51 protein-coding genes, 2 tRNA genes and 1 pseudogene (1 of these 54 only partly in view) are annotated in these 56,463 nt (G+C 70.8%); 18 read left to right on the top strand and 36 right to left on the bottom strand.

Going from position 1 to position 56,463, the window contains the following annotated elements:
* The 4 genes in view from ACFWHU_RS00920 to ACFWHU_RS00905 are tightly spaced (at most 28 nt apart) and all read right to left on the bottom strand, a layout consistent with a single transcriptional unit that may run on beyond the window.
* On the bottom strand, positions 1 to 761 hold the 5' portion of the coding sequence (locus ACFWHU_RS00920) for an STM4013/SEN3800 family hydrolase (protein WP_387223931.1). It extends 52 nt beyond the left edge of the window; the window shows 761 of its 813 coding nt (coding positions 1–761); the start codon lies at positions 759 to 761; its stop codon lies beyond the left edge, outside the window.
* Positions 762 to 789: 28 nt separating this feature from the next.
* Complete coding sequence (locus ACFWHU_RS00915; protein ID WP_387222944.1) at positions 790 to 2,004, bottom strand: STM4014 family protein; 1,215 nt, start codon at positions 2,002 to 2,004, stop codon at positions 790 to 792.
* Positions 1,985 to 2,968, bottom strand: coding sequence for an STM4015 family protein (locus ACFWHU_RS00910; RefSeq protein WP_387222941.1), 984 nt, complete (start codon positions 2,966 to 2,968; stop codon positions 1,985 to 1,987). Before ACFWHU_RS00910 ends, ACFWHU_RS00915 begins: the two co-directional genes overlap by 20 nt.
* Positions 2,965 to 3,912, bottom strand: coding sequence for an STM4015 family protein (locus ACFWHU_RS00905; protein WP_385793156.1), 948 nt, complete (start codon positions 3,910 to 3,912; stop codon positions 2,965 to 2,967). Before ACFWHU_RS00905 ends, ACFWHU_RS00910 begins: the two co-directional genes overlap by 4 nt.
* 169 nt (positions 3,913 to 4,081) lie before the next feature.
* On the opposite strand from ACFWHU_RS00905, the gene ACFWHU_RS00900 reads away from it, so the two are divergent.
* Both ACFWHU_RS00900 and ACFWHU_RS00895 read left to right on the top strand, forming a co-directional pair.
* The gene (locus ACFWHU_RS00900; RefSeq protein ID WP_078074110.1) at positions 4,082 to 4,411 is read left to right on the top strand and encodes a hypothetical protein; all 330 of its coding nucleotides are present in this window, start codon (positions 4,082 to 4,084) and stop codon (positions 4,409 to 4,411) included.
* A 96-nt stretch (positions 4,412 to 4,507) separates the two neighbouring features.
* Complete coding sequence (locus tag ACFWHU_RS00895; RefSeq protein ID WP_387222938.1) at positions 4,508 to 5,509, top strand: DUF6745 domain-containing protein; 1,002 nt, start codon at positions 4,508 to 4,510, stop codon at positions 5,507 to 5,509.
* Positions 5,510 to 5,537: 28 nt separating this feature from the next.
* On the opposite strand, the gene ACFWHU_RS00890 is transcribed toward ACFWHU_RS00895, so the two are convergent.
* From ACFWHU_RS00890 to ACFWHU_RS00880, 3 genes are all read right to left on the bottom strand, one after another.
* Positions 5,538 to 6,416: a carbohydrate kinase family protein gene (locus ACFWHU_RS00890; RefSeq protein WP_387223929.1), complete on the bottom strand. Its 879-nt coding sequence runs from the start codon at positions 6,414 to 6,416 to the stop codon at positions 5,538 to 5,540.
* Between the two features lie 177 nt (positions 6,417 to 6,593).
* Positions 6,594 to 7,217, bottom strand: coding sequence for a TetR/AcrR family transcriptional regulator (locus tag ACFWHU_RS00885; RefSeq protein WP_387222936.1), 624 nt, complete (start codon positions 7,215 to 7,217; stop codon positions 6,594 to 6,596).
* Positions 7,218 to 7,289: 72 nt separating this feature from the next.
* Positions 7,290 to 8,471, bottom strand: coding sequence for a Glu/Leu/Phe/Val dehydrogenase dimerization domain-containing protein (locus ACFWHU_RS00880; RefSeq protein WP_387222933.1), 1,182 nt, complete (start codon positions 8,469 to 8,471; stop codon positions 7,290 to 7,292).
* A 356-nt stretch (positions 8,472 to 8,827) separates the two neighbouring features.
* Here ACFWHU_RS00880 and ACFWHU_RS00875 point away from each other — a divergent pair, with 356 nt between their 5' ends.
* On the top strand, positions 8,828 to 10,123 hold the full coding sequence (locus ACFWHU_RS00875; protein ID WP_387223927.1) for an MBL fold metallo-hydrolase: 1,296 nt from the start codon (positions 8,828 to 8,830) through the stop codon (positions 10,121 to 10,123).
* 42 nt (positions 10,124 to 10,165) lie between these two features.
* Here the strand turns inward: ACFWHU_RS00875 and ACFWHU_RS00870 are convergent, their stop codons facing one another.
* Entirely contained in the window at positions 10,166 to 10,957 is a 792-nt protein-coding gene (locus ACFWHU_RS00870; RefSeq protein WP_385793162.1) for a DeoR/GlpR family DNA-binding transcription regulator, read from the bottom strand.
* Positions 10,958 to 11,102: 145 nt separating this feature from the next.
* Here ACFWHU_RS00870 and ACFWHU_RS00865 point away from each other — a divergent pair, with 145 nt between their 5' ends.
* From ACFWHU_RS00865 to ACFWHU_RS00840, 6 genes are all read left to right on the top strand, one after another.
* Positions 11,103 to 11,996 carry an SIS domain-containing protein gene (locus ACFWHU_RS00865; RefSeq protein ID WP_387222930.1) on the top strand — a complete coding sequence of 298 codons (894 nt, stop codon included), beginning with the start codon at positions 11,103 to 11,105 and terminating at the stop codon, positions 11,994 to 11,996.
* 322 nt (positions 11,997 to 12,318) lie between these two features.
* Positions 12,319 to 14,283 carry an ATP-binding protein gene (locus tag ACFWHU_RS00860; RefSeq protein ID WP_385793165.1) on the top strand — a complete coding sequence of 655 codons (1,965 nt, stop codon included), beginning with the start codon at positions 12,319 to 12,321 and terminating at the stop codon, positions 14,281 to 14,283.
* Positions 14,284 to 14,289: 6 nt separating this feature from the next.
* Positions 14,290 to 14,727, top strand: a complete 438-nt coding sequence (locus ACFWHU_RS00855) for a roadblock/LC7 domain-containing protein (RefSeq protein ID WP_385793167.1) — start codon at positions 14,290 to 14,292, stop codon at positions 14,725 to 14,727.
* A gap of 2 nt (positions 14,728 to 14,729) precedes the next feature.
* Positions 14,730 to 15,101 carry a DUF742 domain-containing protein gene (locus ACFWHU_RS00850; RefSeq protein WP_385793169.1) on the top strand — a complete coding sequence of 124 codons (372 nt, stop codon included), beginning with the start codon at positions 14,730 to 14,732 and terminating at the stop codon, positions 15,099 to 15,101.
* Entirely contained in the window at positions 15,079 to 15,723 is a 645-nt protein-coding gene (locus ACFWHU_RS00845) for an ATP/GTP-binding protein (protein WP_387222926.1), read from the top strand. The genes ACFWHU_RS00850 and ACFWHU_RS00845 overlap by 23 nt, the downstream gene beginning before the upstream one ends.
* Positions 15,720 to 16,250: a GAF domain-containing protein gene (locus tag ACFWHU_RS00840; RefSeq protein ID WP_387222923.1), complete on the top strand. Its 531-nt coding sequence runs from the start codon at positions 15,720 to 15,722 to the stop codon at positions 16,248 to 16,250. The genes ACFWHU_RS00845 and ACFWHU_RS00840 overlap by 4 nt, the downstream gene beginning before the upstream one ends.
* Here the strand turns inward: ACFWHU_RS00840 and ACFWHU_RS00835 are convergent.
* The 3 genes from ACFWHU_RS00835 to ACFWHU_RS00825 form a co-directional block, all read right to left on the bottom strand.
* A complete protein-coding gene (locus tag ACFWHU_RS00835; protein ID WP_387223925.1) occupies positions 16,242 to 18,224 on the bottom strand; it encodes a DUF2264 domain-containing protein in 1,983 nt (660 codons plus the stop codon). The genes ACFWHU_RS00840 and ACFWHU_RS00835 overlap by 9 nt on opposite strands.
* A gap of 61 nt (positions 18,225 to 18,285) precedes the next feature.
* Positions 18,286 to 19,464, bottom strand: coding sequence for a mandelate racemase/muconate lactonizing enzyme family protein (locus ACFWHU_RS00830; protein ID WP_387222920.1), 1,179 nt, complete (start codon positions 19,462 to 19,464; stop codon positions 18,286 to 18,288).
* Positions 19,461 to 20,519 carry a LacI family DNA-binding transcriptional regulator gene (locus ACFWHU_RS00825; protein WP_387223923.1) on the bottom strand — a complete coding sequence of 353 codons (1,059 nt, stop codon included), beginning with the start codon at positions 20,517 to 20,519 and terminating at the stop codon, positions 19,461 to 19,463. The genes ACFWHU_RS00830 and ACFWHU_RS00825 overlap by 4 nt, the downstream gene beginning before the upstream one ends.
* A gap of 259 nt (positions 20,520 to 20,778) precedes the next feature.
* Between ACFWHU_RS00825 and ACFWHU_RS00820 the strand changes: the two genes are divergently transcribed.
* The 4 genes from ACFWHU_RS00820 to ACFWHU_RS00805 all read left to right on the top strand — a co-directional run bounded on the left by ACFWHU_RS00820 (position 20,779) and on the right by ACFWHU_RS00805 (position 24,448).
* Positions 20,779 to 21,627, top strand: coding sequence for an ABC transporter permease (locus tag ACFWHU_RS00820; RefSeq protein ID WP_107434013.1), 849 nt, complete (start codon positions 20,779 to 20,781; stop codon positions 21,625 to 21,627).
* Positions 21,628 to 21,716: 89 nt separating this feature from the next.
* The gene (locus tag ACFWHU_RS00815) at positions 21,717 to 22,733 is read left to right on the top strand and encodes an ABC transporter substrate-binding protein (protein ID WP_385793176.1); all 1,017 of its coding nucleotides are present in this window, start codon (positions 21,717 to 21,719) and stop codon (positions 22,731 to 22,733) included.
* A complete protein-coding gene (locus ACFWHU_RS00810; RefSeq protein WP_387222917.1) occupies positions 22,730 to 23,599 on the top strand; it encodes an ABC transporter ATP-binding protein in 870 nt (289 codons plus the stop codon). The genes ACFWHU_RS00815 and ACFWHU_RS00810 overlap by 4 nt, the downstream gene beginning before the upstream one ends.
* Before the next feature lie 255 nt (positions 23,600 to 23,854).
* Positions 23,855 to 24,448, top strand: a complete 594-nt coding sequence (locus tag ACFWHU_RS00805; protein ID WP_387222915.1) for a GNAT family N-acetyltransferase — start codon at positions 23,855 to 23,857, stop codon at positions 24,446 to 24,448.
* A 73-nt stretch (positions 24,449 to 24,521) separates the two neighbouring features.
* Here the strand turns inward: ACFWHU_RS00805 and ACFWHU_RS00800 are convergent, their stop codons facing one another.
* Both ACFWHU_RS00800 and ACFWHU_RS00795 read right to left on the bottom strand, forming a co-directional pair.
* Positions 24,522 to 25,403 carry a sugar phosphate isomerase/epimerase family protein gene (locus ACFWHU_RS00800; RefSeq protein WP_387222913.1) on the bottom strand — a complete coding sequence of 294 codons (882 nt, stop codon included), beginning with the start codon at positions 25,401 to 25,403 and terminating at the stop codon, positions 24,522 to 24,524.
* Between the two features lie 68 nt (positions 25,404 to 25,471).
* Positions 25,472 to 28,942, bottom strand: coding sequence for a ThuA domain-containing protein (locus tag ACFWHU_RS00795; RefSeq protein ID WP_387222911.1), 3,471 nt, complete (start codon positions 28,940 to 28,942; stop codon positions 25,472 to 25,474).
* A 452-nt stretch (positions 28,943 to 29,394) separates the two neighbouring features.
* Here ACFWHU_RS00795 and ACFWHU_RS00790 point away from each other — a divergent pair.
* Positions 29,395 to 29,468: transfer RNA gene (locus ACFWHU_RS00790), tRNA-Pro, on the top strand.
* Positions 29,469 to 29,622: 154 nt separating this feature from the next.
* Here the strand turns inward: ACFWHU_RS00790 and selB are convergent.
* The 3 genes from selB to ACFWHU_RS00775 all read right to left on the bottom strand — a co-directional run bounded on the left by selB (position 29,623) and on the right by ACFWHU_RS00775 (position 32,847).
* Positions 29,623 to 31,410: a selenocysteine-specific translation elongation factor gene (gene selB / locus ACFWHU_RS00785; protein WP_387222909.1), complete on the bottom strand. Its 1,788-nt coding sequence runs from the start codon at positions 31,408 to 31,410 to the stop codon at positions 29,623 to 29,625.
* Positions 31,411 to 31,412: 2 nt separating this feature from the next.
* Positions 31,413 to 32,732, bottom strand: coding sequence for an L-seryl-tRNA(Sec) selenium transferase (gene selA / locus ACFWHU_RS00780; protein WP_387222906.1), 1,320 nt, complete (start codon positions 32,730 to 32,732; stop codon positions 31,413 to 31,415).
* A 21-nt stretch (positions 32,733 to 32,753) separates the two neighbouring features.
* Positions 32,754 to 32,847 (bottom strand) — tRNA-Sec (locus ACFWHU_RS00775).
* Between the two features lie 56 nt (positions 32,848 to 32,903).
* Between ACFWHU_RS00775 and selD the strand changes: the two genes are divergently transcribed.
* Positions 32,904 to 33,947: a selenide, water dikinase SelD gene (selD, locus tag ACFWHU_RS00770; RefSeq protein ID WP_385793185.1), complete on the top strand. Its 1,044-nt coding sequence runs from the start codon at positions 32,904 to 32,906 to the stop codon at positions 33,945 to 33,947.
* A 208-nt stretch (positions 33,948 to 34,155) separates the two neighbouring features.
* On the opposite strand, the gene ACFWHU_RS00765 is transcribed toward selD, so the two are convergent.
* From ACFWHU_RS00765 to ACFWHU_RS00700, 14 genes and pseudogenes are all read right to left on the bottom strand, one after another.
* Positions 34,156 to 35,094, bottom strand: coding sequence for a penicillin-insensitive murein endopeptidase (locus ACFWHU_RS00765; protein WP_387222904.1), 939 nt, complete (start codon positions 35,092 to 35,094; stop codon positions 34,156 to 34,158).
* A 47-nt stretch (positions 35,095 to 35,141) separates the two neighbouring features.
* Positions 35,142 to 36,890, bottom strand: coding sequence for a glycoside hydrolase domain-containing protein (locus tag ACFWHU_RS00760; RefSeq protein WP_387222901.1), 1,749 nt, complete (start codon positions 36,888 to 36,890; stop codon positions 35,142 to 35,144).
* Positions 36,891 to 37,269: 379 nt separating this feature from the next.
* The gene (locus ACFWHU_RS00755) at positions 37,270 to 37,773 is read right to left on the bottom strand and encodes a hypothetical protein (protein ID WP_385793189.1); all 504 of its coding nucleotides are present in this window, start codon (positions 37,771 to 37,773) and stop codon (positions 37,270 to 37,272) included.
* Positions 37,774 to 37,845: 72 nt separating this feature from the next.
* Complete coding sequence (locus ACFWHU_RS00750; RefSeq protein WP_387222898.1) at positions 37,846 to 38,034, bottom strand: hypothetical protein; 189 nt, start codon at positions 38,032 to 38,034, stop codon at positions 37,846 to 37,848.
* On the bottom strand, positions 38,035 to 38,952 hold the full coding sequence (locus ACFWHU_RS00745) for a peptidoglycan-binding protein (protein ID WP_385793191.1): 918 nt from the start codon (positions 38,950 to 38,952) through the stop codon (positions 38,035 to 38,037).
* Positions 38,949 to 39,482: a hypothetical protein gene (locus ACFWHU_RS00740; protein ID WP_387222896.1), complete on the bottom strand. Its 534-nt coding sequence runs from the start codon at positions 39,480 to 39,482 to the stop codon at positions 38,949 to 38,951. Before ACFWHU_RS00740 ends, ACFWHU_RS00745 begins: the two co-directional genes overlap by 4 nt.
* Positions 39,458 to 40,093, bottom strand: coding sequence for a MauE/DoxX family redox-associated membrane protein (locus ACFWHU_RS00735; protein WP_387222894.1), 636 nt, complete (start codon positions 40,091 to 40,093; stop codon positions 39,458 to 39,460). The genes ACFWHU_RS00740 and ACFWHU_RS00735 overlap by 25 nt, the downstream gene beginning before the upstream one ends.
* Before the next feature lie 7 nt (positions 40,094 to 40,100).
* Positions 40,101 to 40,802 (bottom strand): hypothetical protein, encoded by a 702-nt coding sequence (locus ACFWHU_RS00730; protein ID WP_387222892.1) that lies wholly within the window; start codon positions 40,800 to 40,802, stop codon positions 40,101 to 40,103.
* 94 nt (positions 40,803 to 40,896) lie between these two features.
* Positions 40,897 to 41,296, bottom strand: a pseudogene (locus tag ACFWHU_RS00725) (hypothetical protein); the annotation flags it as partial.
* A 28-nt stretch (positions 41,297 to 41,324) separates the two neighbouring features.
* Entirely contained in the window at positions 41,325 to 42,167 is an 843-nt protein-coding gene (locus ACFWHU_RS00720; protein ID WP_385793198.1) for a carbohydrate ABC transporter permease, read from the bottom strand.
* Complete coding sequence (locus tag ACFWHU_RS00715) at positions 42,157 to 43,143, bottom strand: carbohydrate ABC transporter permease (RefSeq protein ID WP_387223921.1); 987 nt, start codon at positions 43,141 to 43,143, stop codon at positions 42,157 to 42,159. Before ACFWHU_RS00715 ends, ACFWHU_RS00720 begins: the two co-directional genes overlap by 11 nt.
* Before the next feature lie 2 nt (positions 43,144 to 43,145).
* Entirely contained in the window at positions 43,146 to 44,417 is a 1,272-nt protein-coding gene (locus tag ACFWHU_RS00710; protein ID WP_387222890.1) for an ABC transporter substrate-binding protein, read from the bottom strand.
* 208 nt (positions 44,418 to 44,625) lie between these two features.
* The gene (locus tag ACFWHU_RS00705) at positions 44,626 to 46,224 is read right to left on the bottom strand and encodes an FAD-dependent oxidoreductase (protein WP_387222887.1); all 1,599 of its coding nucleotides are present in this window, start codon (positions 46,222 to 46,224) and stop codon (positions 44,626 to 44,628) included.
* The gene (locus tag ACFWHU_RS00700) at positions 46,221 to 47,270 is read right to left on the bottom strand and encodes a LacI family DNA-binding transcriptional regulator (protein WP_385793201.1); all 1,050 of its coding nucleotides are present in this window, start codon (positions 47,268 to 47,270) and stop codon (positions 46,221 to 46,223) included. The genes ACFWHU_RS00705 and ACFWHU_RS00700 overlap by 4 nt, the downstream gene beginning before the upstream one ends.
* A gap of 174 nt (positions 47,271 to 47,444) precedes the next feature.
* Here ACFWHU_RS00700 and ACFWHU_RS00695 point away from each other — a divergent pair, with 174 nt between their 5' ends.
* Entirely contained in the window at positions 47,445 to 49,826 is a 2,382-nt protein-coding gene (locus tag ACFWHU_RS00695; protein WP_387222883.1) for a hypothetical protein, read from the top strand.
* Between the two features lie 83 nt (positions 49,827 to 49,909).
* On the opposite strand, the gene ACFWHU_RS00690 is transcribed toward ACFWHU_RS00695, so the two are convergent.
* The 6 genes from ACFWHU_RS00690 to ACFWHU_RS00665 form a co-directional block, all read right to left on the bottom strand.
* Entirely contained in the window at positions 49,910 to 50,629 is a 720-nt protein-coding gene (locus tag ACFWHU_RS00690; protein ID WP_387222881.1) for an SGNH/GDSL hydrolase family protein, read from the bottom strand.
* Positions 50,626 to 51,093, bottom strand: a complete 468-nt coding sequence (locus ACFWHU_RS00685; RefSeq protein ID WP_387222878.1) for a cupin domain-containing protein — start codon at positions 51,091 to 51,093, stop codon at positions 50,626 to 50,628. Before ACFWHU_RS00685 ends, ACFWHU_RS00690 begins: the two co-directional genes overlap by 4 nt.
* A gap of 83 nt (positions 51,094 to 51,176) precedes the next feature.
* Complete coding sequence (locus tag ACFWHU_RS00680) at positions 51,177 to 52,013, bottom strand: helix-turn-helix domain-containing protein (protein ID WP_387222876.1); 837 nt, start codon at positions 52,011 to 52,013, stop codon at positions 51,177 to 51,179.
* A 520-nt stretch (positions 52,014 to 52,533) separates the two neighbouring features.
* Entirely contained in the window at positions 52,534 to 53,529 is a 996-nt protein-coding gene (locus tag ACFWHU_RS00675; RefSeq protein ID WP_387222874.1) for an aldo/keto reductase, read from the bottom strand.
* 291 nt (positions 53,530 to 53,820) lie between these two features.
* Positions 53,821 to 54,213 carry a VOC family protein gene (locus ACFWHU_RS00670; RefSeq protein ID WP_385793209.1) on the bottom strand — a complete coding sequence of 131 codons (393 nt, stop codon included), beginning with the start codon at positions 54,211 to 54,213 and terminating at the stop codon, positions 53,821 to 53,823.
* 472 nt (positions 54,214 to 54,685) lie between these two features.
* Positions 54,686 to 55,111 carry a Rid family hydrolase gene (locus ACFWHU_RS00665; RefSeq protein WP_387222871.1) on the bottom strand — a complete coding sequence of 142 codons (426 nt, stop codon included), beginning with the start codon at positions 55,109 to 55,111 and terminating at the stop codon, positions 54,686 to 54,688.
* A 128-nt stretch (positions 55,112 to 55,239) separates the two neighbouring features.
* Between ACFWHU_RS00665 and ACFWHU_RS00660 the strand changes: the two genes are divergently transcribed.
* Positions 55,240 to 55,749, top strand: coding sequence for a MarR family winged helix-turn-helix transcriptional regulator (locus ACFWHU_RS00660; protein ID WP_387222868.1), 510 nt, complete (start codon positions 55,240 to 55,242; stop codon positions 55,747 to 55,749).
* A 166-nt stretch (positions 55,750 to 55,915) separates the two neighbouring features.
* Entirely contained in the window at positions 55,916 to 56,350 is a 435-nt protein-coding gene (locus ACFWHU_RS00655; protein WP_385793212.1) for a hypothetical protein, read from the top strand.
* Positions 56,351 to 56,463: the final 113 nt, after the last annotated feature.

The raw sequence follows: 56,463 nt of genomic DNA, 5'->3' as shown, positions 1-56,463 counted from the left end.
ACGGACTCGTGGCCCAGGCGATGGCCGCTCCACCCGTCGTCACCGTAGGCCGTGCCGTGGTCGGAACAGACGATCGTGAAGCAGCGGCGCCGGCTGCTCGCCGCGGCGAACAGCCGCCCGATGTGCCGGTCGACGTATTCGAGCGCGGCGGCGTGCGTCTCCCGCGAGTCGCCCGCCGCGCGGGTGGCGCCGGGCAGATGGAACCAGTTCGGCTGGTGCAGCGACGGCACATTGACGAAGAGGAACAGCCGCTGACCGGCGGGCAGTTCGGCCACGACCTCCTCGGCGCGGGCCACCTGCGACTCGAACGACGTCGGCGACGCCACACCGAACTCCGGCGCCCAGTGGCTCTCCTGGAACATACCCGGCAGTACGGAACCGAGCGCGCCGCGCTTGTTGAAGAAGCCGACACCCCCGATGCACACCGTGCGGTACCCGGCGTTCGCGAGACCCGACACGAGGTCGGGCGTGTCGAAGACGAACGTCCTGTCGGCCGTGGACTCGCTCCCCTCGAACCGTGCCGCGAACAGCCGCGGATGCGGTCCCGGCGCCGCGGGCGTCGGCAGGAAACCGGCGAACATCGCTTGGTGCGACGCGTAGGTGAAGCTGCCGGGAGCGTGCCGCTCCTCCCAGCGGCCACCCGGCAGATGACGCGCGAGATTCGGCAGCCGGCCCGCCTCGGCCAGCTCGGCGGCCACATCGAAACGCAGCGTGTCGAGCGTGACCAGCAGCAGGTCGTCATGACCCACGACACGGCTCATGTCGGGCAGCCCGGCGGCAGTTCCGGTCTCAGACGTGGGCATGGTGCTCCCGCCCCGCGACATCGGTGGCGCCGGCGGCGCGGACGTCGGTCCGCGCGGTGTCCCAACGGTCTCCCGCCGACAGAGCCGCGAGCTGCGCCCCGTAGGTGTCGAGGCCCTCCGCACCGCTCCCCGGCAGTCCGGTGAGCCCCGGCAGCAGGTCACCGAAGGCGTTGATCTCGCCGACGGCGAAGCGGCGCCAGCCGGTCGCGGGCAGCAGGTCCACCCCCACGCAGTGCGTGCCCGGGAAGCAGGCCGCGGCCCGCTCGCAGATCTCCATGGCGGCGGCCCAACTCCGGCCGCCTCCCGCCGCCTCGGTCGCCTCCCGCGCCGCGTTCAGATCGCCGCGGGCCCCACCGAGATGCAGATTGGTCATGGGCGAGGAACTGGTCCGTACGACGGCGTGCGTCGCCCGGCCCGCGACGACCACCACGCGCAGATCGGCCGCCCTGCCGTGCTGCGTGGCCTTCGGTAGCCACCGCTCGACATGCAGCCCGTCCGGGGCCAGCGCGTCGACGATCGCCGCCACCTCGTGCTCGGTGGTCAGTCGCCGCACCCGCAGCGAGTTGAACAGCCGCCCGGAGGCATCGCGTTCGACCGACGTCGTCGCCCGCACCCGTCCCGGACCGGCGGTCTCGACCGCGAGCACCCCGGAGGCCGACGACCCGTGGGCGAGCTTGACGAACGCCCGGCGCATACCCGGAGCGTCCATCAGCGCGCGTACGTCGTCCCAGCCCCGCACCGCCGGGGCACGGGAACCCGAGGTCGGGGACGGAGGCACGGGAACGGAGGCCAGGTCCAGCACCTCGTGGCACAGACGCTTGTCGAAGAGCACCGCCAGCTCGTCCGGCTCGTCCAGGAGAGCGGCCCCCGCCTCCTTCACGGCGCGGCCCAACTCCCGTGCGGCGGAGGTGAACCGCTCGTGCCAGAGCGCCGTGCCCTCCACCCGGGTGGCGTCGTCCGTGCCACGGAGCAGGCGCTCCACCGCCGCGTCCTCGCCCGGCGACTCGACCCGTACGACCTCACCCGACCGGAACTCGGCTCGCCCGCCCAGCACATCGAGCCAGGCCACCTCACGCGCCGGCGGCAGGCCCGCGGCCGCGACCGCGTCCTGGAACAGCCGGACGCGGCGGTTGGCGGGATTGCCGACGACCGCGAGGACAGGCCCCGGGCGCGGCCCGGAGCTACTCGGAGACGGCGACATAACGCCACTCGTCGTCGTCGGTACCCGCGCTGTAGTCCATCGCCGACCCCAGCTCCAGCCGCACGCCGTGCGGCCCCAGAGCATCCTCGATCCGCCCGATCCAGGGCCCCGAGACGAAGTGATGCTTCAGGTCCAGCTTCTTGAGATGGGTGAGCGGCTGGCCGGCGAGGAGCGCTTCGGCTCCCGCGTCGGTGAGCACTCCCATGGACAGGGCCAGCGTCCGGAGCCCGGCGACGACCGGCGCCGAGGCCACGGCGCCCGCGATCTCGTCCTGGATCTCGCTGTTCTGGAGCCCCAGATGGCGCAGACGCGGGAACCGGCCGCCGTCGAGAAGCGCCGCCAGATCGGCGACGGTCGCGTTGCCGCCGTACTCCTCCACGCCCAGCCACAGCTCCAGATGCTCCAGCGCGGGCAGTTCGCTCGCGCCGACGGCCCGAACGACGGCCCTCGGCAGGCCGCCCGACTCGAAGCGCAGGACCCGCAGCCGGTCGTGTTTCACCGGCCGCAGCCGCAGGTCACCGTCCCTGTACGTGTCGCCGCAGCCCCGCACCCCGAACTCCTCCAGCAGCGGGAACGCCTCGATCACCGGGGTGATGTCGTTGATCCGCAGCCAGGACACCTCGCACTCCTCGCCGATCACGTCCGCCAGGAACAGCGCGCGCAGGGCGGGGAACCGCGCCGCGTCGGCGACGATCAGCTCCAGGACGGGTCTCAGCTCCGAGTACTCGCCGCACCACCAGGGCCCGATGACCAGCGCGCGCACACGCTCGGTGTCCACGACATCCGTGAACCGCCGCCACAGCCTGGTGAACGGCCACTCCTCGTCCCACCCGCAGTCCAGCCGCCACGCGACGGCGTCGGGCTCGGGCAGTGTCGCCGGCGCCGGGGACTCGTCGCGCGGAAGGGTCAGGACGGGCAGCCCGTGGAACTCCTCGATGTGGTCGATCCCGTCCGGGCCGGTCATTCGGCCACCGCCGTGTAGCGCGACTCGTCGTCCCTCGCGGACTCGCGCTCGGAGAGGTCCACGACCACCCCTGCGGGTTCCAGCGTCTCGCGGAGCCGCTTCTCCATCGGCTCGCTCAGATAGTGATGGTGCAGATCGAGCTTCTTGAGATGCGTGAGCGGCTGCCCGCCGAGCAGCGCCTCCGCGCCCTCGTCCCCGAGGGTGCCCATCGACAGGTCGAGCGTCTCCAGGCGCGCCACGACAGGCGCTCCCGCCAGCGCCGCGGCTATGTCGTCCTGGATCTCGCTGTTCCGCAGGGCCAGTGACTTCAGCGCGGGCAGCCGGGCCCCGGTGAGGAACGGATCCAGGTCCGCCACGATCGTGTTCGCCCCGTACCAGGAAACCCCCAGCCAGATGTCCAGATGCTCGAGCGCGGGCAGATCGGCCGTGCCGATGTCACGCACGACCCCGGCGTCCAGACCGCCCGTCTCGACGGTCAGCGAACGGAGCCCGTCGTGCTTGATGCCCGCCATGTTCAGCTCCTGGCCGCCGCGCACCCCGAACGAGTGGAGCTGCGGAAGGCTGTTGATCAGTGGGCCCATCGCCGTCTGGTTGATCCAGGAGATCTCGCACTCCTCGAACGTGATGTCACCGATGAACAGCGCCCGCAGCGAGGGAAGCCGGTCGCTCGCCGCGATGACGGCGGCCGTCAGGTCGTCCGGCGGGGAGTCGTACGCCTCGCTCCAGGCGCCCACGATCAGCGCGCGGACCTGTGTGGAGTCGACGGCGGCGAGGAAGCGGGCGAACGCCTCCTCCCACTCCTCCTCGCTGTCGTACGCGTCGACGCCGACACGCCAGGCCACCGACCCCGCGTCGGGGAGCTTCGCCTTCGGTTCGGCTTCGGCGTCGGGGAAGTCGAACGCGGGCAGGCCGGCCAACTCCTGCAGGTGGTTCGAAACGGTCATGGCGATTGCTCCAGACACCGGGCGTCGGCGTTGATCGGCTTGATGCTGAGAGAAGTTGTAACAGGCCCCACTGACAACTCCGTTCGGGGGGCGGAGCCGATTGTCAGACCCACCCTCTAGCGTCGTTCACAGGTCGGCGCACTCGGCGCCGCCGGTCGAGGGGAGAGCCATGTACCGGCAGGGAGACGTGCTCATCGTGCCCGTAGCTGAGGAGAGCGTGCCGTCCGGCATCACCGAGGCGCGGAGCGAGCCGAGGGACGCGCGGGGCCGCCTCGTCCTGGCACTGGGCGAGGTCACGGGCCACGCCCACGCGGTGACGGGCCCCGGCAGGCTCGTCCGGGAGACCGGCGGAGAGTTCGGGCCGATGCTGCTCCATCTGCCGGAGGGCGGCCGGGTGGTGCACGAGGAGCACGCGATGATCCCGCTGCCCAAGGGGTGGTTCCGCGTGGTGCGTCAGCGCGAGTACCTGCCGGGAGCGGTGCGCGTCGTCGCCGACTGAGGACCGATGGGCGGAACGCGCGAACGGCACGGCGGAATCGCAGGGCAGGACAGGGCAGGGCACGGGACAGTGACAACAGGGGACGGGGCTTCAGACATGCAGCAAGTGGACAAGTGGCGGGGCGTCGCGGCGGCGACAGGGGCGGCCGACCGGCCGGAGGCCGAGGCGGGCATACGGCTCGCCTACCGTACGGCCGGACTGGCCGAGCCGGAGCGGATCGTCTGGGCGGACTCGCCGCTCGCCGGACTGACCGCCGTCCGGTCCCTCACGGACCAGGGCAGATCGGTCCGTGACGAGGTGCGCACCAAGCCGTGGGCCGAGGAACGGCGGCGTATCCACGACGAGTTGGGCCCGGCCGGCTGGGCCGAGTGGTGGGGTGTCACCGGCGCCCGGCTGTGGGACACCACCCGCGCGCTCGCCGAGCGGATCCGCTCCGGCATCACCGACGCGCCCACCACGGATCCCGCAGATCTGCCCGAGACACGTCAGTTGCTGCTCGACGCGGTCCTCGGCCAGCACGACGCCGCCTGGCTCGCCGCGTTCGACGGCCGGGGCGAGCGCCTGGCGGGGCTCGCCGAGGTGGCGGCCCACGCCGGCTGGTGGTGGCCGTACGAGAAGGTGACGGTTGTTTGCGAACGCCCGGTGGAGCTGCACCGCGACGAGGCGGGACGCCTCGACCGCGGCGACGGCCCGGCCCTGGCCTACCCGGACGGCTTCGCGCTCTACGCGTGGCGCGGTATGCCGGTCCCGGCCGACTTCCTCGCCGAACTCACCACGCTCGACCCGACGCGGATCCGCACCGAGGAGAACGCGGAACTGCGCCGCGTGATGCTGGAGTACTACGGCTACGACCGCTATCTCGCCGAATCCGGCGCCGAGCCGATCGGCAAGGACGAGACCGGCATCCTGTGGCGGATAGCGCTCGCCGACGACGAGGACGTCGTGATGGTCGAGGTCGTCAACTCCACCCCGGAGCCCGACGGCACGAGCCGCACCTACTGGCTGCGGGTGCCGCCGAACACCCGTACCGCCAAGGAGGGTGTCGCCTGGACGTTCGGCCTCGACGCCCAGGCGTACGAACCGCTCAGGCAGACCTGACGGGACGCCCCTTCGGGCTCACCGGCTCCTAGGCCACCCCCGACAGGAGCGCCTCGGAGCCGATCGGCGACGAGCTGCCCTCCACCGTGCACGCGTAGGCGCCCGCGACCGCGCCGAGGCGTGCGCAGTCGTCCAGGTCCCGTCCCGCCAACTGCCCGTAGAGAAAAGCGGAGACGTACGCGTCGCCCGCGCCGTTGGAGTCCACCACCGGTGCGGGCGGGACGGTCGCCGGGATCGGCCGGGGCGTACGGCTGCCTTCGCGGGTCAGCAGATACGACCCGCCGGCGCCCGCGGTGGCCACCACCGCCTGCGCCCTGCCCTCACGCAGGATCTCCCGCATCACCGGGGCTATGCGCTCGCGCGCACCGGCGGCGCTGAGGAAGACCAGATCCGCGCGGTAGGCGAACTCCCGGTGGTAGGCGTTCATCCCGTCCCAGTCGTGCAGGTCGGTCGAGACCGGGACTCCCTGCTCGATGATGTCGTCGAGCAGGAAACGGGTGAAGTTCGTCAGCGACACATGGACCCGGCGGGCCCGCCGAAGGTGCGGCAGGTAGAACTCGCGCGGCATCCGCAGGTCTTCCGGATCGCGCGCGTCGTAGAAGGACATCCTGCGGCCCGTCTTCTCGACGAGATTGACCGCGCGACGCGTGCCCGCGGGCGAGATCAGCCCTTCGAAGTCCACCCCGCCCTTCGCGAGATGCTCGCGGACCTGACCGCCCGTCCAGTCGTCACCGATGAAGTCGAGGAATTTGACGTTCAGTCCGAGGGCCTGACAGCCCAGGGCCACATTGCCGCCGGTCTGTCCCGGCCATTCGCGGATCGGTCCGACCCCGATCGCGTCGGCGAGCGGGACGGGAAGCGAGTCGACACGGACCACGGTGTCCACGCCGCTGCCGCCGACGACCAGCACGTCGAGGCTGGGCCCGGCCCCCGGTTCCGCCTCCGACCGACCGCGCTCGACGTCCGGGTGTTCGGTCTGCTGCTGCGCCACAGTCTCCACCTTCGTTCCGGATTCCGGATGTCCGCCACAGTATGGCCGTGGCGCCGCCGGCCGGTGGCGGGTGCCCGTCACCGGCAGAACCGGTTACGACGGGCTGTCGGCGGCGAGGACCGCCCGGTCGACGCCCAGCTCACGCGCGAGCGCCTCGTCCGACCACTCCAGCAGGGTGTCGCGGGTCAGCGATCCCGCGTACGACGTCATCTGCACCGCGAGGCCGTCCAGCAGCGCGGTCAGCCGCCACGCCGTCGCCACCGGGTCCGCACAGCGGAACTCCCCGGCGTCCACGCCCTCGGTGATGACCGCGGCGAGCGCGGTCTTCCACTGCTGGTCGAGTTCGCTCGCCACCTCGTGCAGCGCGGGCTCGCGCGGCGCCGCCGCCCATCCCTCGATCCACAGCCGCCAGCCCTTGGCCTCACCGGTCGGCGCGTACCAGCGGGTCGCGGCGTGCAGTCGGCGCAGCGCGCTGGTACGACGGCCCAGCAACTCCCGCAACTGAGCCAGGTCTTCCTCCGCGGCATGCCGGAAGGCGGCGGCCAGAAGCTTCTCCTTCGTGGAGAAGTGGTACAGCACCAGGGCGTTGCTCACACCGAGGACGGCGGCGACATCCGCGATGCGCACGGCGGCCACCCCCCGTGTCTGGATCTGCTCGATCGCGGCGCGCAGCAGGTCCTCGCGTCGCTCCTCCACACTCAGCCGTACTCTCGCCACAACTGAACCCTAACCCCAGCCGGTTGACAGAAACCGCGGGCCTGTACACCGGCCGCTCCCGGTACCGGCCGGTCAGCGGTAGTGGCCGAACCGCTCGGCGATCAGGGGCAGTCGGTCGGCGGCGATCGCGTGCGCGGCGGCCCTCGGAGTCGTGCCCCCGGCCTCCGCACGCGCCAGCGTCAGCTCCGTCAGCGCGCGCATGGAGCGGCGCGTATGGGTGAAAGCCTCGTCCGCGTCGGCGCCGATGTCGCCGAAGAGGGTCCACCACCACCAGGCGTTCGTGGCGGAGTTGACGACGACGTCCGGCAGCACCGTGATCCCGCGGGCCGCCAGTAGTTCCTCCGCCTCGGCCAGGACGGGCATGTTCGCGGCCTCGACGATCCAACGGGCCGTGATCCGCGCCTGGTTGGTGGTGTCGATCGCGTACGAGACGGCGGCGGGCACCAGGATCTCGGCCTCCGCCGACAGCCAGGCGTCACCCGGCAGTTCCCGGTCGCCGGGGCGCAGCGCCGCGCGGTCCACGGTCCCGAACGGGTCACGCGCGGCCAGCAGCGATTCGACGTCCAGGCCGTCCGGGCAGGCGATTGTCCCCTTGACGTCCGCCACGGCCACGATCTTGAGCCCGGCCCGGGACAGGAACCGCGCGGTCGCCCCGCCCATCGTCCCCAGCCCCTGCACGGCGACCCGTGTCCCGTCGTGCGGCACCCCCGCCCGGTCGAGCGCGGTGAGCGCGGACTCGGCCACGCCGCAGCCCCCGGCGAGTTCGTCGAGCCCGATGCCGTCGACGTCCACGGCGAAGGCGTCGGCGAGACGCCGGCGCGCCGCCCGCTCGTCGTCCAGGAGCGGGTGGATCGCCTGGATGGTCGAGACGAGCCCCGCGTCGGCGGCGGCCCTGTCGATGAGGTCCTGGGTCAGTCCCAGGTCCTCGCCCGTGGTCCAGACGGTCTCGATGTACGGCCGGACGGCGCGCAGGTAGCGGACGAGGACGCCGTACGCCGCCGGGTCCCGGGGATCGCAGTCGATACCGCCCTTGGCCCCGCCGAGCGGGATGTAGCGCACCGACGGGTCGTCGTCGTAGTGCAGGGCCTCCTTCATGGTCATGCCACGGGCGAGCCCGGTCACCTCGTCCAGCGAGCAGCCGTCCCGCATCCGGAGTCCGCCGCTGGAGACGCCGCGCACGAGCCGGTCGACGACCAGATATCCCTTGCGGCCGGTCACGTCGTCGCACCAGGTCAGCGATATCAGGGGGGACATTGGTGCCTCCAGGCACGACGGCAGACCACGGGGGAGTGCTGCAACTGAATGGAAAGTCAGTATCGGGAGCCCGGTGCGCGGGTGTCAAAGAGCTCGCGGGCCCTCGGCGGGCAGGTCGCGGAGGTGGCCGTCGGGGGACTCGTCTCCGGGCGGCCGGGTGGCCGGATTTCGCCGGTCGGTGCTCGTGCGGGGGAATCCGCGAGATCGTCCGGACGTTGCATCAGCGTGCCCCGGACGGCACAACCGGCGTGGCACCCCGGTCCGATAAACCGCCCATAATGGGATGAACCGAACCTTCAGGAGATGCAGTGAACGGCGCCGGCTCCCCACCCTCACTCCGCTCCCGGCTGCGCTCGATGCGGTCCGAGGCCTTCGGGGCCGACTCGGCCGGCGAACGCCTGGAGCGGATCCACCGCTCTCCGAACTTCGCCGACGGTGTGTTCCAGAACCCTGAGGGCACCGCCAGAACCAGACCGTCAGGCTCCATGGTGGAGCTGTCGAAGGTCTACCTCCGTAAAGAGGCGCGGACCCGGCGCGCGCCCGCCGGCCCCATCCCGGTCCACCGGGACACCCTCGCGGACCTCGCCGTACCGCCCGCTTCCGGGCTGCGCCTGACCTGGATGGGCCACTCCAGCGTCCTCGCCGAGATCGACGGCCGACGCGTGCTCTTCGATCCGGTCTGGGGCGAGCGCTGCTCCCCCTTCTCCTTCGCCGGACCGAAGCGGCTGCACCCCGTGCCCGTCTCGCTCGCCGCACTCGGGCCGGTCGACGTCGTCGTCATCTCGCACGACCACTACGACCACCTCGATCTGCCGACGATCAAGGGGCTCGCCTCAACGAACACCGTCTTCGCGGTACCGCTGGGCGTCGGCGCCCACCTGGAGCACTGGGGCGTGCCCGCGGCGCGCCTGCGCGAGCTGGACTGGAACGAGACGGCCGAGGTGGCGGGCATCTCCTTCACCGCCACCCCCGCGCGGCACTTCTGCGGCCGGGGCCTGCGCAACCAGCAGCACACCCTCTGGGCGTCCTGGGCCGTCGCGGGACCCGAGCACCGCATCTACCACAGCGGCGACACCGGCTACTTCTCCGGCTTCCGCGACATCGGCGCCGCCCACGGCCCCTTCGACGCCACGATGATCCAGATCGGCGCCTACAGCGAATACTGGCCGGACATCCACATGACCCCCGCCGAGGGGCTGCGCGCGCACCTCGACCTCCAGCAGGGCGAGCCGTCCGGCGTGATGCTCCCGATCCACTGGGGCACCTTCAACCTCGCCCCGCACCCGTGGGCCGAGCCCGGCGAGGGCACGGTCACCGCCGCGGCGGAGGCGGGCGTACGGATCGCGCTGCCGCGTCCGGGCGAGTCCTACGAGCCGACGCTGACCGACAGCATCCCCGGCGCCCCGTGGTGGCGCTCGGTCGCCGTCCCGCCGGCCGGCGGCTGGCCGGAGGCGCTCCCGGCAGGGGAGAAGGCTTCGGTTTCGGCCACAGCCCCAGCCGTATCCACGGCCACGGCGACCGCGTCGGGTTCGGACTCCGGTACGTCGGACCAGGCCACGGGCACAGGCGGCGCGACGGCCAGGACGGATACCGGTCCCAGCGCCGGCGGGGGCTCGGCCGAGTCGGCGCCCTCCGCGCAGAGCGCGCCGTAACGCGGCCGGTGCCGTGCGCCTCGTACGGCGCACGGACCGGCCTCAGACCTGGACGACCGTCACGCCGCGCTCCTCGAACTGCCTCGCCTGCTCGGGGGCGCCGGTGTCCGTGATCAGCGTGCCGATGGCCTCCGTCGCACAGATCCGCGCGAAGGCCAGCGTGCCCAGCTTCGTACTGTCCGCCACCACCACGAGCCTGCGCGCACGTTCGGCGAGCAGTGCGTTGATGCTCGCCTCGTGTTCGCTGCGCGCGCTCGCCCCCGACTCCGCGTCGACGGCGTCTGCGCCGATGAAGGCGATGTCCAGACTCACCTCGCCCAGGATGTGCCTGGCCAGCGGCCCCACGAGTTCGTACGACTGGGGCATGGCCACTCCGCCCGTGGTCACGATCTTGATGTGCGGGCGCACGGCCAGTTCATGGGCGATGTTGAGTGCGTTGGTCACCAGGGTGACGGCCGGCTCGCCGCCCCTGTTCGACATGTCGGCCAGATCGCCCCGCGTGGCGACGGCGCGCGCGACCTCGGCCGTCGTCGTGCCGCCGTTGAGCCCGATCACCATGCCCCGGTACACCAGAGCGGCGGCGGCGTGGCCGATGCGCTGCTTCTCCGCCGACCGCCCCACCGACTTGTAGCGCGGTGGCAGCCCGTACGAGACGGAGTGCGCCACCGCCCCGCCCCGCGTGCGGGTGAGCAACTGCTGCTCGGCGAGATGGTCGAGGTCCCTGCGTACGGTCGCCGCCGACACCGACAGCTCGGCGGCGACGTCGTCCACGTCCAACCGGCCCCGCTCGGCGAGCAGTTCGAGCAGGGTGTTGTGCCGTTCGTACCGGTTCACCGCATCTCCTTCGCCGCTCTTCGGATCATTCAAGCACCTTCGAGCACCTTCAAGCCCGAGGGTCTTTGCTTGAAGGTGCTCGAAACTCTGCTCTAGCATGCAGAAACAAGCATTTCAGCGGAGAGATCCAGAGTGGAGAGCCGACGTGACCTTTGTCCAGACGGAACTGGCCAGTCAGCCCGCGAGCTGGAGCCGGGCGGCGGAGCTGGCCGACGGCCTGCTCGGCTCGGGCCGACTCCCCGAGGCCGGTGAGCGCACGGCGGTCGTCGGCTGCGGCACCTCGTACTACATGGCCCAGGCGTACGCGGCGCTCAGGGAGGGAGCCGGACAGGGGGAGACCGACGCCTTCGCCGCCTCCGAATTCCCGGCCGGCCGCCGGTACGACCGCGTCGTGGCGCTGACCCGGTCCGGCACCACCACCGAGGTCCTTCAACTGCTGGCGGCCGCACGCGGCACCGCCGCCCGGACGACCGCGATCACCGCCGACCCCGAGACACCGATCCGCTCGGCCGCCGACGACCTGGTCGTCCTCGACTTCGCCGACGAACAGTCCGTCGTGCAGACCCGGTTCGCCACCACGGCCCTCACCCTGCTCCGCGCCCACCTCGGCCTGCACACCGAATCGGTCGTCGCCGACGCGGAGCGCGCCGTGGCGGAGCCGCTGCCCGAAGGGGTCACCGACTGCTCGCAGTTCACATTCCTCGGGCAGGGCTGGACCGTCGGACTCGCCAACGAGGGCGCGCTCAAGATGCGGGAGGCGGCCCTCGCCTGGACGGAGTCCTACCCCGCGATGGAGTACCGGCACGGCCCCATCAGCATCACCACCGAGGGCACCGCGACCTGGCTGCTCGGCCCCGCGCCCGACGGCCTCGCCGAGCAGGTCGGCGCGACCGGCGGACTGTGGGTGGCCGGTGAACTCGACCCGCTGGCCGAGCTCGTACGGATCCAGCGCCTCGCGCTCGCGCTCGCCGACGCACGGGGTCTCGACCCCGACCGGCCGCGCCACCTCACCCGTTCGGTGATTCTCGCCGACGGGTAGCCGGACGGAGAGAGAGCTGTGCGGCCGTAAGGCGCCAGGCGGACGAGGGCCGGAGACGTGGGCAACGCTCCGGCCCTCAGCGCGATTGCACTGTTTCGGACTGTTGTGCGATGACTCATACCAGAGCGGGATGCTCTGTGGGCAACTTCGTCAACTGCCCGCCGAAACTGACTATTCGCCAACTACCGTGTGTGCTCGGTGATCAACGCTGGGCTTCTTTCGCATGTCCGCCCGCCGTCACGCCGCCGACCGCGCACCACACGACCGCACCACACAGCCGCAGAACACCGAATGCCTGGGGCCCCACGTACCGAGGACGCTGATGTCTCAACTTCGCGCACCCACCGCGCGACCCGATCGCCGAGAAGGCGGCCGGCACGGCCGGCCGGGCACCCGTACGCCCTCGGCCAAGGCGTCGCCTGCCAAAGGCCCGGCCGCACCCGAGCCTCCCGCACCGGCGCCGTCCGAAGCCGGTGTACGCCCCCAACTCCTGCGCGCCGCCGTGGTGCCGACCGTCATAGCCACGCTCAGCGGCCTTCTCGCCCTGCTCGTCACCGTCCGCTCCGGCGGGATGGCGCCGACCGCCGAGATCTGGGCCGCCGTCGTCGGTACGGTGCTGATCGGCGTCCTCGCGGCAACGGCCGCCGCCGTCGGTGCCGACCGCGTGGCCAGATCCGTGCACGACCGCTCCAACGCGCTGCGCCGGTCGAGCGCCCGCGCCCAGGCGGACCTGCGCGGCGTCGTGGAACAGCTGCGCCGCGGCGAGGGCCCGCCACCACGCCGGCCGCCCCCGGCGAAGGCACCCGTCGGCGACGAACTCGACCTGCTCGCCCAGGAACTGGGACGGTCCCAGGAGCACGCGATCGCCGCCGTCGTCCAGGCGTCCCGGCTGTCGAGCAGCGTCGGCAACGAACAGAAGGTCGAGGTCTTCGTCAACCTCGCGCGCCGCCTCCAGTCGTTGGTGCACCGGGAGATCCAGCTCCTGGACGAGCTGGAGAACAAGGTCGAGGACCCGGATCTGCTGAAAGGTCTCTTCCAGGTCGACCATCTCGCCACCCGCATCCGCAGGCACGCCGAGAATCTCGCCGTACTCGGCGGTGCCATCTCGCGCCGCCAGTGGAGCCGGCCGGTCTCGCTGACCGAGGTGCTGCGCTCGGCCGTCGCGGAGGTCGAGCAGTATCCGCGGGTCAAACTCGTGCCGCCCGTCAACGGCACCCTGCGCGGGCACGCCGTCGCCGACGTCGTCCATCTGCTGGCCGAACTCGTGGAGAACGCCACGCTGTTCTCGGCGCCGCACACCCAAGTCCTGCTCCGCGCCCAGCAGGTCACCGCCGGACTGGCCATCGAGGTCGAGGACCGCGGGCTCGGCATGCCCGCCGACGAGCAGAAGCGGATGAACGCCCTGCTCGCCGACCCCGACCAGGTCAATGTGGCCCATCTCCTCCAGGACGGGCGGATCGGGCTGTTCGTGGTGTCGGCGCTCGCCCGGCGGCACGGCATCGCCGTCCGGCTGCACGCCAACATCTACGGCGGGATCCAGGCCGTACTCGTCCTGCCACAGGCGTTGCTGGGTGTCGACGGAGACGCATCGGGGCAGACCGACGGCCAAGCCCCCGGAGCGCCCACGCCCACGCCCATGCCCGCTCCGGTGCGGGAGGCACCCCCCGCGCCCGCGCCACCGTCCGTACCCGCGCCGGTGTACGAGGCGGGGCCCGGCTCCGTGAGCCCTGCGAGCCCGGCGGCGGAAGCCCGCCGACGCCCGTCGCACCGGCGGGCCTCGGGGCGCCGGCCGCTGCCCGTACGAGGTGAGCGCGCCTCGCGCCCCGCGCCGGCCGACACGCCCACCGGCCCGACCGCGCGGCCCCGGCCCCCCGAACCGGATCAACACCCGCGGCCGGAAGAGTCGTTTCTGCCGGAGGACCCGTTCCGGCCGAAGGATCCGTTCCCGCCGGAGGGCCGGTTCCAGCCCTCGCCCCGGCCCGAGTTCCTGCCGGTGACGGACGGCCCCTCCGTACCCGGCGCCGTGCGCGGCACCATGGACCGGCCCCAACTGCCCAGGCGCCGCAGCCAGGAGCACCTCGTCCCCCAGTTGCGGGACGCGCCCGCACCGCCCGGCGACGAGGAACAGGCCCTCCACGATCCCGGTCTGATGGCCGCCTTCCAGCGCGGCATCGGCCTCGCCGAGGCCCAGCCCGCCAGGGACCCCGGGCCAGGACCCGCGCCCGCCCCCGCGACGGAACTGCCGGATCCGCGACGCGGAGACCGAGACAACCCCCCCAAGGAGTAGATCACCATGGCGAGCGATGCGCCGACAGGCCACGTCTCCGACCTCGACTGGCTGCTCAGCGGTCTGGTCCAGCGGGTGCCGTACACCCGTAGCGCGGTACTCCTCTCCTCCGACGGACTCGTCAGATCGGTCCACGGCCTCGACGCGGACAGCGCCGACCACATGGCCGCTCTCGCCTCCGGCCTCTACTCGCTCGGCCGCAGCGCCGGCGCGCGCTTCGGTGACAGCAGCGAGGTACGCCAGGTGGTGGTGGAACTGGACTCCACCCTGCTCTTCGTCTCGACGGCGGGTTCCGGCACCTGCCTGGCCGTACTCGCCGGACGCGAGGCGGACGCCGCCGTCCTCGGCTACGAGATGGCGATGCTGGTCAAGAGCGTCAGGCCATATCTGGCGACGCCGGTCAGGCAGGCGGCCGGCACCACATCGAGCGTCACGGGGCAGTGACCGTGACGGTCCCGACGGACGGGCCGTGGCTGGACGACGCGGCGGGCCGGCTCATCCGCCCGTACACGGTCAGCGGCGGCCGGACCCGCCCGACGGCGGAGCTGGATCTGATGTCGCTGGTCATGGCCACGGGAGCCATGAGCCAGACATATCTCGGCCCCGAGCACAGCGAGGCGCTCGCCCTCTGCCACGGGCCGACGTCCGTGGCGGAGATCGCCGGGCATCTGCGGCTGCCCGCCGTCGTCACGAAGATCCTGCTCTCCGACCTGATGGACAGCGGCGCCGTCACGGTCCGGCCACCCCACAACTTCGACAATCCCAGCGACTGTTCCCTTCTGGAGGCAGTACTCGATGGCCTACGACGACAGCTCTGACTCCTTCCCCACCCCGTTTCCCACCGCGCTCAAGGTCCTGGTGGCCGGCGGCTTCGGGGTGGGCAAGACGACATTCGTGGGAGCGGTCAGCGAGATCGCGCCGCTGAGCACCGAGGAACTGCTGACACAGGTCGGGGCCGAGACGGACGATCTGACGGGTGTCGAGCTGAAGACCTCGACCACGGTCGCCATGGACTTCGGCCGCATAACGCTCGACGAGCGTCATGTCCTCTATCTCTTCGGCACGCCAGGACAGGAGCGCTTCTGGTTCATGTGGGACGAACTCTGCCGGGGCGCCCTCGGCGCGATCGTCCTGGCCGACACACGGCGGCTGGAGAACTCCTTCTCCGCCGTGGACTTCTTCGAACAGCGCGGTATCGGATTCATCGTCGCGGTCAACGAGTTCGACGGCAGCTTCCGTTACGACCCCGAGGAGGTACGGGCGGCGATCGATCTCAGGCCGGAGGTGCCCGTCGTGATATGCGACGCGCGCATCGCCAGCTCCGGGATCCAGACGCTGGTCACCCTCGTCCAGCACCTGCTCACCGCCGCTCCGGCCGCCGCCGTCCCCGATTCCGTCGTCGCGAGCGGCGTCGGTCCGGACGACGGGGTGTTGTCGTGAGGTACGACCCCATCGGCCGGCTGCTGCTCACCCCCGTCGACCGGGACGCGCCCGACCGGGTACGGCGGCTGCGCCTGCTCGGCATCGGCGAACGGTCCGAGCCGGCCTTCGACGCCTTCGCGCTGCATCTCGCCCAACTCGCGGGCACGCCACGTGCGATGGTCAACTTCATAGACGAGGAGCGGCAGTTCTACGCGGGCCTGCACGCTCCGGTCCCCGGGACCGGACGCTTCAGGGACCGCGACCACGGCTTCTGTCCCCATGTGGTGGTACGGCGCAAGGCGCTCGTCCTGGAGGACGTACGGGACTTCCCGCAGTTCGCGGGCAACGCCATCGTGGACGAGACCGGCCTGCGCTCCTACTTGGGCGTGCCGCTCATCGACCGGACCGGTATCGCGCTCGGCACCGTCTGCGTCGTGGACACCCGGCCCCGGCACTGGGGGAGAGCCGGCCTGGAGACCGTCAAGTCGCTGGCCGTCGAGCTGTCCGAGCAGATACGCCGGAGGGAGGACGGCGGATCAATTTAGCTGTACGCGCACGGTCTCGCCGTCCGCGAAGGTCAACCGCACCGCACCATCGTCCACTTGCACGTGGACCGAGTCGCGCAGCGCCGATGCGTCCGGTGCCGCCGACGCGTCCCCGGCGAGGGCGATCAGCGTCACCAGGAGGTGCGTCCCACCCGGATGGCCCTCCAGCCGCAGGCAGGGTGTCGCGGAGTACGTGCCGTAGGCGTTGGCGCCCTCCCGGCGGACGACCGTTCCCGCCCGTCCGGGATCCCAGCCGTACAGCCCCACCACCGCGCTGCTCAGACCGGCGGCCGTGCGAGCGAGCGCCCAGCCGGGACCGGAGTCGGTCGTCGGCGGCGCGTCGGACGCGGCCACCGAGTGACCGCCCTCCCGGACAGGACAGCCCGCCGGCGCTTCGACCTGATGCACCCGGATCTCCCAAGCCCCGTGCAGCACACTCGTCGTGGCGATCCGGAACGGCCCTCGCTCGCCGGGCAGTTCGGCCTCGTACCAGGACGAGGCGATCCGGCCCTCGCACCGCTCCGGGTGGATCCGGCGTCGTCTGCTGGGGGTGCCGTCCGGCGCGAGCAGCGCGAGGTGGTTGCCGAGCCGGTCGGCCCACGCCTCGGCGGCCGTGTCGGGCGCCGTCGCCGACGTATAGCCGAACGCGGCGTAATGCGGGTCGTCGTCGCCCGGCTCCCTCGCGGGAGAAGCCGCCCCCTGCGGGTCCTGATGGTCGCTGCCGTGGTTGACCAGCCGTACGATCCCGTCGCGCTCGGTGCCGTGCAGCAGCCAGCCCGGCGCGGGCAGCGCGGTGTACTGGTCCGACTCCTCGACGGGCAAAGGCAGTTCGGGCTCCGTCCAGACGGCGTGGTCGGCGGGCAGCAGCAGCCCGACGAAGGCCTTGCTCGCCCAGTACGGCGACGCGGGCCCCGAATAGGACTGGGTGACCGGGAGGAACGCGTCGTACCAGCCGAGGGTGAGCAGCCCGCGCTCGTCGGGCACCCCGCGCTCCACGAAGTGCCGCACCGCGCCCGAGGCGAGCCGGCGGGTGAGCCCCGGAGCCAGCGGGGTGCAGTCGGCCAGCGCACCCATCCACACCGGGGCCGCGGCGGCGAAGCGGTATGTCAGCGAACGACCCTGGTGGACCGGGGCGCCGTCGGCGCCGAAGAAGTGCGGGTGGTTGGTGAGGAAGCGGGCGAGCCGCCGCCGGTAGACCTCGGTGCGCCCGCCGTCGTCGCCCACCGAGCCCGTGGCCTGCCGGGCTCCCGGCCCAACTCCCGGCGCCACAGCGGAACCCGCTCCCGAACCGGCGACCATCCGCGACCAGAGCAGCGGATACAGATGCATCGCCCAGCCGTTGTAGTAGTCGAACTTCCGCCCGTCGCCGTCCGTGTACCAGCCGTCCCCGACGTACCAGTCCTCGATCCTGTCCAGTCCGTTCTCGATGTCGGCGCGGCTGTGCGGAGCCCCGACCGAGGCGAGGAACTGCTCCGAGACGACCTGGAAGAGCCGCCAGTTGTTGTCGTGCGTACGGCGGCCGACGAAGCCCCCGAGCCAGTCCGCCACCCGCTCGCGCACCCGCGTGTCCAGCCGGTCCCAGATCCACGGGCGGGTCTCGTGCAGCCCGATCGCGATCGAGGCGGCCTCCACCATCTGCTGCGAACGGTCGGCCAGTCGGGGCCAGGACTCCCCGCTGCCGGGATCCGTACCGGCGGCGAGTCCGGCCGCGTACCGCTCGATCAGCGCCTCGTCCACCTTTCCACGTGCCCCCGCGATCCGGAAGGCGGCGAGCAGGAACGACCGGGCGTAACCCTCAAGTCCGTCGGAGAGCTCGCCCGACCCGCTGGTCCTGCCGGGCAGCCGGTACAGCGCCCGGCCCGGCGTGGCGTACGGGAGGAGCGCGTCGAGCAGCTGGTCGGCGACCGACTCCCAGTGGGCGCGGGTCCAGCCGGTGCGCGGCGACAGGGCCGTGTCGGTGGGCGGCAGGACCAGCCGCGAGTGCCTCGCCGGGTGGGCCGGTCCGTCCTCGATCCCCGCACGGGCTGATGGGTTGTCAGACACGGTGCTCCAGAACGTCGACCGCCAACTCGCGTACCACCGACTCGTCCACCTCGACCCCGAGCCCCGGCCCTTCGGGCACCCAAGCGGTCCCGTTCTCCACCCGTACGGTCTCGCCCGCGTACGGCGAGCCGATGAACTGTCGGCCGTTGAGATCGACCGGTGTCGTGATGCCGTACGCCGCGAACAGGTGCAGCGAGGCGGCCAGCCCCAGGTCCGACTCGGTGAGCCCCGACCCCATCAGCTCGACCCCGCAGTCCTCGGCGAGCGAGCACAGCCGCCGGGAGAGCGTGAGGCCACCGCTGCGCTGAACCTTGGCGATCGCGACGTCGACCGCCCCGAGCCGGACGAACGTCGCCAGATCACTCGGGTGCCGCAGGCTCTCGTCCAGCGCCACCGGCACGGCCGACAGGTCCCGCAGCCGCCGCAGTCCCGCGATGTCGTTGGCGGGCAGGGGCTGTTCGAAGGCGGTGACCCCGAGCGCGTCGAACCGGCGGGCCATCCGCAGCGCGACGGGCACGGTGTACGCCTGATTGGCGTCGACCCACAGCGGGGCGTCCGGAGCGTGTTCGCGTACGGCGGCCACCACGGCCGCGTCGGTGTCCTCGTCGTGCAGACCGACCTTGACCTTGAAGGCGCGGTACCCCTCGGCCCGCCCCTCGGCGACGCTCTCACCCACCTCGGCGGGCGACTGGCCCGACACGATCCAGCCGAGTTCGATGCTCGAAGTCCGGCGCTGCCCCCACAGCACACCGAGCGGCACCCCCGCCGCCCGGCCCAGCAGATCGTGCAGCGCCACGTCCACGGCGCTCTTGGCGAGGGGCGCGCCGATGGTGAATCCCCGGTTGACCGCGCGGTCGAAGGCGGTGTCGACGGCGTCCAGATTCCAGACGGGCGTGCCGATGATCGCGGGGGCGAGGTAGCGGTCGACGGTCGTCACGATGGACTCGGCGGTCTCGTACGTCCAGGCGGGAATGGGTGTCGCCTCGCCCCACCCGTACAGCCCGTCGGCGCCGACCCGGACCAGGATCCGGACGGACGGGGTGCCCGCGACGGCCACGGAGCCGCCCGCGACGCCGAAGGAGCGGTGGGTGGGCAGCTCGACGGCGAACGTCTCGACACGGTCGATCCTCATGCCGGCCAACTCCTCCTTCATCTCGCCCCTCTCCCTCATCCCACTTCTCCTTCGGATCGCTTCTCCTCGGGCGGGGCTTCGGCCGGCGGCGGCCCGGTGCTGGCCCGCAGCACCACCTCGCCGCCCACCCGGAGCACCCGCGAACGCTGCCCGTGCGGCTCGCGCAGCGCCAGCGAGATGGCGTGCTGGCCCATGGCGGTCAGCGGCAGGGCGACGGTGGTGAGCGGGGGAGTCAACTCCCGTACGAGCGGGATGTCGTCGAAGCCCGCGAGCGAGATGTCGGTGGGCACGTCGATGCCCGCCTCGCGGAACGCGGCGAGCGCGCCCACCGCCATCACGTCGGTCACGCCGAAGACACAGGTGGGGCGGGTCCGGCGGGTGAGGAGTTCGCGGGCGGCCGCGTAGCCGCCGTCGCGGGTGAACGCGCCTTCCACGACGCATTCGGGCTCCAGCGTGATCCCCGCCTCGGCGAGCCCCTCGCGGAATCCGGCCAGTCTGTCCGCGACGGTGGTGAGGTTGGGCGGCCCGCTCAGCACGGCGAACCGCCGGTGCCCGAGCGCCAGCAGCGCGCGGGCGAGCGCCGTCGCGCCCGCGCGGTTCTCGGGCAGGACGGCGTCGGCGCGCACACTGCGGTGCCGGCTGACGACGGCGACCCGGCCGCCCGCGCGGATGTACGGGTCGAGTTCGGCGCTCAACGCCCGTTCCCAGGTGCGGTCCTGGAAGCCGGAGCCGATCAGCAGGATGGCGCGGGCGCGCTGGGCGCGGAGGATGGAGACGTACTCGATCTCCCTCGCCGGTTCGCGGAACGTGCTCGCGAGCATGACCAGGACGTCCTGTTCGGCGGCAGCGCGCATCACACCGTCGGCGATCGCGGCGAAGTACGGGTCGCCGACGTCGTGACAGATCAGTCCGACCGTGTTGCTCGACGAACTGGCGAGCGCCTGGGCATGTGCGTTGGGGATGTAACCGAGCAAATCCGCCGCCGCCCTTACGCGGTCGCGCAGTTCGTCCCGGACGCGCGCGGTTCCGTTCAGGGCCCTGGACGCGGTCGCCAGCGATACGCCCGCGCGGCGGGCCACGACGTCCAGCGTCACATGGGCACTTGGTTCCCGTTCACTCAAGACGGCCCCCGAGTCGCGGTGGCGGCAGGTCCCCTGACGGGGCCCCGAAACTTCCGGACGACCTATTGACCGTTCGGACAAGCAGTCATTAGCGTGGCGATCACCTTACCAGAAAGCGCTTTCTGAAAGCGCTTCTTCCGTTGGGCAGTACGGCAGCCGGTACAGCAGAGGGTCGGACAGCGGTGCCCAACCGCTCTCGATTCCCGAGGAGTTGACTGTGAGCCAGAGCGTCATGCCGGGACCGACAAAAGAGATCGCGGGAGTCGCCACACGCAACAGGCCAGGAGCGGGGGAGCGGTTCGGCAAGGCCGTCGAGACCAGCTGGCGGCCCGTCGCGCTGCTGTTCGCGTGCTTCGTCGCGTGGTGGGCCGTCGCTGCCGCCGAGTTGGTCGAGCCGTATCTTGTCCCCTCGCCCGGGGCGACCCTCGACGTACTGACGGGCAAGACCAGTTACATCTGGGAACACACGTGGGTGACCACCTACGAGACGTTGCTCGGCTTCGTCATCGCCGTCGTCGTCGGGGTGCTCGCCGCCGTCGTCATGGTCTACTCGTCGACCGTCGAGAAGACCCTGTACCCGATCCTGCTCTTCGCCCAGGTCGTACCGAAGATCGCCATCGCGCCGCTGTTCGTCGTCTGGCTCGGCTTCGGCATCACGCCGAAAGTCCTGATCGCGGTGCTCATCGCCTTCTTCCCGGTCGTGATCTCCATGGTCACCGGCCTCAAGGCGGTCGACCCGGAGATGCTCCAGCTCTCCGCGACGATGGGGGCGAAGCCGTGGCAGACCTTCGCCAAGATCCGCTTCCCGGCCTCGCTGCCGCATCTGTTCTCGGGCCTCAAGGTCGCCGTGACACTCGCGGTGACCGGCGCGGTCGTCGGTGAGTTCGTCGGCGCCAACGAGGGCCTGGGCTACGTGATCCTCCAGGCCAACGGAAACCTCGACACCCCGATGCTCTTCGCGGGCCTGCTCGTCATGTCACTGATCGGCGTCGTCCTGTTCGTCCTGGTCGAGATCGCCGAGAAGCTTCTCCTGCCCTGGCACGCCAGCCGCCGGGACAACAACGTCACGACCTCGTTCTGATGAGGCCTATCGGTGACGTCCGATCGACCGAGCAAGACCGACAGACCGACCACGTCCGACCCCGACCTCTCCTCCGAGAAGGGCCAGCCATGCACTCCCGCAGACTCCTGATCGGCCTCGTGCCGCTTCTTCTGGTCGCCACCGCCTGCGGCGAGGACGGCGACAAGACCACCACCAGCGACTCCGGCAAGAAGCTCGACAAGGTGACGCTGACGCTCAACTGGTACCCGTACGGCGAACACGCGCCGTTCTACTACGGCGTCAAGGAGAAGATCTTCGAGAAGCACGGCATCGACCTGGAGATCCGCGCGGGCCAGGGATCCCAGAAGACCGTGCAGGCGACCGCCGCCGGGCAGACCGACTTCGGCTGGGCCGACACCCCCGCCGTGATCAGCGGGGTCGACCAGGGCGTCAACGTCAAGAGCCTCGGTGTGATGCTCCAGACGACGCCGTCGTCCGTGCAGTTCTTCGCCGACCAGAACATCAAGACGCCCGCCGACATCAAGGGCAAGACGATCGCGGGCACGGCCGGTGACGCGCTCAGCAAGACGTTCCCGATCTTCCTGGAGAAGAACAACCTCAAGCTGTCCGACGTCAAGGTCCAGAACACCGACCCGGCGGGCAAGATCGCCGCGGTGATCTCCGGCAAGACGGACGCGCTGCTCGGTTACGCGAGCGACCAGGGCCCGACCATGGCGGACAAGGCCAAGAAGGACGTCGAGTACCTGCGCTTCTCGGAGAACGGGCTCAACTTCTACTCCAACGGCCTGATCGCCGGCCAGAAGATCCTCAAGACGGACGCCGACCTGACGAAGCGCATGGCCACCGCGGTCAGCGAGGCGTGGGCCGCCGCCGAGAAGGCGCCGGAGCCCGCGGTCGCCGCGATGGAGGGCGCCTCCGAGCAGCTTCCGCCGGAGGCCGTACTGACCGAGCAGTTCGCGACGACGATCACGCTGCTGCACACCGAGTCGACCCAGGGCAAGGCCCCCGGACTCAACACCGAGGCCGACTGGCAGGAGACCATCGACGTCTTCGCCGAGGCCGGTCTCGTCAAGAACCCCAAGGCGCCGGCGGATTACTGGGACAGCTCGGCACTGAAGGGATGACGATGCCCAGGGAAGCGACTCTCCGGGAGCATGGCGTGAGCAAGACCGGTCTCAGCAAGGACGACGGAACGAAGGACGGCGCGGGTGCCGACGGCACGGCGGCGGTCTCCCTGAACGACGTGGCGGTCCGGTTCCGTACGAAGGACCGCGACGTCACCGCCCTTCAGGACGTGTCGCTCGATGTGCCGATGGGCGAGTTCGTGGCGATCGTCGGCCCCTCGGGGTGCGGCAAGTCGACACTGCTCAAGCTGGTCGCCGGGCTGCTGAAGGCGTCCGGCGGTGACGTTCGGCTGCACGGCGAGCGCGTCGACGGGCCCCGGCCCGACATCGGTTACGTCTTCCAGCGGGCCGCCCTGCTGGAGTGGCGCAGCGCCCGGCGCAACATCCTGCTCCAGGCGGAGATGCGCCGGATGCCGAACGCGCTGGCACGCGAACGCGCGGACGAGCTCATCAAGATGACCGGCCTCGGCGGCTTCGAGGACGCGTATCCGCATGAGCTGTCCGGCGGGATGCAGCAGCGGGTGGCCCTGTGCCGGGCGCTGCTGCACCAGCCGCCGGTGCTGCTGATGGACGAGCCGTTCGGCGCGCTGGACGCGCTGACGCGCGAGCAGATGAACATGGAGCTCAACCGCATCTGGCGGGAGACCGGCACGACCGTGCTGCTGGTCACCCACTCCATCTCGGAGGCGGTCTACCTGGCGAACCGGGTCGTCGTGATGAGCCCCCGGCCCGGCACGATCACGGAGATCATCGACGTGGGGCTGCCGCCGGAGCGGGACTATGTGGAGACCCTGGCCCGGCCGGAGTTCCGCGAGGCGACGACGCACATCAGGGAACTGCTGGGGGCGGCGTCGGCGCAGGACTGAACGGGGGACCGGTCCCAGAAACCGGGCGGTGGCGGCACGACCTGTCGAAGTGCCGCCACCGCCCGTGTACGCCGCGTCGCACGGTGCCCGTGCCCCGTACCGACCGGGGCTCGCTCACCCGGTGAGACCGCGTGGCGCACACTCGGCCGCCCTTCCCGCCCCGGCCACGCCGGCGGAGGGAGGGGCGGTTCGCCGTCCGCCCGTCCGCCCCGATAACCGGGTGTCCTCGGGTCGGCCCTGTGATTGGCTGCGTCGGTGAGCCATGAACGCATCTCTGTCAGGCGCCGCGACAGCTCCGACCTCGACGCGTGTGTCCGTGTACTGGCCGAGGTTCACGAGAGCGACGGCTACCCGGTCAACTGGCCCCAGGATCCGGCGGGTTGGCTGACGCCGCCGGGGTCCTCCGCGGAGTCGTCGGCCGCCTGGGTGGCGCTGCTCGACGGCGTCGTCGTCGGGCACGTCTGCCTCTCCCCGGCCCGGCCCGACGACGCGGCGCCCGGCCTCTGGAGCAGCCGTACCGGCACCGGGCCGGAGAAGGCGGTGGTGGTGAGCCGGCTGTTCGTCTCACCGAAGGCCCGAGGCCACGGAATCGGCGCACTCCTGCTGGCCGAGACCGTCCGCGACGCCCGTGGGCGCGGGCTGCATCCCGTACTGGACGTCGTGACGTCCGACCGGTCGGCGGCGGCGCTGTACGAACGCCAGGGATGGACGCTGATGGCGACGGCGGAGCAGCGGTGGGGGCCGGACGGTCCTGGTGCACTGCTACACGGCGCCGTCCTGAGAGCACCGGCCGAGCAGCAAGGGACCCATCCCGCCGACCGCCCCGGCCCCGAACCGGCGCGCCCGTAACGCACCACACCCCCCGACCGGCCGTGAGGCCCGTCGAGGGGTGTGACACACCATCAGGTGAGCCGCCGCGGCTTCAGTACCGCAGCCTCGACAGATGGCGGTAGCTATTACGGGCCGTGGCGAACGGGTCCTTCGGCGAGTCGTGCTCGACCAGCCACTGCCGTACGCCGCCCCGGTGCGCCGTCTCGAACATCTCCGCGAAGTCCAGGACTCCCGAGCCGACGTCCGCGAAGTCGCCGTTCGGAGCCATGTCCTTGACGTGCAGCGCCGGGAAGCGCGGGCCCTCCTCCACGAACAGCCGGCGCGGGTCCGCACCGCCCTTCGCCGCCCAGTAGACGTCGAGTTCGAAGCCCACGTACTCGGGGTCGGTCTCGTTGAGCAGGATGTCGTACAGCACCTCTCCCTCGACCGTCCTGTGGTCCGCGTCGTGGTTGTGGAAGAGCACCGGGCCGAGACCCGACTCGCGCGCCACCCGGCCCGCCCTGTTCATAGCGGCCGCGGCCTCGCGGTAGCCCGCGGGGGTGTGCATCGCGGTCGGCAGGCTCGGTACGACGACCCACTCGCCGCCCAGCGTGTGGACGTCCGCGATGGCCTGCTGGAGGCCGGTGCCCGCCACCGTGGCGTAACCGACGTGCTCCAGAACGGCCTTGAGGCCGACATCGTCCAGCACCTGCCGGATCTGGGTGGCGTTGAGGCCGAACCGCCCGCTGACACCGACCGTCGCGTAGCCGATGTCCGCCAGCTGCTCCAGCGTCCCCGCGAAGTCCGTCGCCAGGACGGACCGCATGGTGTACAGATGCATGCCGATGCCGCCGCGCGGGATCCGGCGCCGGCACCGCGGGTCGTGATGCCGGCCGGACTCCGCCGCGTGGGCGGTGGCCGTCGTCGACGCCAGTCCGACCGCGGCCAGCCCCGCCGCCGCCGTACCCAGGAACGCTCTTCGTGTGCCCTTCACGTGACCTCTTCTCTCGGCTCGTTCAACTCGCTTGAATGCGGCTCGCGTTGATCCGTCGCTCGGTGAACTCACTTCGCGTGGATCTCGACGGCGCCGGTCGTCGTGTCGCCCTTGTCGTCGGTGACCGTGAGATGCGCCGTGTAGGCGCCCGGCCGGGTGTACGTGTGGGTGGCGTTCGCGCCCTGCTCACCCGTGGGCTTGGAGTTGTCGCCGAAGTTCCAGCGGTACGAGGCGACCGTCCGGCCCTCGGCGAGCTTCACCGTGCCGGTCAGCTTCGTGGCCAGCGGCGCCGCGCCCTCCTCCACCGATGTCGCGACGGTGACGTTCGTGCCCGGCTTGCGCTCCACCCCGCGGCCGTTGAAGTGCAGCCAGTCGAGAGACAGCACGTCCTGTCCGTCCGGCTTCCAGTCCGGGTTGCTGAAGACCGCGTACATCTTCACCGTGCCGCCGACCGGCCTGAGATGGGTCGTCGGTGAGATGAAGTTGGTCCAGTTGCCGGTGTTCGGAATGGTCACCGAACCCATCAGCGGGCCGGTCGGCGAGCCGTTGCGGAACTCGATGGTTCCGCCGGTGCCGCCCGACGACCCTCCGACGGTGACGGACTGGACACCGGTGAGATTCACCGGGTCGTACGCGACCCAGTCGCCGTGCTCGACCTCGATGACGCGCTTCCCGCCGGACGCCTCGGCGCGGGCGCCCACCGTGACACCGCCGTTCTCGCCGCCGGTGGAGGTGAAGAACTCACCTTCGCGGTAGGAGGACTTGAGATTCGATGTTGCGGTGCCCGTCAGTGCGGGAACGCCTTCACCCTCGCCGCCGTCGTCCTTGTAGCTGGCGGTGACGCGGTAGAAGAGGTCCTGGTCCGCGTGCTCGTCGGTCGTCGGGACGGTGAACTCACCCGAGCAGCCCTGCTTGGACTCCACCGCGTGCAGCGTGGTCCCGTGACCGAGCCGCCCTTCGACCTTGACGCGCTCGCAGTCGATCTGCGCGCCCTTGCCGTCCTCGCGGTCGGTGACCTTCACCGTGAAGGGCACGGTGTCACCGAGGCTGAACATGCCGCCGTCCGGGGCCTGTTGGATGGTGAGCACCGGCCGCGTGTTGCCCACGGTGATTTCCTGGGTGGCCTGCGCCGACAGCTTGTCGGACGCGGTGACCGTCAGCCGCGCGGTGAAGACGCCCTTGTCGGTGTAGATGTGGGTCGGGTTGGCCTTCGTGGAGTCGACGGTGCCGTCCCCGTCGAAGTCCCAGGCGTAGGTGACCGGCTTGCCCCCCGGCAAGCCGGAGCCCTCGCTGGAGAACTTCACGCTGCGGGGGCCCGGACCGGTGTCGGAGGTGGTCGTGATCCTGGCGGTGGGCAACTGGCCGTCGCCGATGTAGTCGACGCGGTAGATGCCGGTGCCCTGGTTGATCACGCCCGTACGGCCGGCGCCCGAGCCGAGCCCGAAGTCGATGACGTACATGGAGCCGTCGGGCCCGAACTCGGACTCGAACAGCTGGTTCCACTTCATGTCGGTGAAGATCTTGTTGACCGACTGGATGTCACCCGCCTTCGCCGGCGGGAAGCGCGGGTCGCTGAACGACTGGTCCTTCTGCTGGACGGAGAAGGTCTTGAACCAGTTCTGGCCCAGGTCGTAGGCGAACCACTTCGAGTCGAAGTACTCGGGGAACTTCGTCGGCGACGTGTTGTCGGGGTCGTAGTCGTAGACGGGACCGCTCATCGGCGCACCGCCCCCGCCGACCTCGGGGAACTGGGGCGAGCCCGAGTACAGGTAAGGCACCGTCGCCGGCACGGCGGGCGGCAGCTCACGCAGACCGGTGTTGTTCGGCGACTCGTTGACCGGATTGGCGCAGTCGAACTTCGCACCCGAGACCTTGGTCGCGAAGTCGTAGTCGTTGAACGGGGTGTTGGCACCGATGCAGTACGGCCAGCCGAGGTTCGCCGCCTTGGGAACGCGGTTGAACTCGACCGTGCCCTCCGGGCCGCGGTTCGGGTCCGCCGCGCGCGAGTCCGGTCCGTAGTCGCCGACCAGCAGCGCTCCGCTCTTCGGATCGGTGGTGATACGGAAGACGTTGCGCAGCCCCATCGCGTAGATCTCGGGACGGGTCTTCTCCGTACCGGGCGCGAAGAGGTTCCCCTCCGGGACGGAGTAGGTGCCGTCGTCCTCGGGGGTGATGCGCAGGACCTTGCCGCGCAGGTCGTTCGTGTTGGCGGAGGTGCGCTGCGCGTCGAAGACGTGCCGGCCCGCGCGCTCGTCGATCGGCGTGAAGTTGTCCGAGACGAAGGGGTCGGTGTTGTCACCGGTCCCGATGTACAGGTCGCCGTTCTTGTCGAAGGCGAGCGAGCCCGCCATGTGCACGTTGGCGCGCTGCTCGTCGCGGTCGGTGGCGAACTCCAGCACACGCTTCTCGGACGCTGGGTCGACGGTGTTGCCCGTCAGCGTGTAACGCGACAGGTTCAGCTGTTTCTTCTCCTTGTCGGAGTGCAGGAGATAGAGCCAGTTGTTCTCCGCGAAGTCCGGATCCAGCGTCAGCCCGATGAGCCCGTCGGACTGCTCCGTCATCTTGCGGCTGAACTCGAAGTCGAGCGCGGTGGTCGTCTCGCGGGTCGCCTGGTCGAGCACCTGGAGCTTGCCGGTGCGCTCGATGTAGATCACCCGGCGGTCCGGGGTCACGGCCAGTTCGTAGGGGTCGGAGAGGTCCGTCGCCAACTGCGTACGGGTGAACGACCCCGTCTTGCTCGCGGAGCAGTCGCCGGGCTTGTTGCCCGCCGCCCACTGGATGCCGCCGAGCAGGTGCTTGAGGAAGTTCTCCTCCTCGAAGGCGGACGAGTCATGACCGCCGGCGGTGAACCAGGAGCGCCCGCCGTCGTAGTTCTGGCACCAGGACCACGGATGGTCGACGCCCTCGTCGAGCCCGGTGATGCCGTCGTTCACCTTGATCTGCGCGAGCGTGTGGACCTTGCCCGTCGGATTGGTGCGCCAGTTGTACCACTCCTCCGAACGCTCCCAGAGCTCCGGAAGTCCCTTGGTGGAGGGGTGCGCCTGGTCGAGCACCTTGACGCGGCCGGTCTGAATGGCGGGGTGCTTGTCGAAGATCGCCCCCGTCAGGCCCTCGTACCAGTCCCAGTCACGCTCACTCGCGGACGCGGCGTGCAGCCCGACCCAGCCGCCGCCCGCGCGGATGAACTTCTGGAGCGCGGCGCGCTGGGAGGTGTTCAGCAGATCGCCGGACTCCGGCGTGGAGTTGGTGTTGTTGAAGACGATCGCCTGGAAGCGCGCGAGGTTCGCGTCGGAGAAGACAGTGGCGTCGTCGGACGCCTCCACCTCGAAGCCGTTCTCCTCACCGAGCTTCTTGATGCCCGCGATACCGGCCGGAATCGACTCGTGCTCGAAATTGGTGACCTTGGAGAAGACCAGGACACGGTACGGCGCGGCCTCCGCGGGAGGGGGCGAGGCGACCCCGAGTCCGAGCACGAGAGCGAGCAGTGCTAGGACGACGGTGAAGGGCGTCAGGGCCCTTCGCGATCGGCTTCTGTGCATGGGGGGTCGTTCTGGTGGACGGCTACTCACGGGCGCTCCCGATGCAGGTGGCGGCTACGAATGGGTAGAAAGCGCTTTCTTAAGTACGTCGCATAGCGTAGGTTCCCTGCTTCCGGAGGGTCAATGGGTCGGAAGCGCCCACTGCGGTAGGGGAGTTGCGCGAACCGGAGTAATCCCGTCCGGCCGGGCGATTTCCGATGCCGTGGGCTGAATGCGGCCGACCCGACGGCCCGGCGCGGCCCGGCCCGGCGCGGCGCGGCGCTGTCGAAGGGGTGGAGGGTCGGCGCGTGGGACACCGCTGTGTCGAGCCCTTCGGTTGTGGAGGCCGAGCACACGCGACTGGGGGCTGTCCCTGGCCGTGGGGCGGCTAAAGCGGTTCGTGACCACCGGTCGGAGTGCGGTATTGTTCTCATGCGCGTTAGGCCAGGGGAAACCCCAGGTCAGGCGGGCATCGGGACGTGGCGCAGCTTGGTAGCGCACTTGACTGGGGGTCAAGGGGTCGCAGGTTCAAATCCTGTCGTCCCGACTGGAGACAGTCGCAGATCAGGGCCGGTTTCGGAGAAATCCGAGACCGGCCCTTGATCTTTTCTGGGGACCAGGTGGGGGCCAGTCCAACTCCCGGTCAGCACCGCCGGCTTGGAAAAGGCTCGCTGATTCACAAGTCTTGACGACAGCGCGGTTCAGGGCGATGCGGTGACCGGCGCCGGCCGACCGAGGGGCGCGCACCGGCGGCGCTTGTCGGGAAGCAGCTCGGTGATGCCCTGACCGTCGCAGTGCTCCAGCAGGGGAACGGTGACGCGTCGGGCGGTGTTCAGGGCGCGGCTCGCCGTTCCCACGGTGAACGGCTGGTCGAGTTCGCTCAGCCGGTCGGCCGCCAGCCGGGGGGCGTCCGGTAGTAGCACCACGTGCTCCGCGAGTTGCAGTACCGCTCCGTGGCGGACAGCCGCGGCGAGTTCGCGGCGGCCGAAGCCGAGTTCGGCGAGCCGCCGGGCGTGAGGCGCGGCAAAGGGCCCGTGAGCGAGCTCCGCGGCGAGTCGGTGTACCGCGTCCGCCACCGCGGCGGGCAGTGCCGCGCGCCCGGCGGTCACCCGCCCGCGGCTCATCCGCAAGGGCGGCGTGACCAGTGCCTCCACCAGAGAGACAGCCGGCAGCCCCAGACGGTGCCGGGCGGCCTCGACCGGCATCCCCTCCTCGATGGGCCGCTGGGAGCGATAGGCGGTGACCAGTTCGGTCAGCCGGGCGCTCAGAGCGGCCCAGTGGGCGGGGTCCGCAAGCCAGTCGCCCGCGACCGGAGTGGTACGGACGGCCACCCCCATCGCGGTCAGCTCCCCGCGCCTGACCAGCAGCCGACGCCGTAGCTCCGCCGCCTCGTCCGGAGTGCCGCGAGCGTCGCCGAGTTCTGCCGCGCGCCGTGCCGCGGCGCCCCGGCGCCGCAGGTCCGGTGGCTGGGGGTCGAGCACCTCCAGGCCGGCCAGCACACGCCGCAGACCGGGATCGCGCAGCACCGCGCGGTCACCGATACGCAGCGGCAGTGGCGCCGGAAGGGTCAGCCGGGCGATATCGGCACCGAGCGGCCGCACACGTACGGGCACGGCCGCCGAGCCGATGTGGGCGACCGCGGTGCGGGGCAGTGCCGCGGCCGGTGTTCCGCCGCGTAGGCGCACGTCGCAGCGGAGGCTGGGGAGGAAGCTTTCGGGAGTGAGCAGGGCGTCGCCGCGGCCGGTCGACTCCTTGTCGAGATCTCTGAGGTTGACGGCGACCCTGGCGGTGGCCCGCACCAGGTCGGTTTCCTCGCCGAGGGCCTGTAGAGCCCTGACCCGCACGGGGCGGCCGGTGCGTGAGGTCACCAGGACATCGCCCCTGCGGATCCGCCCCGCACCGAGCGTGCCGGTGACCACGAGCCCGCTGCCGCGCACGGTGAAGGCCCGGTCGATCCACAGCCGCACCGGGGATTCGGCGTCCCCGTCCGGCAGCCGGACGGCCAGTCGGCCGAGGGCGGCGCGCAACTCCCCGAGGCCCGCGCCGGTGCGGGCGCTGACGGCCACGGCCTCGACGTCGCCGAGGGTGCTGGAGCGGATCCGCTCCAGCGCCTGTGCCGTGGCGGGGCCCGGGTCGGCCAGATCGCAGCGGGTGACGGCCAGCAGTCCATGCCGTACACCCAGGGCGTCCACGGCGGTGAGGTGCTCGGCGGACTGCGGCTTCCAGCCTTCGTCGGCGGCGACGACGAACAGCACGGCGGGCACCGACCCCACGCCTGCCAGCATCGTCGGGACGAACCTCTCGTGTCCCGGTACGTCGATGAACGCGAGCCGCTCGCCCGTCGGCAGATCCGTCGACGCGAAGCCAAGGTCGATGGTCAGACCGCGGCGCCGCTCCTCTGCCAGCCGGTCGGGGTGGCTGCCGGTCAGCGCCTGGATCAGTGTGCTCTTGCCGTGGTCGACATGCCCCGCCGTCGCGATGACCCGCATGGTCACAGCCCCGCCGCGCGTAGCACCGCGGCCAGGATGTCGCCGTCGCACCCCTGCGGTACGCACCGCAGGTCCAGCAGCAGCCGACCGCGCACCACCCGGCCGAGCACCGCCGGTTCACCCGTGCGCAGCGGCGTCGCCAGGTCGTCGGGGAGGCTGAGCGCACAGGACGGCAGGGCGGTCCCGGGGGCACCGCCTCCTCCCACCACCGCCTCGCAGGGCACGACGTGCGCGTCCAGACCGTGGCGCGCCACATCCTCGGCCAGGCGCAGCGTGCGGGTGCGCAGCTGCCGCAGCGGCATGTGTACGGCCGCGTGCACGGGTGGCTCGGGGCCGCGCAGTGTCGCTTCCAGCGCGGCCAGGGTGAACTTGTCCACGCGCAGAGCGCGGGCCAGCGGATGCCGCCGCATCCGTTCCACGACGCCGGCCCTGCCGAGGACCAGCCCCGCCTGCGGACCGCCGAGCAGTTTGTCCCCGCTGGCGGTGACCAGCGTGGCCCCGGCGCGCAGGGCCGTGGCCGCGTCCGGCTCGTTCGGCAGCACCGGGTCGGGAGTGAGGAGGCCGGAGCCGATGTCGACCACCACGGGCAGGCCCAGCGACGCCAGTTCACCGGCGTCCACTCCCTGGGTGAAGCCGCTCACCGTGAAGTTCGACGGATGGACCTTGAGGATGAAGCCGGTGTCCGGGCCGACGGCGTCCGCGTAGTCGGAGAGACGGGTGCGGTTGGTGGTGCCGACCTCGTGTATCCGGGCACCGCAGGAGGCCAGCAGTTCGGGTATCCGGAAGCCGTCACCGATCTCCACGAACTCGCCCCGGCTGAGCAGGATGCCGCGCCCCGGGGCCAGCGTCACCGCCGCCAGGGCCAGGGCTGCGGCCCCGTTGTTGACCACATGGACGTCCTCCGCGGCCGGCACCGCCTCCCGAAGGGCCGCCATGGCGCCGCGGCCGCGCGGCGCTCGTCTGCCGGTCCCCAGGTCCAGCTCGACGTCGGTGTATCCGCCGGCCGCCGCCATCGCCTCCAGCGCGGACCGCGACAGCGGGGCCCGTCCCAGATTGGTGTGCAGCACCACTCCGGTGGCGTTGTGTACGGGGCTCAGGGCGGCCGCCCGTGCGGGGAGGGCGGCAAGCGCGGCCTCGACCGCGTCGGCCGGGCCGATCCGTCCGTCGCGTACGGCCTGCTGGGCGGTGGCGACCGCGGCCTTGACGAGGGGCCTGCCCAGCCGTGCGGACGCCTCGTCCAGCCGGGGATCGCCGAGCAGCACCGTGGCGCTCGGCACCTTCCGCCGGGTGTCCGTCGGCGGCTGCCGCGTCTTGTCCGCCACCGTGCACCCCGATCGAAGTCAGCGGAGGCGGACGGGAATCGAACCCGCCTGGCCCGGTTTCCGGACCACACCGATTTTGAAGATCGGGAGGGGCACCAGCCCGCCCAACGCCTCCGGAGCAAGATTCTGATCGCCGCACGCTGCTGGGGCAAGAGGTGAAATGATCGTCGTATGACGACTGTTGGCCCCGCCACCGGATCCGCCGCGCCCGTACGGCTGACCCAGTACGCACGAGGCGGCGGCTGCGCCTGCAAGATCCCTCCGGGGGAGCTGGAGGCGATGGTCGCGGGACTGCTGCCGCCCCCGAGCCCCGGACAGGCCCTGGGCGGCGACGAGGACCGGCTGCTGGTCGGGCTCGACGACGGCGACGACGCCGCCGTGGTGCGCACCGGTGACGGCACCGCCGTGGTGTCGACCGCCGACTTTTTCACGCCTGTCGTCGACGACGCCCGCGACTGGGGCCGAATCGCCGCGGCCAACGCCCTGTCCGACGTATACGCGATGGGCGGCCGGCCCCTCGTCGGGCTCAACCTGCTGGGCTGGCCCCGTGACGTGCTGCCCGCGGAGCTGGCCGGGGAGGTCCTGGCGGGAGCGCTCGACGTCGCCCGTGCCGCCGGCTGCTTCGTCGGCGGCGGCCACAGCATCGACAGCCCGGAACCGCTCTACGGAATGGCCGTGACCGGCCTGGTGGATCCGGACCGGCTGCTGCGCAACGACGCGGGCAGGCCGGGAGTGCCGCTGACCCTGACCAAACCGCTGGGTGTCGGAATACTCAACAACCGCCACAAGCGGACGGGCGAGATCTTCGCGCACGCCGTCGCCGTCATGGCGGCGCTCAACGACAAGGCCAGTGCCGCCGCCTTGGAGGCCGGTGCCGTGTGCGCCACCGATGTGACCGGATTCGGTCTGCTGGGCCATCTGCACAAACTGGCGCGGGCCAGCGGCGTCACGGCCGTGGTGGACGCCGCCGCCGTCCCCGTGCTCGACGGCGCCCGGGAGTCCCTGCGGGCCGGGTACATCAGCGGAGGCACCCGCCGCAATCTCGACTGGGTGCGTCCGCACCTGGACGCGGGACGGGCGAGTGACGACCAGCTGCATCTGCTTGCCGACGCGCAGACCTCCGGCGGACTGCTGGTCGCCGGGGAGATACCCGGCCATCCGGTCATCGGGGAACTGGTGCCCGCCGTGGCCGGCACCACGCTCGTGATCCGCTGAGGGCTAGGGGCTGTCCGGCGGATCTTCGTGGATCAGCCCAGGGCGTCTGGTGCGGTGCATCGCAAGGCGGAGGATCGTGCTCGTACTGGCCGTACTTGAACGAGTCCGACAACGCAGCGAGGTGCCGTACCAGGCGTCCTGGGCCCGCGAAGATCCGTCGGACAGGCCCTAGGGACGGCCGCGGGCCCGAAGGCCCGCGGCCCGGCCGCTACTTGTAGCGGATGTGCAGGTGGTTGTCGTGGTTCGGGTAGCTCGTGGTCAGTCCTTCCGAGATCAGCTGCGGATCGTTGAAGAAGATCAGCTGGACATGGCCGGGGGCCTTCGCCCGGATCTCCTGCACGAGCCTGCGGGTGGCCGCGCGGTCGTATGTGCTCGACTGCCAGGTGATACGCCCCGCGGTGCACTGCGCCGAGTCGGTGCGGATCGGCCACACGTCGATGTCCATCCCGACCTGGTGGCTGCCGTGGCCGGGTATGGCCCCACCGTGCTCGAAGCCCGCGTCACCGACCGGCAGTTTGCCGTTGCCGGTGGTGGCGAATGTGGCGGCGGCGGCCTCCAGTTGGCCGACGGCGCCGGCGGTCGCCCAGTGGGCGCCCGCGTTGCCGTCGGGGCTCTGCGCGCACATCGAGCCGCCGCCGAAGTTGATGTTCTCGTAGTGCCACAGAAGGTTCTGCCAGGTCGTCGGCCCGACGACGCCGTCCGCGCCGATTCCGGCGTGGGACTGGAAGGTACGGACGGCGGAGTTGCTGCCGGCTCCGAAGGCGCCGTCGACCGAGAGGCCGGCGCCCCTCTTGGCATTGAGCAGCGACTGGAGGGCCTTTACCGCCGGGCCGTTGTCGCCCTGTCGTACGGTGATGGCGAGCGCGCCCCAGGTGGCGGGCCCGACGATGCCGTCCGCGGCCAGCCCCTTGGACTGCTGGAAGCCCACCACGGCGCTGTGCGTGCCCGAGCTGAAGACGCCGTCCACCGTCACGGTGCGGCCGTGGGCGGCGAGCAGATGCTGTAGCGCGACGACGTCGGAGCCCCGGGTGCCGCTGCTCGTCAGCGGGAACGCGGCCTGCGGGAAAGCGTGCGCGGGGACGCCAAGTCCGAAGAGCAGGCCCGCCATCGCGGTGAACAGCGTGATGATGCGTGCGAGTCGTCTCACGATTTCCTGCCTCACTTTCCTGTTCGCTTCTGGGCTCACTTACCTGCTCACTTCCCCGACTGAAGGGCGCTCCAGGTGGCCGGTCCGACGATGCCGTCGGCGCCGAGCCCGCGCGAGGACTGGTAGTCGCGTACGGCCTGGGCGGTGCCCGAGCCGAAGGCGCCGTCGATGGCCACGGTCCGCCCGAGCGCGGCGGTCAGGGCGCGCTGCAGCCGGGTGACGGCCTCTCCCGTCGAGCCGTTCTGGACGGTCGGGGTGGATCCGCGGGACAGCAGAGCCGTCCAGGTCTTCGCACCGACCGCACCGTCCGCCGTGAGCCCCTTGCTGGTCTGGAAGTTCCGGGCGGCGGTGGTGGTGGCGGACCCGAAGATCCCGTCCGGGGTACCCGGGTCGAAGCCGGCGGCGTCGAGCAGGCACTGGGCCGCCTTGACCTGGTCTCCGGACGAGCCGCTCTGGACAGTCGGGTACGCGGTGAAGTTGAAGTTCGCCCCGGTGCAACTGGGCGGCGGCGGAGTGCCGTTGCCCACGTCCAGGTAGTCGCGGTCGATGTTGATCGAGTAGCCGCCGTAGGACTCGGTGACCTCACCCGCGTATTGGTGGATCCGCTGGTGGTTGGACCAGTAGTTGGACGGCACGTAGGAACCGGTGTTGGTGTCGGCCGCGCCGTTCCACCACGCGTAGAAGAGGTGGTCGACGCGCGTATATGCGCCGTTGTTGTACTCGTCGGCGGCGTCCTTGATGCCGGAGGCGGCGCTGGAGTAGAGGCCCGACAGATAGCCGCTGGTGTGCAGCCGCTCGGTCCAGCCGGACAGGTACGACATCACGGACGCCTTGCAGGAGGCCGTGGAGGTGTACGCCTCGATGTCGCTGTAGATGGCGCTGCCCGCCGGGATGCCGAGGTTCGACGCGGCGGTGATGGCGCCGGCGGCGGCGGTGACTCCCTGGGACTTGGCCGTGGCCGGATCGGTGGAGATCTTCAGCGAGTAGCTGGTGCACGGTGCCTGGCGGCCGACGTCGATGGGGAACAGACGCCAGCCGTTGTTGGTCTGGGCGGTCACCCAGCTCGCCGTCAGATTCGGCTGGGAGCAGGCCCGGAAGGAGCCACTGATGTAGACGCCGACCGCGCTGTACGGCGAGCTCGCCTGCCAGGCGTTCATGGCGGCCCCCGAGGGCGCGGCACAGGCGTCGAAGCCCTTGCCCAGGTAGCTGCCCGGCTGCGGCCCCGCCGCGGCCAGGGGGGCGGCGTCGGACCGCTGGGCCGCGCGGGGCAGCACGGTGCGCTCGGCGTCGTTGGTGAGGTCGGCCGAGGTGAGAACGTCGCGCACCAGGTTCTCGGTCCGCGGGGTGTGGGCGGCGGTCACGAGGACGCCGGCGTCCTCGACCGCGATCTGGATGGTGTCGTTGCTGGACGCGGCGGTCGGGGCGGTGGCCTTGCCGCGCTGGGTCCGCGCGGTCGCCGCCGTCGCCTGGCCCGCGGAGCGGGCGGTGATGGGCTCCACGACGATGCCCGCCGTACGGCCGACGACTCCGGAGGGGCAGTCGTTCTGGTCGGCGGGCTCGCCCAGGTAGACGGCGGGTCTGTCGAACCGGAGACAGGCGCGCGGGTTCTCGGCCAGATCGACCACCTGCCATTCGGCGGGCACCTCGATGCGGTAGCCGTGGTAGGTGACGGTCTGCGGGCTCTCGGAAGGGGAATCGGCCACGGCGGAGCCGGGGACGGCGAACGCGCCGATACTGGCGAGCACCGCCAGCAGGGCCGTTCCGGCGCGGGCGCGCCAGGGGGTGCGGGACGACATCAGAGCACTCCTACTCGAAAAGTGGGGAAGAGAGTGTGGGGGAGCGGCGCCGGGAAGGTACGAGTCGGAACGTGCCGTTCAGACGCCGCGATCGGGCGGCGCCGACCAGGAGCGGCTGGTGCGTCGGTCCATGTGGGCGGCATACCACTCGGGAGGGCCGCCATGGTCATGACAATGGCGAGCGAGTCGCCTTGAACGCGTCAACATCGTGCCTCCGTGATGAGTCCTTCCCGCGTCCCCGCGTACGGGCCGAGGCGAGTTTGGCGTCCATGACCGTCGCGTGTCCACACCGCCACCATCTGCCACAGGACCAGACCTCCGGCACAACTACCCCGCAGGCCAAGGCAGTTGTGCCCTGTCACGAGATCGGGCGATGAGGTCATTGGAAGATCGCGCAGGCGGCGGCGGCGATCAGCACGGAGCACAGGACGGTCATGCCGCTCAGCCGCCGCGCGAGCAGACCGTCCCAGCGTGCCCCGTCTCCGGAGAGCCTGCGCAGAGCCGGGGTGAGCGCCCGGCCCGCTCCGAAGCCGAGCCCGGCCGCCAGCGCGGGCACGTAGGAGCCCCCGGACAGCAGCACCGCGACCGCCAGCGCGTACGGCGCACTCGCCGAGACATAGGTACGCACGCCCGTACCGAGCTCGAAGCCGAACTGCAGGGCGCCACGCGCCAGATGACGGCGCAGTACGTCCTGCGGTATCTGCCGGGCGTTCTGCGGCAGCCGGAGCGACAGCTTGCCCGCGTCACGCAGCGCGGCGAGCAGCGCGACGGCCACGATCAGCCCTTGCCGCACCTCGGCCGGAAGCGGTGTGAAGAGACCGGACAGGAGCCACAGCACTCCGGCCGTCAGCACCCCGCCGGCCAGCAGGCCGAGGGTGAACACGCCGAGGACCAGCGCCTGTCTGTACGTTGCTCGCCAACCTGGCGAGGCCAGCGCGAACGCGCTGTTGCGCGTTCAAACGGAGCCGGAGAGCGAGTAACCGGCCAGACCGCCGGTGATCGCCCAGGTCAGCATGGGGGAGTAGAGGGCGGCGGCGACCGCCGCGATCCCCAGGACCACGAGCGGCAGGGCCGGATCGGTGAGCAGCGCCCGTACGGCACGGGCGCCGCTCGGCCGGGCCGCGGGACGGCCGGTCTCGCTCATCTACACCGTCCCGGTCAGCGTGAGCCAGGTGTTCTGACCGACCACACCGTCGGCGGTCAGGCCGTGCAGGGACTGGAACGAGACGACGGACTGCCGGGTGAGCGAACCGAAGTTGCCGTCGACGGTCAGCGCGGAGCCGTGCTTGTTGAGCTGCCGCTGGGCGCCGCGTACGGCATCGTTCACGTCTCCTTGGCGCACGGTGACGACCAGTACCGGCCAGGTGGCCGGACTGACGCTGCCCGTGGGGCTGAGTCCGTTCGCCGACTGGAACGCGTCGACCTGCGCCTCGGTGTCCTGCCCGAAGATGCCGTCGGCGGTCGCCGGATGACCATGGTGGGTGAGCAGGTGCTGGACGGTGTGTACGTCGGGCCCGGTGGCGCCGCGACCGAGGGTGGGCCAGCTGACGGATCCGGGGCAGTCGCAGTCGGTGGTCCAGCGGCAGATGGACTTCACCCAGCCGGAGCCGGTGTCGCGGTACCCGTCGTGGCAGCGCCGCTCGATACCGCAGCCGCAATTGCCGCAGGCCGCGCTGTAGCGCCACAGCCAGCCGTCGTAGGTACCGGCGTAGCACTGGTTGGGCCGCAGCGTCCAGGTGACACCGTCCGACCGGTGGAAGCCGGTGTTCGTCCCCGATGTCACGCACGCGTCGGCATAGATGGTGCTGGGCCCGCAGCCCGGGGAGCAGTTGTGGTCCGTGGCGTAACTCGGGCACGCACCGGTCCAGATGTCGTAGCCGTCGGCATACGCCTGCCGGGCGGCGGTGAACACCCCCAGCGCGGCAAAGCCCGCGGCGGTTGCCGCCTGTAGCACTGTGCGCCTGGACGGCGCGAAGGACGGCAGAGCCCCGCGCCTGGTCCGAGGTCCGCGGCCAACGCTCCCCGAGGAGCGCAGCGTGGGCACGTCGTCCAACGAGGTCACGGCAGACTCCTCGGCGTTGCGGGTTGGATGTCGTCGAGCAACCGCAACAGCGCGGTGGGTGAACCGAGCGGCTCCGAACGCGCGATCCGGCCCTCCGGATCGATGGCCACCGCATAGGGGGTGGCGGGGATGTCGTAGGCCGTGAACAGCTCCGGACGGTGATCCCTGATCGGGACGGCGCCTTCGTCCGTCTGTGGCCCGGCGCCCGCGTAGAGCCCGAGCAGCTGCGGGGCGGCGGCAGAATCCTGGCGGATCGTCCAGGCTCCGGCCTCCGCGAGCACCTGGCCGCAGGTGCGGCAGTCGGCGTCGAGGAAGATCAGCAGCGCGGCGCGGCCCGGCGACAGGAGACCGTCGAGCCCGGCCGGATCGAGCCCCGGCGCCGACGCACCGGGTGCGATGCCCACCCGGCCGGGGTGGTGCGGCTGCGTTCGTGACAGCTGGTGCACCTGCCTGATCAATCCCGAGACGACCATCGCGAGCAGCGCGATCGCCACCCACGAGGCGATCACGGCGCTGGTGGTGAAGTCCATCGCGTCGACACTCCTTCGGCAGTCCGGTGCACGGCGGTCCCGGTCGGCTGGTGAACAGCGGCCCTGGTCGGCAGGTGAACGGATGCCGCGGTGGGCTCGTGCATGGCGGCGGGCAGGGACCACAGCAGCACGGTGCAGGCACAAGCCGCGAGCAGCAGTGTGATCAGCTCCGCCGCGGAGTGCTGTACGGGCCCGGCCCCGGCGAGGACCGCGCCGGCCAGGGCGAGCCCGGCGAGGGCCACGGCCCGCCGGGTCACCCAGCGGCTCAGGGGCACATCCTGGTGTGAACAGCCGCACGGTCCTCCGCGGCCGAGGGCGAGAACGTGTCGCGTGTAGCCGGCGTAGAGCCCGAACAGGGCGGTCCCCAGGGCGAGTACGGCCTGTAGTCCCCGCTGGTGACCCGTCAGCAGCGCGGTCGCGCCGCCCACCCCCAAGGCGCCCTCCACGAAGGGCACGACGGCGGCGGCGAACCGGCGGAGCCGCGGGCCCAGCACACCGTGCGCCAACAGCGCCTCATCCAGGGCAGCCGGACGGGCGGCGTGCGAACCCACACCGATGAACAGGCTCAGCACGACGATCGAGGCGGTCAGTCCGCCGTAGAAGCTGATCACCGCCGGCTCACCCGGTGTGCCGCAGCGCGAGCCGCCCGACGAGCTCGGGCACCCGCTCGACGGAAGTCGACGCCAGTGGCACCAGCGTGGCCCAGATTTCGGTGGAGGAGAGCACGAAGAACGGGCTGCCGTCGGAGAGCGTGTCGCGGAACAGCTCACCGGACGCGACCGACACCCCCTTCCAGGGCGGAAGTTGGGCGGTGTGTTCCTTCGTCCGCCGGGACAGCTCCAGCAGCCCGAGGCCGGGCACCTCCTTGATCAGCGTCGCGGGTCGCGCGAAGGCGCTTCCGGCCGACCGATCGGGCTGGAGGATGAGCCCGTGCTCGCTCTCCGCGACACGCACCGACCGGAGCAGGCCGAGCACCTCGGCCACGCTCAGGCCGTACAGCCGGGTCACGAGTGCGTGGCGCTGCCCGCGCCACACGACAAGCGACGGTCGCTCCACGAGCCCTGAGCGGGGCTCGCGCTCGATCGACTCGAAGATGCGCAGCGTGCCCTTCTGGAAGGTGAGCTCGGACTCCGGTGACGCGAGGCCCAGAGAGGCGGCGACGTCGTCCCCCAAAGAGGCCGGCCCGGCGGTGAACTCGACCAGCCGGCCACCGACCACCACCTCGACGGCCGACGTGCACGGCGACTCGAGGTCGAGGTCGCCCTCCAGGTGATACGTCCCTCCATCGAGGGCGCGATGAGTGACGAACGATGCGACCATGTGCATCCTCCCGGGGAGGGCGGGAGTCTGTGTGTGACACCGCTGCCGCAGGGCAATTTAGGCAATAGTCATGCCCCTGTCAATCATCCGGCCCCGGCCCCGGCGCCGAGTCGAGGCGGGCGCCGACCACCCGTTCCTCCCACTCCGGCGTCGGCCGCTTCACGATCCTCACCCGCCACGGGCTCTGCGGCGGGTACCGGACCACCACGACACCCCCGGCTGGTAGTCGGGCAGGTCCGCGACGTTGATGTCCTAGTTGAACGCGACGCGGTACGCCGGACGGTCGTCCGGCGTACCGTCAGATCGAACCGCACCGCCACGTCGCTGGTCGCCTCACCCCCGACCGCCTCCACGCTCTCGACCACCGCGAGCGTCGTACAGGGCGCGATCGCCGCCTCCCGGGCGCGCCTCGGCGCACCGGCGAGGAAGAGGACCAGGCCGTAGGCCGCGGGCAGACCCGGGCCGGTGACGAACAGCGGCACGCTCTCGATGATGCCGCCGCCGACGCACCTGGTTCCGGCCTCACTTGAGTCCCGAGTGGGCCAGGCCCTCGACGAACTGACGCTGGGCGATGACGAAGACGGTCAGGACCGGCAGGACGGTCATGGTCGCGGCCGCCAGTTGGGTGTTCCACATGTCGCCCCCGTAGGCGTCGGTGAAGCGGGTGAGTGCCTGCGGCAGTGTGAACAGCTCCGGCGAGGTGAGGTAGACGGTGGGTTCCAGGTAGAGGTTCCACGAGGTGAGGAAGGTCAGGATCGCGACCGCGGACAACGCCGGCTTGGCCAGCGGCAGGAAGATCCGCCACCAGATCGCGGGGCGGCCGAGGCCGTCCAGCCGGCCCGCCTCCTCCAGCTCGGCCGGAAGGGCGATGAAGAACTGCCGCATGATGAAGGTGGCCAGAACGCACGGTCCGGCCAGCGCGGTGACCAGGATCAGCGGCCAGTGCGTGTTGATCATCCCGGCTTGTTTGAACATCTGGAACAGGGGGACGATCGTCACCTCGCTGGGCACCAGCAGGCCGGCCAGCACCACGAGGAAGATGCCGTTCGCGCCGGGGAAGCGGATCCGGGCGAAGGCGTAACCCGCGAGGCTGGAGACCAGCAGCGTGATCACGGTGACCAGGACGGCGATGTAGACGCTGTTGGCGTACTGCCGGGCGAACGGCTGGAAGCTGAACGCCTCGGTGTACGCGGACAGCGTGGGGTCGGCGGTCCACAGTGACGGCGGAGCCTTGAAGATCTCGGGCAGCGGCTTCACCGAGGCCGCCACCATCCAGACGGTCGGCACCACGAACGGGATCGCCAGGACCCCGAGCGCCGTTACCAGGAACGCCCGCCGGAGGACGGAACGCGACTTACTCCTCATGGAACACCCACTTACGGCGCAACTGCCACTGCACCAGTGTCAGCAGCATGACGAAGGACAGCAGCATCAGGGCCAGCGTCGAGCCGTAGCCGATGTGGTTGAACTCGAAGGCCTGCTGGAAGACGTAGTACACGAGCACGGTGGTGCTCAACTCCGGTCCGCCGCCGGTCAGGACGGCGATCTGCGCGAACGACTGCAACGCGCCGACGACGGTGATGATCGCGGTCAGCAGCACCGTGGGCGAGATGAGCGGCAGGGTGATCCGGGTGAAGATCACCCTGCTCCCCGCGCCGTCGATCCGGGCGGCTTCGTACAGCTGCGCCGGCACTCCCTGCAAGGCGGCCAGGAAGAGCACCATGTTGACGCCGACGCTGCGGATCACCTGCGTGATGGTCACCGAAAGCATCGCGGTGTCGCCGTTCTGGAGCCAGTTCGGCCCCTCGCCGACCACGCCGAGAAGCCCGTTGACGCCGCCGTTGTCCTGGAGAAGGAAGCCCCAGACCAGGGTCCACGCCACCACGGAGACGACGACCGGGGAGAAGAACAGGGTGCGGAAGAACGTCGCGCCGCGGAAGCGCCGGTTCAGTAGTACGGCGAGCAGCAGCCCCAGGCTGATGTTCAGGACCACGACCCCGCCGCAGAAGACAGCGGTCGCCCCCAACACCGAGGCCAGCTGCGGATCGTCGGCCAGGGCCGCGTAGTTGTCGGCGCCGACGAAGGTCTGCTCGCCGGTGAAGACGTTCCAGTCGTTCAGGCTGTACCAGATCGCCAGGCCGACCGGGATCAGTACGAACAGCACGACTCCGGCGAGCTGCGGCGCGATGAACAGATAGCCGGCGAGAACATCTCTGCGCCGGGTCGTCCAGTACGGCGGTCCGGAGGTGCCCCTGGCCCTTGCCGGCGCCCGGGAAGCGTCCGGTGTCCTCGAGCGGGCCCTCGTACGGCTCTTCGCGAGGGTCTTCGTGAGGCCGGTCATGGTCACTTGGCCAGGATCGGTTCGATCGCGGTGCAGACCGACTTCAGCACGGCGGGGATGTCGGCGTCGGCCTTCCACATCGCGTCCAGCGCGGTCTTGCCCTTCTGGGCGATCTCGGCCGGACTGGTGTGGTTGGGCAGGGTGACGGCGTCGGGCAGCTGGTCGACCACGGCTTCCTGGAGTTGCGCGGCGGTCAGCACCTTGGTGTCGGCGGCGAGCTTCGCGCCGGTGAGCAGAGACTTGCGCGGCGGCGGGAAGAACCGCGCCAGTTTCTGCGAGTTCGCCGGATTCGTCAGGTAGGCGAGGAAGTCCGTGGCCTGGGTCTTGTGTTTGCCGCCGGCCAGAACACCCACGCCGGCCTGGCCGATGACGGAGTACCGGCCGGCCGGGCCCGTCGGCAGCGGGTACAGGGCGAACCCGAACTTGTCGGTGAGCAGCGAGGCGCGGGAGACCTGAGCCACGGTGAAGGCGGCGTCACCGGCGAAGAAGTCGGCGGTCGTGCCGGGGCCGGGCATGGCCTTGGTCTTGAACGCGGCGTCGTGCAGGAAGGTGAACGCCCGCTGCATCTCGGGGTCGGCGAAGGTACAGGTCTTGCCGTCCGGGCTCCACGCGGCGGCACCGAAGCCGGTCCACACCGTGGACAGCATGTTCCACGACTTGTAGTCGAAGTCCCGGACGACGAAACCGCCCTTTCCGGTGTCCGCGTGGACGGCCGCGCCGGCGGCGGCGACCTGGTCCCAGGTCAGGGCCTTCGGGTCGATCTTCTGCCCGGCCTTCGCCAGCAGGTCGGTGTTCACGTACAGCGCGAACGGCGAGGTCGAGAACGGGTAGGCGTACAGCGTGCCGTCCCGGCTGAACTCCTTGGTCGCGCTGCCCTCCAGGTCGTCGTACTGCCAGCCGTCGGTCGCCTTCAGCTTGTCGGTCAGCCCGACCAGCGCGTCGGCGGCGATCAGGTCCGTCGACAGGTCACCCATCCAGGCCAGGTCGGGAGCGTTGCCGCCGGCTATCTGCGTGGTCAGGGTGGTGTTGTAGTCCTCGAAGGGCAGGCTCTCGAACGTGATCGAGGAGACCTCGGGGTGCTTGGCCCGGTACGCGGCGGCGATCGTGTCGAACAGCTTGAGCTGTTCCTCGTTCGAGGTCCAGACCGTCATCCGCAGCTTGACGTCCGTGGCGTCCGTCTCCCCGGCCCCGCCGGTCGACGCGCCGCAGGCGGCTGTCATCGTCAGCGCCGTCGTCAGCGCGACCGCGCCGAGCAGCTTTCTTGCTCTGTTCATGGTGTGGGTCTTTCCTGCTCTCGGCGCGTTGCGCCTTCGGTGGGCCAGGTCCTGTCCGGCGGATCTTCGGGGATCGGCCGGGGGCGTCTGGTGCGGTACATCGCAAGGCGGAGGATCGTGCTCGTACTGGACGTATTTGGATGATTCGACAACGCGGAGAGGTGCCGTGCCAGGCGTCCCGGGCCCCCGAAGATCCGCCGGGCAGGGCCTAGTAGCCGGCGATGTGCGGCCAGTGGAGTTCGATCCCAGCCGCGGTCAACCTGCCCTGGAGTCGGCCGACGAGGTCCTCGTCGGTCGCGATCTGCCGTGGGCTCAGGCCGAGTTCGAGGCAGTACGCGACGAGCTCCCCGGCCGATTCGCCGACGTTCCACTCGACCGGATGCAGCCGGTAGGCGCCGTTGGTGATGTGGGTGGTACCGATGTTCTTGGCGGCGGGCACCAGGTTCTGGGTGGCCACCGGGACCAGCGCGCCGAGCGGTATCTCGAACGGCGCGCACTCGACGTCGATGTAGTTGTCGCCACCGGTGGAGGGATGCAGATCGATCCGGTACATCCCCACCCCGACCGAGTCGTCGAACCGGGCCGGTCCGGCGTCCCCGCGGGCCTTGACCGAGATGTCCTGCTCCCGCACGGTGGTCAGTGCCCTGATCCGCCGGGACTCGCGGATGTACGGCGCCTGTGCGAACCCGTCGGCGGTGCCGACCAGGTCACCGCGCAGCCGCAGTCCCGGCCAGCCGCGGCCACCGTCCGGACGAGGCGCTTCGGTCTGAAGCCAGTACACGTAGGCGCGGGACTGCGCCTTCGCGGCGTCCAGGTGGAGCTGCCGGTCGTCGGTGTCGATGATCGAGCCGCTGACGTAGTCCAGTTGCGGCCAGTTGGCCAGCACGATGTCACTGTCGTAGAAGCCGTCGGTGAAGTTCTGCCGGGCGGCGATCCGCCGGAACTGCCACAGATCCCGGTCGCCCGCGTCGAATCGGGGGTCCCCGGTGGTGTCGCCGGCCGGGTTGACGTTCATGGTCCGTTCCTCTGGCAGGAGGGTCCGGGGGTTCGGCGCGGTGAAGGACAGCATCGGCGCACCCCAGAAGGGCAGTTCGAACGAGCGCCAGAAGTCGTAGTCGTCCGGCCTGGCGATGGTGTGGTCGCCCGCGACGTGATCGAAGACGAAGCACCACGCGATCGACTGCACGTTGCCCGGATCGGCGGCCTCGGGAGCGCTCGGCTCTCCGGTGTCGGACCGTCCCTCGGCCCCGACGACGTACTCGGTCCCGGTCAGCGGCAGCAGATCCCCGGTCTCGGTCCCGTCCAGTACGTACTCGGCGCTGATCACCGTCTCGGCCCCGGTGCGCGGGTCCGCTACGGTGACGGTACGGACCGTCGCGTCCTTCACCTCGGCCGCCACGGGTATCGCAGGGTGCAGGACGGTGAGCCGTCCGGTCGACCGGTACGGCGCGAGCAGGGCGGTGATCACCGCGTCGGCCACCCGCGGTTCGTGGCACAGCCTGCTCACCCGGCCACGGCCCGGGTTGAGTTCCCGGTCGGCAAGCGCGGCGGCCGTCAGCGGGTAGTGATCGCGGTAGTAGCGGCGGATGCCCTCCCGCAACGCGCGGTAGCGCGCGGTGACGCCGAACTGCTCCACCCAGATGTGCTCGTCGGGCGGCACGGCCTGCGAGGTGAGCTGCCCGCCGAGCCAGGCGTACTCCTCGGTCAGCACCACACGGCGGCCGTGTTGCAGCAGTGCCAGCGCCGCGGCGACGGAGCCGAGTCCGCCGCCGATGATCGCCACCTCGGCGGTGATCCTGTCGGTCATGACGGCGCGTCCGTTCGCGCGACGATGGTGTCTCCCGGCTCGACCTCGGCGACCAGCAGCCGCTCCCGGTCCAGCCCGGTCCACTCCTGCGGGGCCGTGGTGATCATGAGCTGGAGGAGATCGAGTGCCTCTGTCGCCAGTTGTTGCCTGGGGACGTGGAAGCCGGCCAGCGACCGGCCCTCCACGCGATGGCCGCGCACCTCACCGAGTGCGGCGAGCGAGATCTCGTCAGGTACGGCGACCCCGGCGCCGAACAGCGCGTACGCGACATCCTCCGCCAGGAACGCGTCCTCCGCGATGATCAAGGTGGCCCCGGTCGCCCGCGCCAGTCGGGGCAGGTCGGCAATCCGCTCCTCACCGACCAGCAGGAAAGCCAGCCTGCCCGCCGCCGAGGCGCCCTCAACGGTGTCGCGCCGGTCCCGGGCGGTCGGCGTGTCACGGCCGCGGTGGACGTACAGCGCCTGCTGGTGCCCGCCGGCCGCCGCCTGATCGATCAGCGCGGTGGTCGGGGTGATGTAGTCGATCGCCACGTACGGCACCGCGGCGGCGGTCTCGTCCCGGCGGCCGATCGCGACGAACGGGAACTGCTCGGCGACCAGCCGTTCCAGCTCGGACGCGACCATCTGCTGACCGAGCAGGACGCAGCCGTCGGTCAGCCGCAGCCGGGTCTTGCGGTGGAAGAGGCTGCGCGTGCCGTTCTCAACCGGTGAGGAGGTGAAGAACAGCAGGTCGCAGCCGATCTGCTCGGCGGCTCGCTCGATCCCGTTCAACAGCGGACCGTAGAAGTCCATGCTCTCGGGGGACAGCGCGGCCTCGTAGGTGAAGACGCCGATGATCTGGTTGTCCAGGCCGGCGAGCCGGCGGGCTGCGGGATCCGCGACGTACGAGAGCTGCTCGATCGCCTCCTTGACCCGCGCCCGGGTGGCCTCGGGGACCCGCACGTTCGAGCCGTCGCGGTCGTTCAACACCACCGACACCGTGGTCTGACTGACGCCTGCCAGCTCTGCGATCTCGCGTTGCGTGACACGGCGAGGTCTCGGTGACATCGCTCCTCCATCTGATAATGCCTAACTTCATCTGTCGGTCGTGACCGTAACGCACGAGGGATCACCACGGCAAGAGTCCGTTGACACCAGGGTAGTGAACTGGAAACGTGTCGTTCACGAAATTGAAGATAGGCATTATCAACTGCGCCGCCATGCGCTGGACAGGAGCGGACGATGGTCTCCGAAGGCTTCTCCCGACCCACCCTCAACCGCCGGGGCTTCCTCGGCGCGGCCCTCGCCGCCGGCGTCGTACTCGTCGCCGAGTCGGCCCCGACCACCGCGCACGCCGCGGCCGGCGACGTGACCCTGACCGCCGGTGGAATCAGCCTCTTGGCCGGTGCGGGCGGCAGGCTCGCCATCCGTGACGCCGGTGGCGTCACCCGGTCGGCCGGGTCGAAGTTCCAGGTCAAGGACAGTGTCACCGGCATCCACGTGTCCACCGGCGGCACTCCGACGCTGAGCGCGCTACCGGACGGGAAGCCGGCGATCCGGATGGACTACACGTTCGACGCCGCGGCCGGCCCGACCGACGTCACCGGCTGGTTCAGCGTCGGCACCTCCCATGCCGTGCTGGAGTGGCACATCACCGGGGCGGACACGCTGGTCCCGGACGGCTTCCTGTTCAGCCGGGCTATCCAGGCGCCGACCACCCCCGACGACTACGTCGCGATCACCGAATGGGTGCGCGACACCGGCGGCGGCATCCCGTACGAGACGACTCATGGCGTCGCGCACACCTCCGCCTGGGGGACCACGCTGCACGGTCTGTTCCTGCTGGAGCGGTCCCGCCAGGCATGGACGAACGCGACGTGGGTGCACGCGCCGGGTGTCGCCGACCCCGCCGGGGGCTGGACCAGCCGGGCCGACTTCTTCTTCTCCGAGACCCGGCCGTCAGCCACCGCCACCATCGGCCTGGGCCGCGAACTCGGCCTCGAACTCACCACGAACCGCGACTTCAACCTGTACGAGTCGGCCGGCGAGCAGATGGCGATCACCGCCCTGGTGGCCAACGGCGGCGCGGCCAGAACGGTCGACCTGGAACTGTGGGTGCGCGGCTTCGACGGCGCCCTGCTGGCCGAGACCACCACGACCGGCAGCGTCGCCGCGGCGGCCACCTGGCAGCACACCTTCACCTTGGCCGCACCGGCCGGCGGGATCGCGCTGGCCGAAGTGGTCGTCAGATCCGGTGACGACGAGGCGTTCGCCCGGACCAGTCTCGCGGTCCTGCCGTCATACGACTACCAGGCCGGCGCCGAGAGCATGTTCGCCGCCGCCAACTATCCGTGGCTGCGACGGCCGAGCGACGACGCCGTACTGGACCTGTGGCAGAAGGCCGGCATCAGCCTGGTCCGGATCGCCTACGACGGTGGCCCCGGGCTGCCGCCCGCCGCCTTCGACGCCCGCGGCATGCGGCACAACATCGAACTCCAGCCGTCGCTGGACGTCACCGACGCCGAGGCGGCCACCTGGGCCGCGGACAAACTGGCGGTGGCGGTCGGTGCCGGCGCCGGCTACTTCGAGGTCGGCAACGAGCTGAACAGGCCGTTCAACACGGGCGACGCCGCGCAGGCATACCTGGACAAGGCACTACGGCCGGTCTTCGACCGGCGGGCAGTCACCGGCGACACCATCAAGCTGATGAACAACGGACTGGCCGGCATGGACAAGCCGTGGGTGGAGAAGTTCATCGCGGCGGGCGGCTGGAACATGATCGACGCCTTCGCCTACCACCCGGGACGCGGCAACTTCACCCCGGACTACATACCGCCGGGCGACAACTGGACCACCGGCGGCAACGGCACCTACTGGAACTTCTACGGCGGCCTGCGCCAACTGAAGGCACTGATGGCCGAGCACGGCGACAAGGAGATCTGGCTGACCGAGGCGTACGCCCCCACCAAGCCCAACAGCTGGTGGCACGACACCTACCGGCATGCCGCCGAGAACGTGCTGCTGACCCTCGCACTGGCCAAGGCCGAGGGGGTCCGGGCCGTGTGCTGGTACCAGTTCCACGACAGCGTGCTCGGCATGCCGCAGGTCGCCGACCCGGACAACGCCGAGTACCACTACGGTCTGATGAACCGCGACCTCAGCCCGAAGCCGTCGCTCCTGGCGTACGCGACCGCGGCCCGCACGCTCGACCGGGCCACCTTCCGGGGCCGGCTGACCTTCGCCGATCCGCTGACGTTCGGCTTGTGGTTCGACACACCCGACGGCCCCGCGTTGGTGCTGTGGCACCGGGCCGACGGCTATCTGCTGAACACCGCCGGCCAACGCACCGACTGGCACTTCCCCGCCCCCGAGGTATGGACCGACCCCTGGCCGACCAAGACCAAGGTCGTGGTCGCCGCCACGACCGCCGTACAGGAGGTGGACGCGGTCGGCCAGGTCCGGCGGATCCCGGTCACCGGCGGCAAGGCGACGCTGACACTTGACGGCGCGCCACGGATCTACCACGGCCTCGCACCCAGGACGGACCGCCAGGGCCACCACACCCTGTCGCGGGCGGCCCGTTCGCGACGCCCCGGCGAACCTCGAACCGACGGCCACCGCTGACACCAGGGTCCGTTGTCGTTGCCTCCCCCCCCTCGTAGGGCTGGGAAGCGAATACGCAGGAAAGGGGCCGCCGCAGGAACCGGCTATGTGCTCCGGGTCGGCAGACAGGTGTCGATGACCTCGGCGACAAGGGCGGCGCCGCGGCTGTTCTGGTGAACGTGGTCGGTCGTGAGCACGAGACCTCGGCGCCGCGAGATCGTGTCGAAGCTGCGGCGCAGCACGGCGTGCCGGACGAGGACGCCGACCCCCGCCGCGGGCGTCGGGTCCCGGTACGGGATCGGCGCCGGGTCCGCTTGGTGTAGTTCCTCGATCTGGCGTTCGTGGAGCGGGAGGTAGGTCGCCTCGTTGGTGCCGGCAATCTCGGCGATCATCCGGCTGTACGCCTGAGATGCCTGCGCCGCCGCTCCGTCGAGTTGTTGGCCGAGGACCGGGAGCGACAGCAGACCGATCGTCGCGTCGGTCTCCGTTCGCAGCCGTTCGACGACGGCTCCCAGGCACTGCTGGAACCAGCCGGCCGACGGGCGCTCGGGGAGTCGCTTGCGCTTCATGGCCCGCTCGACGGGGTAGCCGACGAGGCTCGCTCGGGCGTCGTTGGTCCCGATCAGCACGGTGATCACGTCGGGCGGGTCCGCGACGACGGCATCGAGGCGCCGCAAGAGGTTGTAGGCGAAGTCGCCGTTGGCGCCGAAGCGGGCGAGCCGCACGTCCCCGGAAGGGTGGCGTCGTTCGAGAAGGTCCAGGTAGTCGACGCTGAGCTGCGCACGGGTGAGGCTGTCGCCGAGGCACGCGACGCGTGTCGTCACGGCGCTTGCGGGCCGGGCGTGCCGACGTGCTCGGTCGGGCAGGTGTCGGTCCGGGGTCGGTGGTCGGTGCCGAGGCCGGCGGTGATGGTCAGGATGGACGCCGGCCCCGCCATGTCGACCGCGTGCCATGCTCCGGCCGGGTTGACGGTGGCCTCGCCCGCCCCGAGCTCAACGCGGTCGGGCACCCCGCCCACGTCGCGGGTGACCGTCACCGACCCGCTGAGGCAGACGACCAGTTCGTCACCGGCGGGGTGGCGCTCCCAATGGTCGCCGGGGCCGTCGCCGTCGAAGATCGTCACCATCCGGCCCTCGGCGCCGTCCGCCGCGACCGCGGCGCTGTAGGCCTGGAGCACCTCGGGGTCCCAGGCGAAGCCCTCGACGGGTTTCGCTCTCGATCCCAGCCCGAGGTGCACGGGGGTGGTCCGCAGGTCGATGGCGTTGCGTTCGCAGTTGACGAGTCTCATGCCGACGATCGTCACAGGACGGCGACCGGGTGGTCTTGAAGGAAAGGGAACGGAAGCCGACGCGACGGGCAGCCGGCCGGCGACTACCCGGTCCCGAGGAGGACTTCGCCGCGACGCCAGGCCGTCGGCGATCGGCCCGTGAACTCGCGCCAGTCCCGAACGAGATGGGCCTGGTCGGCGTAGCCGGAGACGGTCGCCACATCGGCCCACGGGAGCGGGTCGTGCGCCGTCGCCAGTTCGTGTGCCTGCTCGAAGCGTAGAACTCGGGCGAAGGTCTTCGGCGACAGGCCCACCTCACCGCGAAACCGCTCGGTGAGATACCGACGGCTCCAGCCCAGTTCCGCGGCGACCGCCCCCACCTGGACGCGGCCCCGCGCGGCGACGAGGAGGCGCCAGGCCTCGGCCACCTCGGGGCGTGGCCGGGGGACGCGGTCGTTGCCGGCGCTGCGGCCGACGGCTCGCAGGAGCAACTCGTCCAGCGCGGCGAACCGCGCGGCCCATGTCGTCGCCGCTCGGAGCCGGTCGACCAGCTCGACGCCAAGCGCTCCGAGAAGCTCGTCGAGTGGGACCAGCCGGTGGGCGAGCACAGCGGCGGGCATGCCGTAGACGGCCCGAGCCCCGAGCGGTGTCAGCGACACCTGCACGCCTTGCTGGCGTCCGTCATGGTGGATCGCGACGGATCGGCACATCAGACCGCCGGCCACGCTGCCGAATCGGGTGACCGGTGACCCGTCGTCGACGCCCGCGGCCACCTCCAAAGGGTCGGACAGGCTGATCACCGCAGTGAGCACGCGGCCCGGCGGACCGCAGTGCACCCCCGCCGGGAACCCGCGAAGGTCGAAACCGGCATACGAGCTGACGTACCGTCGCAAGGCGGGCGCCGGAGGTGCATCGATCCTGGTGGCCGTATGGTCTTCCACCGTCGTCAGTGTACGAACCGGCGCTCTACTGATGGACTCTCGCCATCAACTGTCGCTGGTTCCCCGAGGTACCCAGCCTGCTGGTGACCTTCCGTGATCTCCGGCGGCGTATCGGCTCCAGGTCTGCCTGCCCGGACGGCCGGCCGCCCTGAGAGACCTGCCGGGCCAGGGCTTCAGCCCCCTCCCGGTCGGAGGCCAACTCCCGCAATTCCGCAGCCGGTACAGGGCGTCGGTGCTGCCACCACGGGGCCACGGGGCCGGGAACGGTGACGGGGGTGGGCGGGCGTCGTGAAGGTCGGGGGGCGCAGGGCGGCTTGATTGCCGTGGACGGGCAAGGCGAGTTCAGCGAAGGCGGCTTCGGCCCAGTCGTCGGTGAGGAAGTCGTGGGGGAGAGGGCGTCCGACGTTGAGGCGGCGGGCGTCCGTCGCCGCTTCCAGCAGCGCTTTGGCTGCCGGGGGGACGCAGCCCGGGAGGGCTCTGGACGCATCGACCAGTACGCCGCGACCGCGTTTGTGGGCGCCTACCGGTTCACCGTGGACATACCTGCCTCGTCGTAGCGCTGTCCGGCGGCCTTGGGGACCTCGGCGTCGATGCGGGTGAGGTCGTCCGCCGTCAGCTCGACGTCCAGCGCGCCGGCGTTCTGTTCGAGGTAGGTCCGGCGCTTGGTGCCCGGGATCGGGACCAGGTCCTCGCCCTGCGCCAGCACCCACGCGATGGCGAGCTGAGCGGGCGTGATGCCCTTTTCGGTGGCGATCTCCTTCACCTTCGCCGCGAGCCGCAGGTTGGCGTCGAGGTTGTCGCCGGTGAAGCGGGGACCGCTGCGCCGGAAGTCGTCCTTGTCGAGTTCCTCCGGGGAGGAGAACCTGCCGGCGAGGAAACCGCGGCCCAGCGGGGAGTAGGGCACGAACCCGATGCCCAGCTCGCGGCAGACGGGCAGGACCTCGGCCTCGGGGTCCCGGCTCCACAGCGAGTACTCCGTCTGTACCGCCGTGATCGGGTGCACGGCGTGGGCGCGCCGGATCGTCTCCGCGCTCGCCTCGCTCAGGCCGATGTGGCGCACTTTTCCGTCGGCGACCAGTTCGGCCATCGCCCCGACGGTCTCCTCGATCGGCACCTGCGGATCGACTCGGTGCTGGTAGTAGAGGTCGATGTGGTCGGTGCCCAGCCGCTTCAGGGAGCCTTCGATCGAGCTGCGGACGTGCTCTGGCGAACCGTCCTGCCGTCCGACCGTGCCCGGGTCGCCGGGGATGGCATCGTCCATGCGGAGATTGAATTTCGTGGCGATCACGTACTCGTCGCGGTGACCCTTCACCGCGCGGCCGACCAGGGACTCGTTGGTGAGCGGGCCGTACACCTGGGCGGTGTCCAGGAAGGTCACTCCCAGTTCGAGAGCACGCTGGATCGTCCTGATGCCCTCGGCCTCGTCGGTGGTGCCGTAGAAGGCGGACATCCCCATGCAGCCGAGGCCGAGCGGTGAGACCTTCAGATCCCGAAGTGTGCGTGTGCGCTGTTTCATCGTTGTGTGGCCCTTCGACGCTGGTGTCGTGCGGCCCCGAAGGGCGTCTCCGAGGCCTGGGCGACGCCCGTCGTTCCACAGCCGCCGCGATCCGGTCCGCAGACCGGCCACCTCCCATGAAACGACCGCGGTGGCGTTCCGGCATCCCGGCACCTCTGCACGGACGCTCCGGACGCCAGGCGCCTGACGCCCGCCGATGAGTACGGTGAGATCTGGCTGGTGGTGGTTCTTGTCGGCTCCGGAAGTCCTTCGGCGGATGTCGGTGTACAGGAGTCCGCGCCGTGTCGGCGGTCAGATGCCGGGCCGGTAGCGCATCGGGTGGTCCTGGGGCACTTCGACGATGCAGATCATTACGCCGTCCGGATCGGCGATCCACATCTCGATCAGTCCCCAGGGCTCCTTTCTGGGCGGCCGCGGCATCTCGACGCCCCGCGGTACGAGCTGCTCGTACGTCGCCTGCGCGTCTTCGACCTGGAGCCACAGTTGAAGGCCGGGGGAGGGCGGGGTGTCGGAGCGGCCCGAGACCTCGAGGAAGCCGCCGCCGAGGAAGTAGACGGTGCCGCGCTCGGGTCCGGCGCCGAACTCGCGGTAGACCGACAGGCGAAGTTTCTCGCCGTAGAAGACCCGTGAGCGCTCGGGGTCGGTGGGCCGGAGCAGAATCCTGCTGCTCAGTACATGCACCATGCGGTCACACCCTGTCCGGAGATGACTGGATCCAAGAGAGCGCGTACCGCACGGCCTTGATGCCGCGTCAGGGGAAACGGCAGCGAAGGCGCAACGGTATGGGCAGGCGTTGACATAGCGTGCCTAACGCTCCGCGACGGCCGGCGTCACTGCCGGGCCGGACAAGTCGTGTGCGCACGGTGGCGCCGACCTGCTCAACCCCGCCGCCAACGCTCACCCTGCTCGCGAACCGCATCTCCGGCGCCCGGCCGCACATCTCTCCAGTCGCCGCGCGTTGTGCTTCAGCGTGGTGAACATCGAGCCGTACTCGCCGAAGCCGAAGCCGAAGCCGAAGCCGATCTCGGTTCCGGCGCGCCCGGTCGAGCGATCGGGACGGGCGCGCGGCAGGCCATCGCCCCGGTTTCGGGGCGACCGCCCGCCACGAAGAGGTTCGGTCCTTGGTGAGTACGGGTCGGTCATTGGAGGGGATGGTTCAGTTCCCGGAGCCGACGACGGCGGTCACGCGGATCTCCACGCGCATGGCGGCGAGGCCGAGGACCGTGACGCCGGTCTCGGTCCAGATCGGCGCGCGGCCGTCGAGGCGACGGCGGAACTGCTCGGCCATGACCGTGTTGTGGTCGTCGCCGATGACGTCATCTCCGGGTGCGACCTTGTGGTACGAGTTGACGTGGATGACGTCCTTCCATGTCGCGCCGACCGTGGCGAGCGTGCGCTCCACGTTGTCGAAAGCCTGGATGATCTCGTCTTCCAGCGAGTCGGGGATGACCAGGTCGTCATCCACCCCGGCCTGCCCGGAGGTCTCGACCCGGTCGCCGACGCGGACGGCCCCGCTGTAGCCGAGTGCCTCGTGCAGCTTCTCGCCGTAGCCCGGAGCGATGCCGAAGGTGACGGTGCTCATGATGCTTCCTCTTCCTGTCCACAGGCGTGTGTTTTCTCTTGTGTGAGTTCACGCGTAAAGTGAGACTAGCAAGCGATGACTTCAAGCGCAAAGTGATGGCGGACTTCGCCGGAGGGGCTGGAAGATCCATGAGCAGCACGGGAGGGTCCATGAGCGGCACGGGCGAACACGAGGGCGATGAGGAGCTGCGCTGGCTCGACGAGCAGGAGAAGGCGGCGTGGACGGGGCTGATCTCCCTCGTCCTGCTGCTGCCCGGCAAGCTGGAGTCGCCGCTGCGGCAGGAGCACGGCCTCACCCTGTTCGAGTACCTCGTGCTCAGTCACCTCTCCGAGGCCCCGCAGCGCAAGCTGCGGATGGGGGAGCTCGCCTTCCTCGCCAGCGGGTCGCTCTCCCGCCTGTCCAACGTCATCAAGCGCTGTGAACAGCGCGACTGGGTCGTACGGACGCCCGACCCGGCCGACGGCCGTTACACCCTCGCCGAGCTCACCGACACCGGCTTCGACATCGTGCAACTGGCGGCGCCCACGCACCTGCGTGCCGTACGCGGCATCGTCCTCGACTCGCTCAACACGGCCGACCAGAAGGCTCTCGCCCGCATCGCGCAGAAACTCCGCATCGTCCCCGACGACTTCGGCTGACAGTCGTCCGATGCGACGAGAGGCCGCGCCGGCAAGGGGGTTCGCGGTATGCCGACCATGAACGAGAACACTGTTCTTGACTTCGCCCGGAGGGGTGAGGCATGGTTTTCCTCAACAGAGAACAGTGTTCTCGATTCTCGTCTCTCCTCACCAAAGGATGCCCGTCATGGCCACAGTGACCACCACGGTCCACAGCACCCCGTCCCGGCGTTGGGATCTCATCGGCCGAGGCCTGATGGGCCTCAACTCCGCCGTCACGTTCGCGGTGTTCGTCAACGGGTTCTTCCTGATGGCGGAAGCGAGTGACGACCGCTTGATGGTGGAGGGATGGCGGACCTTCGGCTACTTCGTGTTCAGCGCGATGTGGGCGATGCTCGCCTACCGGCCGCGGCACGTTCCGGCGATCTGGGAACTGGTGATCCTCCACAAGGTCGCGGCGGCGGTGCTCGCCTTCACCATCCTGGACACCACCGAGGGCATGCAGTCCTCGATCACCGACTCCACGGTCGCGGCGTTCACGATCTTCGCCTACATCGTCTGCCGCGGATGGGAGTCGTGGCGAGTCGTCCAGCGTGGGAACGCCCCGCTGAACGCGGCCTGAGCCGGTCACCCCCCGCGGGGGGGGGGGGGGGGGGGGGGGGGCCCCCCCCCCCCCCCCCCCCCCCCCCCCCCCCCCCCGGCCCCCCCCGACCGGGAGGATGGAGCGGGGGGCGG

Origin of the sequence: Streptomyces sp. NPDC060366 (genome assembly GCF_042725135.1) — a bacterium.
Classification (GTDB): Bacteria; Actinomycetota; Actinomycetes; order Streptomycetales; family Streptomycetaceae; genus Streptomyces.
This window is presented reverse-complemented; position numbering and strand designations above follow the sequence as displayed.

Coding starts and splice junctions, on each gene's coding strand:
- ACFWHU_RS00915 (WP_387222944.1), bottom strand. CDS start 2,004: ATGTCGCCGTCTCCGAGTAGCTCCGGGCCGCGCCCGGGGCCTGTCCTC.
- ACFWHU_RS00910 (WP_387222941.1), bottom strand. CDS start 2,968: ATGACCGGCCCGGACGGGATCGACCACATCGAGGAGTTCCACGGGCTG.
- ACFWHU_RS00905 (WP_385793156.1), bottom strand. CDS start 3,912: ATGACCGTTTCGAACCACCTGCAGGAGTTGGCCGGCCTGCCCGCGTTC.
- ACFWHU_RS00900 (WP_078074110.1), top strand. CDS start 4,082: ATGTACCGGCAGGGAGACGTGCTCATCGTGCCCGTAGCTGAGGAGAGC.
- ACFWHU_RS00895 (WP_387222938.1), top strand. CDS start 4,508: ATGCAGCAAGTGGACAAGTGGCGGGGCGTCGCGGCGGCGACAGGGGCG.
- ACFWHU_RS00880 (WP_387222933.1), bottom strand. CDS start 8,471: ATGTCCCCCCTGATATCGCTGACCTGGTGCGACGACGTGACCGGCCGC.
- ACFWHU_RS00875 (WP_387223927.1), top strand. CDS start 8,828: ATGCGGTCCGAGGCCTTCGGGGCCGACTCGGCCGGCGAACGCCTGGAG.
- ACFWHU_RS00860 (WP_385793165.1), top strand. CDS start 12,319: ATGTCTCAACTTCGCGCACCCACCGCGCGACCCGATCGCCGAGAAGGC.
- ACFWHU_RS00855 (WP_385793167.1), top strand. CDS start 14,290: ATGGCGAGCGATGCGCCGACAGGCCACGTCTCCGACCTCGACTGGCTG.
- ACFWHU_RS00845 (WP_387222926.1), top strand. CDS start 15,079: ATGGCCTACGACGACAGCTCTGACTCCTTCCCCACCCCGTTTCCCACC.
- ACFWHU_RS00830 (WP_387222920.1), bottom strand. CDS start 19,464: ATGAGGGAGAGGGGCGAGATGAAGGAGGAGTTGGCCGGCATGAGGATC.
- ACFWHU_RS00820 (WP_107434013.1), top strand. CDS start 20,779: ATGCCGGGACCGACAAAAGAGATCGCGGGAGTCGCCACACGCAACAGG.
- ACFWHU_RS00815 (WP_385793176.1), top strand. CDS start 21,717: ATGCACTCCCGCAGACTCCTGATCGGCCTCGTGCCGCTTCTTCTGGTC.
- ACFWHU_RS00810 (WP_387222917.1), top strand. CDS start 22,730: ATGACGATGCCCAGGGAAGCGACTCTCCGGGAGCATGGCGTGAGCAAG.
- ACFWHU_RS00795 (WP_387222911.1), bottom strand. CDS start 28,942: ATGCACAGAAGCCGATCGCGAAGGGCCCTGACGCCCTTCACCGTCGTC.
- selB (WP_387222909.1), bottom strand. CDS start 31,410: ATGCGGGTCATCGCGACGGCGGGGCATGTCGACCACGGCAAGAGCACA.
- selD (WP_385793185.1), top strand. CDS start 32,904: ATGACGACTGTTGGCCCCGCCACCGGATCCGCCGCGCCCGTACGGCTG.
- ACFWHU_RS00760 (WP_387222901.1), bottom strand. CDS start 36,890: ATGTCGTCCCGCACCCCCTGGCGCGCCCGCGCCGGAACGGCCCTGCTG.
- ACFWHU_RS00750 (WP_387222898.1), bottom strand. CDS start 38,034: ATGAGCGAGACCGGCCGTCCCGCGGCCCGGCCGAGCGGCGCCCGTGCC.
- ACFWHU_RS00740 (WP_387222896.1), bottom strand. CDS start 39,482: ATGGACTTCACCACCAGCGCCGTGATCGCCTCGTGGGTGGCGATCGCG.
- ACFWHU_RS00730 (WP_387222892.1), bottom strand. CDS start 40,802: ATGGTCGCATCGTTCGTCACTCATCGCGCCCTCGATGGAGGGACGTAT.
- ACFWHU_RS00720 (WP_385793198.1), bottom strand. CDS start 42,167: ATGAGGAGTAAGTCGCGTTCCGTCCTCCGGCGGGCGTTCCTGGTAACG.
- ACFWHU_RS00715 (WP_387223921.1), bottom strand. CDS start 43,143: ATGACCGGCCTCACGAAGACCCTCGCGAAGAGCCGTACGAGGGCCCGC.
- ACFWHU_RS00710 (WP_387222890.1), bottom strand. CDS start 44,417: ATGAACAGAGCAAGAAAGCTGCTCGGCGCGGTCGCGCTGACGACGGCG.
- ACFWHU_RS00705 (WP_387222887.1), bottom strand. CDS start 46,224: ATGACCGACAGGATCACCGCCGAGGTGGCGATCATCGGCGGCGGACTC.
- ACFWHU_RS00700 (WP_385793201.1), bottom strand. CDS start 47,270: ATGTCACCGAGACCTCGCCGTGTCACGCAACGCGAGATCGCAGAGCTG.
- ACFWHU_RS00695 (WP_387222883.1), top strand. CDS start 47,445: ATGGTCTCCGAAGGCTTCTCCCGACCCACCCTCAACCGCCGGGGCTTC.
- ACFWHU_RS00685 (WP_387222878.1), bottom strand. CDS start 51,093: ATGAGACTCGTCAACTGCGAACGCAACGCCATCGACCTGCGGACCACC.
- ACFWHU_RS00675 (WP_387222874.1), bottom strand. CDS start 53,529: ATGAAACAGCGCACACGCACACTTCGGGATCTGAAGGTCTCACCGCTC.
- ACFWHU_RS00670 (WP_385793209.1), bottom strand. CDS start 54,213: ATGGTGCATGTACTGAGCAGCAGGATTCTGCTCCGGCCCACCGACCCC.
- ACFWHU_RS00665 (WP_387222871.1), bottom strand. CDS start 55,111: ATGAGCACCGTCACCTTCGGCATCGCTCCGGGCTACGGCGAGAAGCTG.
- ACFWHU_RS00660 (WP_387222868.1), top strand. CDS start 55,240: ATGAGCAGCACGGGAGGGTCCATGAGCGGCACGGGCGAACACGAGGGC.
- ACFWHU_RS00655 (WP_385793212.1), top strand. CDS start 55,916: ATGGCCACAGTGACCACCACGGTCCACAGCACCCCGTCCCGGCGTTGG.